The following is a 47,683-nucleotide window of genomic DNA, read 5'->3' as shown; positions in this document are numbered from 1 at the left end:
GCTGGGGTGGCCGGGTGGTTGGCGGAGTCGAGTTACCTGATCACGGGGGGTGGGGCGGTGCATTGGGATTGGGAGGGGTTGCCGGTGTTGGGGGCGTGTGTGGTGGGGGTGATGGTGGCGGCGGGGGTGGCGTCGGTGCCGATGGTGCGGAGGCATGTGGATCCGGAGCAGATTCGGCGGGACTGACGGGTGGGTGTGGGCGGGGCGATGAGTTTTCGGTGGGGTGGCGGTCTGAGTGGGTGGTTGATCGCCGAGTGCTGAGGAGATGGTCGTGGCTGGGAACGTCGTGAAGGGGCCTGCGAGCTACTTTCCGTCGATCGAGAAGAGGTACGGGCGGCCGGTCGGGGAGTGGAAGGAGCTGATCGGGGCGTCGCCGTTGGGGAGGCACATGGAGTTGGTGGCGTGGTTGAAGGATGAGTACGGGATGGGCCACGGGCACGCGAACGCGCTCGTGGCCCATGCGTTGGCCGAGGGGAAGTAGGAGCGGCGGGGCGGGGTCACGCGGCGAGGGTGTGGGTGGTGCGGCGGGTGACTCGGGTGGTGAGGGCGAGGGTGGCGGCGGCGGTGGTGGCGCCGGCGAGGAGGGCGGTCCACCAGAGGGTGGCGGGGCCGAGGGTGGTGTAGGTGGCGACGCCGAGGGTGAGGGCGGCGAACCGGGCGACGCCCCAGGTCCAGCTGAAGGCGCCCTGGTAGCGGCCGCGGGCGTGGGCGGGTGCGAGGTTGGCGATGACTCCGGCGGCGATGCCGGCGACGACGACCTCGCCGAGGGACCAGACGACGACCGAGAGCGTGTAGCCGGCGATGCCGTCGGCGAGGCCGGTGAGGGCGACGCCGAGGGCGATGAGGGCGCTGCCCGCGCTCTGCACCGCGAGCTGCGGGAGGCGGGCGAGCCGGGCGGTGGCGAACGGCTGGAGGGCGACGACCAGGACGGCGTTGACCGCTGCCATCGCTCCGTACACCGCGGGAGAGAGGCCGCTGTCGTGGATGGCGAGCGGCAGGGCGACCTCGGTGAGCGAGTAGACGAAGAGCTGGACGCCGAAGAGGGGGAGCAGGAGGAGGGCGAGGCGGTCGCGGAGGACGACGCCGTAGCCGATGCCGTCCGTGGCCGCCTCGGTGGTGGGCGTGCGCTTGGGTTCCCGCAGCCGGACCGCGACGACCAGGGCGAAGAGGAGCATCGAGCCCGCGTCGACGGCGAAGAGCAGCCAGTAGCCCACGGCGGCGAGGTAGCCGCCGAGGACGCCGGCGACGGCGGTGCCGATGTTCACGCCCCAGCCGAAGAGGGCGTACGCGCGCTGGCGTCGGTCGCTGTCGACGGCGTCGGCGAGGAGCGCGAACGCGGCCGGGGACACGGTGCTGCCGGCCGCGCTGATCAGCAGGGCGGCCGCGGCCATCGTCCAGACGCCGGGGGCGAGGAAGAGGGCGCCCTGGGCGGACGCGGCGCCGATGAGGCCGATGAGCATGGTGGGGCGGCGGCCGATGCGGTCGGCGAGGATGCCGCCGACGGCCGGGCCGAGGAGGTTGCCCGCGCCGAGGGCGCCGAGGACGTACGAGGTGTCGGCGCCGGTCACTCCGCGCGAGGCGAGGAAGAAGACCAGGAACGGGGTGACGAGGTAGCCGAGGCGGTTGATGATCGTGCCGGCGAAGATCGTCCAGACGATGGGCGGGAGACCGCGGAAGGAGGAGGGCATGGGTGGAGCCTGCTCCCCGGCCCCAGGGTGCCTCCAATGATTAAGCTGTGGCCGAATCCATTCCGGGAATGTGGCCGGGCTGTGTGGTGTCGGGGAACGGGATGTGGACGCATGGAATCCGGGCTCAGCTTCTCCGCCGCCGACCTCGCGCAGACACGGTTCGCCGTCTCCCCCATGTGGGAGGTCGTCACCAGTTACCGCATCCTCGTCCGGCAGCCCGACACCGCCCCGCACCGCCGGTGGGTGGCGCAGGTCCGGCCCCGGATCGCCCGGGCCGGGCTCGACCGCGGGTGGCTGGACGCGCTCGTCCCCGGCAACGGATACCTGGCCGACTTCCTCAACCCGACCCCCGCAGGCCCCTTCCCCACCCTGGAGGCCGAGCTCGACGCCATCCGCCGTACGCCGGCCGAACAGGTGCGCAACGATCTCGACATGCTGGCCCGGGAGGACACGGGAGACGGCGAGCGACGGGGAGCGGGTGCCCGGTTGAGGGTGCTGCGGGAGGCGCCCGAGGCGGCGTTGCGGAAGGTCGCCGACGAGATCGAGGCGTACTGGGAGATCGCTCTCGCCCCCTACTGGGCCCGTATCCGGAAGGTCCTGGAGGCCGATGTCTTCCACCGGGCGCGACAGGTCGCCGAGCACGGGTCGGCGCGGGTGCTGAGCGAGCTGCACGAGACGGTGCGGTGGGACGACGGCACGCTCCGGCTCGTACGCCGTCACTGCGCGCTCTCCCGTGACCAGGCCGGCTCCGGACTGCTGCTGATCCCGTCGGTGTTCGCCTGGCCGCAGGTCCTCACCCGTTCCGTACACCCCGACCCGCCCCAACTCGCCTACCCGGCAAGGGGAATCGGAACGCTCTGGGAGCCCCGTACCGCCGCCGCCACGGATGCCGTCGCCGCCGTCCTCGGCCGCTCGCGGGCCCTGTTGCTCACCGAGCTCGACACCCCGTCGTCCACCACCCGGCTCGCCACCCACTGCGGCCTGTCCGCCGCCGGCGTCTCCCAGCACCTCATCGCCCTGCGCAACGCCGGCCTGGTCACCGCTCACCGCAGCGGGCGCTCCGTGCTGTACGCGCGCACGGCCGTCGCCGATCAGTTGCTCAACCCGTAGGGGGTGCCGGGGGGCTGGGCTTCCCGGCCCCGGCGCCGACGGTCCGCTCCTCCACCCGTGGGAGAGGATGCGGGGATGGATTCCTCTTCGTGGTCTGAGCGGGTCGTGGTGCGGGACGGGGTGCGGCTGGTCTGCCGCGACTGGGGCGGCGCCGGGTCCGACGTACTTCTCCTGCACGGGCTCGCCGGGCATGCCGGCGAGTGGGACGCGACCGCGCGGCTGCTGAGGGATGCCGGGCACCGCGTCGTGGCGCTCGACCAGCGCGGGCACGGGGGCAGTGAGCGGCGGCCCGAGGACGCCTCGCGGGCCGCGTACGTCGCCGATGTCGTCGCCGTGGCCTCCGAACTCGACCTGGATAAGCCCGTTTTGGTCGGGCAGTCGCTCGGCGGGCACACCGCCTTCCTGACCGCGGCCGCCCATCCCGAGCTGGCGCGCGCACTCGTCCTGGTCGAAGCCGGGCCCGGGGGTGCGGAGCCGGGCACGCAGGAGGGGGTCGGGGGCTGGCTGAAGGGGTGGCCGGTGCCGTTCGCCTCGCGGCGGGAGGCCGTGGCGTACCTGGGCGACGGGAAGGACGCCGTGGGGGAAGGGTGGGCGAGCGGGCTCGAGGAACGCGACGGCGGACTGTGGCCGCGCTTCGATCCCGAGTTCATGGTGCGGTCCCTCGACGAGGTCGCCGCGCGCGCGTTCTGGGAGGAGTGGGCCGCCGTCGCCTGCCCCGTGCTCTCCGTCGTCGGTGAGGGAGCGCAGGGCGGGATCATCGGCGGCGAGGAGTACGCGGAGATGGCCCGGCTCCGGCCCGGACTGCACGGATCGAGCGTGCCGGGTACGGGGCACGACGTGCATCTGGAGCGGCCCGGGGTGCTGTGCCGGCTGATCGGCGACTTCCTCCGGCCGTAGGGGCGCCCCTTCGGTCGTTTGCCCCGTAGGGCGTCCGCATTCGCCCTTGCCTTCGAGTGCACTCCAATTCCTAGAGTGCGCGCATGCGCTATCGGGTACTCGGCGGGACCGGGATCGACGTCAGCACGTACTGCCTCGGCACCATGATGTTCGGGGCGGTGGGAAATCCGGACCACGAGGAGTCCGTGCGGATCATCCATGCGGCCCTGGACCAGGGCATCAACTTCGTGGACACCGCCGACATGTACTCGGCCGGGGAGTCCGAGGAGATCGTCGGCAAGGCGCTGCGCGATCCCCGGCGGCGGGAGGAGACGGTCCTCGCCACGAAGGTGTACTTCCCGATGGGCGGCGAGGGGCCCAACAAGGGCGGTTCGTCACGCCGTTGGATCACCCTCGCGGTCGAGAACAGCCTGAAGCGGCTCGGGACCGACTGGATCGACCTGTACCAGGTCCACCGGCCCGACCACCGGACGGACGTCGAGGAGACCCTCGACGTCCTCGGAGACCTGGTCACGCAGGGGAAGATCCGGGCGTTCGGCTGCTCGACCTTCCCGGCCGAGGAGATCGTCGAGGCACACGCCGTCGCCGAGCGGCGCGGGCTGCGCCGCTTCCGCTCCGAGCAGCCGCCGTACTCGCTGCTCGCGCGGGGCGTCGAGGCGTCGGTGCTGCCGGTGGCGCAGCGGTACGGGATGGGTGTGCTGACCTGGAGTCCGCTCGCGTCGGGCTTCCTCACCGGCCGGTACCGGAAGGGCGCCCCCATCGACCTCACCAGCGGGCGGCCCGCGCTCACCCCGCACCGCTTCGACCCCACTCTGCCCGTCAACGCCGCCAAGCTCGACGCCGTCGAGGAGTTCGTCGCGCTCGCGGACGAGATCGGCTGCAGCCTGCCCGAACTCGCGATCGCCTTCGTGGCCGCGCACCCGGCGGTCACCTCCGTGATCATCGGGCCGCGCACGATGGACCAGCTGGACGGTCTCCTGAAGGGCGCGCCCGTCGTCCTCACCGACGAGGTCCTCGACCGGATCGACGCGATCGTCCCGCCCGGTACGAACCTCTACCAGCCCGACGGCGCCTGGCGTCCTCCCGTACTGGCCGAACCGGGGCTGCGTCGGCGGCCGTTGGAGGAGAGGGCCGCGGGCTGAGGTCGCCGCGGACCGCTCTCGCGCGGCCGGGGCGGCGCCGGGGGCCGGACTCGCTTGATCCGAGCCGGTCCGGCGCCGCGGCCGGGGCTCGGCTCACCTGATCCGAGCCGGGCCGGCGCCGCGGCCGGGGCTCGGCGGCCCGTTCGGAGCCGCGCGTGCGCGGGTGCCCCTTCGGAGTCGCCCCTCCGGAGTCGCCCCTACGGAGTCGCCCCTACGGGGTGGTGAACTGCTCCGTGCCCACCACGCGCAGCAGTGCCAGGCGCTCCCCCGCGTCCGTGCCGGGCGGCGGGGTGTGGAGGACGAGTCGCTGTTCGCCCTCCGGGGCGAGCAGGACCTGGCAGTCCAGGTCCACGGGGCCGATGACGGGGTGGACGACCCGCATGCGGCTGTGGCGGCGGACGGCGACCTCGTGCCGGGCCCACAGCTCGGCGAACTCCTCGCTCGCGTCGCGCAGTCGGTCCACGAGACGGGTGGACGCCGGGTCGCCGGAGCGGCGGCCGACGGCCGCGCGCAGGTCGGCGACGTGGAGGCGGCTGTAGTACGCGTGTTCCTCGGCCGGGTACGCCGTACGGGCGTCCCGGTCGGCGAACCAGCGCCACACCACGTTCCGGCCGTGCTCCGACACGGTGCACACCCCGCCGAGCAGGGCGCGGGCCATCGCGTTCTGGGCGAGGACGTCTCCCAGGTCGCTCAGGACCTGCGCGGGGGTCGTCTCCAGCTGGTCGAGCAGGTGGAGCAGGCCGGGTGAGACGTGGTCGCCGGCCGTGGGGCCGGCGGGCGGGCGGTGGCCGGCGAGCAGGTGGAGGTGGTCGCGCCCGTCGGTGTCGAGGCGCAGCGCCCGGGCGAGCGCGGCGAGCATCTGCGGCGACGGCTGCGGGCCGCGGGCCTGCTCCAGGCGGATGTAGTAGTCCGCGGACATGCCCGCGAGCTGCGCGACCTCCTCGCGGCGGAGCCCGGGTGTACGGCGTCGGGGCCCGGCCGGAAGGCCCGCGTCCTGCGGGCGCACCCGTTCGCGGGAGCGGCGCAGGAAGTCGGCCAGTTCACGGCGGTCGATCGTCGTCATGCGGATCATCCTGCCGGAGGCGTGACGGCCCATCCAGGGACTGGCGGTCCCAGGGTCGGAAGGGCTCTCCCGTGGGGTTCGGGTGGTGGGCAGAGTCCTCGGTGTCAGCCACTCACCCACTCCACCGGGAGCAACGATCATGGCCACCGTCACCGTCGGCAGCGCGCACGTCCACTACGACATCGAGGGGTCGGGCGACGGACCGGCGCTGCTGCTCGTCCACGGCACCGGATCCGGTGGCGCGGTCGTCAACTGGGGGCAGACGACGCCCCGTTTCACCGCCGACCGCCGGGTCGTCACGCTGGACCTGTCCGGCGCCGACCGGACCGTCGACGACGGCGGTGCGCTGACCGTCGAGACGCTGGCCGCGCAGGTGATCGCGGTGATCGAGGACGCGGGGGCGGGTCCGGTGGACCTGCTGGGGTTCTCGATGGGGTCGCCGGTGTCGGCGGCGGTCGCCGCGCTGCGGCCGGACCTGGTCGGCCGGCTGGTGCTGGTGGCGGGGTGGGCGTACACGGACGGGGACGAGTACATGCGGAACCTGTTCACGCTGTGGCAGCGGCTCGGCGAGTTCGACCCGGCGGGGTTCGGGCGGAGCGTGACGATGACCGGGTTCAGCCGGGGCTTCCTGAACGCGATCGGCCGTGAGGGCGTCGAGGCGCTCATCCCGAACATGCCGCCGACGCCGGGCACGCTGCGGCACGTGGCGCTCGACCTGGGGGTCGACGTCCGCGGGCTGCTGCCCCGGATCACGGCGGAGACGCTGGTGGTGGGCGCCGCGCAGGACGCCACCGTGCCGGTGGAGAACAGCCGTGAGCTGCACGCGGCGATCGCCGGCAGCACGTACGCGGAGATCGACGCGGGGCACGTCATGTTCTTCGAGAAGGAGGACGAGTTCGTGAGGACGGTGACGGATTTCCTGGGTTCCGCCGCCGCCTGAAGCCATGCTGGACCGCATGGGTGAGAAGAGAACGATCGGCGCGGCGGAGCGCAGGGCGCGGCTCGCGGTGCGGCACCGGCTGGCCGCGGGGGCCCGGGCGGGGTCGGCTGCGGAGGTCGGGGACGCGCTGGTGGCGTTGCACGGAACGGATCCGGCGAGCGTGTTCCTCGCGGTGGGCGCGCGGCTCGCCGACGGGGTGGATCCGGTCGGCGAGGTCGAGCGTGCGCTGTACGAGGACCGGACGCTGGTACGGATGCACGGCATGCGGCACACGGTCTTCGCCTTCCCCGCGTCCCTCGTGCCCGCCGTACACGCCTCGACGACCCACCCGGCGGCCGTCCGCGAACGCACCGCGCTGCTGGCCCACTTGACGGCGGGCAGCGACTTCGACGGGGCGTGGCTCGCGGAGACCGAGCGGCTGGTGCTGGCCGAGCTGGCGGTACGGGGCGAGGCGACGGGCGCCGAACTCGGGGACGCGGTACCGAGGTTGAGGTCGACGTACGTGTACGGGCCCGGGACCCGGCAGGAGGGGGTCCAGTCGGTCGCGAGCCGGGTGCTGCGGGGCCTCGGCATGGAGGGGCGGATCGTACGGGGCCGGCCGCAGGGCACCTGGACGTCGAGCCGCTTCCGCTGGGCGCCCGCGGAGCCGCACCCCGAGCGCGAGCCGGCCGACGCGCGGGCGGAGCTGCTCCGGAACTGGCTCGCGGCCTGCGGCCCCGCGACCGAGGCGGACCTCAAGTGGTGGACCGGCTGGAAGGTGACGGACGTCCGCGGGGCGCTCGCCGCCCTCGGCGCGTCGGCGGTGGCCCTGGACGGGGGCGGCACCGGTTTCGTCCTGCCGGACGACCTCGATCCCGTACCGGATCCGGATCCGTGGGCGGCGCTCCTTCCCGCGCTCGACCCGACCCCGATGGGGTGGCAGGCCCGGGACTGGTACCTCGATCCGGAGCACCGGCCGGCGCTCTACGACCGCAGCGGGAACATCGGCCCGACGGTCTGGTGGAACGGCCGGATCGTCGGCGGCTGGGCCCAGCACCCGGACGGCCGGATCGTCCACCGGCTCCTGTCCGACCCGGGCACGGAGGCGCGGCACGCGATCGACGCGGAGGCGGCGCGGCTGGCCGCCTGGGTCGGAGACGTACGCGTGACGCCCCGGTTCCGCACCCCGCTGGAACGGGAACTCGGCACCGCCTAGAGCTCCTGGAGCGCCTGGAGCGCCTGGAGCGTCTGAAGCTCCTGGAGCGCCTGGAGCGTCCGGAGCTCCTGGGGCCGGGAGGCAGTGGCGCTCACCGGGTCCATGACGTCAGCGGTCCGCCGGTCGGTGGCGTAGGTGGAGGCGTCCGCGGTCCGCCGGTCAGTGGCGTAGGTCGAGGCCCGTGACACCGAGGTCGTAGAGGCCGTCGAGGACGAGGTCGACGCCGACGGCGGCGAGGAGGAGGCCCAGGAGGCGGCCGAGGAGTTCGATGGTGGCGTGGTGGGTGCGGCGCAGGACGCGGGCGAGGAGCAGGACGCAGACCGCGTCGAGGGCGATGACGGCGACGTACGCGCCGACGACCGTCGAACGCCAGGTGAAGGAGTCGCGGGCCGCCGCCTCGATGAGGACGGCGGTCATGGCGAGCGGGCTCACCACGTAGGGCATGAGCAGCTCGCGCACGCCGCTGGCCAGGTCGGGGGCGTCCTGGTGGGGGCCGTCGGAGCCGAGGTGGAGACCGAGGACGAGGCCGACGGCGTAGACGAAGAAGATGACGCCGCCCGCGAGCTGGAGGGCGGGCGTGCTGATGTGGAAGAGGTCGAGGAGCCAGGGGGCCGTGATGCCGGTGACCAGACCGACGAGGACGGCCGCGCCCGAGGAGACGAGGGCGATGTTCCGCAGCTGGCGGGCGGGGTGGACCTGGGCGAGGCCGGCGAAGGCGAGGAGGACCTTGGGCGGGCCGACGACCGAGAAGAAGGCGATGAAGGCGGCGGAGAAGGTGAATGCGTTCACACCGGAATCATGAGGCGGTCGGGTGATTTCTCCCGTTCTACCGCCTGATGCCCGCGCGGTGTCGAAAACCGGCCGCCCGCTCCGACTCTCCTGCGAGAGCACGTCTTCCCCGGAAGACGCACCACGCCGAAGAGGAGGAAGTCATGAAGTACCTGGTGATGGTCAAAGGGTCGCAGGCCGACTACGAGGGCATGGTGGGCCGCGGCTCCGCCGGCAGCCCCGCCTGGAACAAGGAACAGCTCCAGGCCATGTTCGACCACATGAACAAGATCAACGAGGAGCTGACCTCGACCGGCGAGATGCTCGACGCCCAGGGCCTCTCCGCCCCCTCCACGACCCGCTTCGTCACCGTCGACGCCGACGGCGAGCCCGTCGTCACCGACGGCCCCTACGCCGAGACCAAGGAGGTCCTCGCCGGCTACTGGCTCCTCGACTGCCCCTCCCTCGACCGCGTCACCGAAATCGCCGCCCAGGTCGCCCGCTGCCCCGTCCCTCCCGGCTCCCCCGACTACCCCGTCGCCATCCGCCCCGTCGACGAGACGGGTCCGAGCCAGGACTGATCGTCAGTGCAGCCCGTGGGCCCCGCCTGGCGGGTGGGGCCTGCCTCGGGGGATGAGGAGGGGGGAGGCGAGGGCGGTGGTGGTGGCGAGGAGGGTGCAGGCGGTGAAGGCGGTGGTGAAGCCGGTGGGTGGGAGGGAGGGGGAGGCGAGGGCGAGCGTGGAGGCGAGGGCGATGCCGAGGGTGCCGCCCAGTTCGTGGAAGGTGTTGACGATGCCGGAGGCGAGGCCGGCTTCGTGCGGGGGGACGAGGCCGAGGGCGGTGGTGGTGGCCGTGACGAAGACCGCGCCGAGGCCGAGGGATGCCGTGGCCAGGGCCGGCATGAGGGTCGTCCACGGGGCGGCGTGATCGAGGAGCGCCAGGGGCAGGCAGCCGGCCGCGGCCAGGGTCATGCCGCCGGTGGCGCAGACGCGCGGGCCGGCCGTGGCGAGCAGGCGGGAGCCGAGGTGGGCGCCGATGGCGGTGGTGGCGGCGATCGGGAGGAAGAGGAGTCCCGTGCGGAGGGGGCCGAGGCCGTCGACGTGCTGGAGCCGCATCGAGCCCAGGAAGAAGAACGAGATCAACAGGGCCGTCGCGACCAGCATGAGGAGTGAGCCGGCGACGACCGGGCGCCGGGTGAGCATCCGCAGGTCCATGAGCGGCGCGCGGCTCGTGTGCTCGACCGCGGCGAAGGCGGTGTAGAGGACGGCCGCGCCCAGCAGCGTCAGCAGCGTGGCCGTCGAGGCCCAGCCGGAGTCGCCCGCGCGCACCAGGCCGTAGACGAGGGTGGCGGTGGCGGCGGTGACGAGGAGTGCGCCGGGGGCGTCGAGGAGCCGGGCGGTGGGGGCCGGTGGGGCGTCGCCGTGGGGGCGGGGGAGGAGCCTGGGGAGGGTGGCGAGGAGGGCGACGCCGAGGGGACGTTGAGGTGGAAGATCCAGGGCCAGCCGGGGCCGGCGGTGAGGGCGCCGCCGAGGAGGACGCCGACGGCGGAGCCGGTGGCGCCGATGGCGGCCCAGGCGCCGAGGGCGCGGGGGCGTTCGGGGCCGTGGAAGGTGGTGGTGACGAGGGCGAGGGCGGCCGGGGAGAGGAGGGCGGCGGCGATGCCCTGGGCGACGCGGCCGGTGAGGAGGACGGCGGCGTTGGGGGCGAGGCCGCAGGCCAGGGACGCGGTGGTGAAGAGGGCGAGCCCGGTGAGGAGGACGCGGCGGGCGCCGAGGGCGTCGGAGAGCCGTCCGCCGAGGAGCATGAGGCCGCCGAAGCAGAGGGTGTACGCGGTGACGACCCAGGTCAGGGCCGTGCGTCCGAGGTTCAGGTCGGTGGCGATGGCGGGCAGGGCGACGTTCACGACGGTGACGTCGAGGACCAGCATGAACTGGGCCGCGCAGAGCAGCGCGAGCACCGTCCAGCGGCGTGGGTGGACGCGGGCGGGGGTGGGTGTGGCGGAGTGGGTGGACATAACTGAACTGTACGGCACAGTACAGTTGAACTCAAGAGTACAGTTCCGTTGGTAGGGTGGCCGCATGGACGCCCAGCCCCCGAAACCCGCCCCCACCGGCGCCCGCGCCGCCCGCAAGCGGCAGGCCGTCGTGCGGGCCGCCCGCGACCTCTTCCTCCGTGAGGGCTTCGGCGTCGGCATGGACGCCATCGCCGCCGAGGCGGGCGTCTCCAAGGTGACCGTCTACAACCACTTCGGCAGCAAGGAAGCCCTCTTCACCGCCGTCGTCGCGGGCGCCCTCGACGAGCCGCTGCACGGCGACACCGACGGCCCCGACCTCTCGGCCCTCGCCGGCGCCGACGACCTGCGCGCCGCCCTCACCGAGGCCGGCCGCGCCTGGGCGCACGCCGTACGGACCGACGCCGAGGGCCGCGCCCTGCGCACCCTCGTCGCCACCGAACTGCACCGCTTCCCCGAACTGGGCCGCGCCTGGCGCGCCCACGGCCCGGCCGGCCACCACCCCGCCGTCGCCGAGGCCCTGCGGACCCTCGCGGACCGCGGCCTCCTGGAGATCCCGGACCTGGAGGTCGCCGTCCTCCAGCTCTACTCGCTGCTCGTCTTCCCGCAGATGGTCTTCGAGCAGTACGGCACGGAGCTCGACGAGGAGCTGAGCGAGCGGCTCGTCGTCGACGGCGTGGAGATGTTCCTGCGCCGTTACGCCCCCTGAGGGCTTGCTCCCGACGCCCGCCGGCCCGGTCTGCGTGCGGCGGGAGGGGTGAGTTCGCGCCAGGTGTCATCCTTGGTTCTCGACGGAACCCCGCGCTGGGGAGTAAATTACCCCCCGGGGTATCTGTGGAGGAGTCGCTGTGGAACTCGACCTCGCGGGCGCCGAGCTGAAGTCCGTGCTGAACCGGCTGCGCCGGGCTCAGGGGCAGATCGCCGGCGTGATCCGGATGATCGAGGAGGGGCGCGACTGCGAGGAGGTCGTGACCCAGCTGGCCGCCGCCTCCCGCGCCCTCGACCGGGCCGGCTTCGCGATCATCGCGACCGGGCTCCAGCAGTGCCTGACCGACATCGAGGACGGCCGCAAGGACGGCGAGGACCCGCACGCGATGCGCGCCCGCCTGGAGAAGCTGTTCCTGTCCCTGGCGTAGCCAGGGAGACGCGGAGACGCGGAGAGCGCCCCTGGGGATTCCCCGGGGGCGCTCTCCGTTTCGGGCCGCTTCGGGCCGGTCCGCGCCGTCAGTCGTCCGCGAGGCCCTTCAGGCGCTTGGCGATGCGGGTGAGGCGGGTGCCCTGGTAGCGGGCGGCCTGGAGGACCTCTTCGCCGGGGGCGCCGTTGGCGCCGGGGTGGGCGGTGCCGTACGGGTTGCCGCCGGCCGCGTAGACGGCGGGGTCGGTGAAGCCGGGCGAGACGATGACCGAGCCCCAGTGGTGGAAGGTGTTGTAGAGGGCGAGCAGCGTCGACTCGTTGCCGCCGTGGACGTTGTGCGCGCTGGTGAAGGCCGTGGCGGGCTTGTCGGCCATGACGCCGCGCTGCCAGAGCCCGCCCGAGGTGTCGACGTACTGCTTCAGCTGCGCGGAGACGTTGCCGAAGCGGGTCGGGGAGCCGAACGCGTACGCGTCCGCCCACTCCAGGTCCTCCAGCGTGGCGACCTCCACGTCGCCGGTGGCGTCGACGTGCGCGCGCCAGGCCGGGTTGGAGTCGATGGCGGCGTCGGGGGCGAGCTCGGGCACCCGGCGCAGGCGCACCTCGGCGCCGGCCTTCTCGGCGCCCTCGGCGACCGCCTGGGCGAGCTGGTGGACGGAACCCGTGGCCGAGTAGTAGATGACGGCGACCTTGACGGACATGGCGAACTCTCCTCGATCCCGCAAAGTGGATTACTTTCCGATTCGACGTTCTCGAGACTAAACGGATCGATATCCGTTTTGCAAGGCGAACGGGTATGCTCAACAACGAGAGACGACCTGGGGGGAACACGGCCGGACGGAAGAAAGAGCGGGAGTCGGCAGATGAGCACGGAGAAACCGCAGGCCGGAAGCGGGGAAGCGGCGGCTCGGGAGACCACGCCCCTGGCAGCCCCCGGACTGCTCCCGACCGTCGACTCCCCCGCCCCCGAGCGCGCCGACGCCGCCCGCAACCGGCGCAAGATCCTCGACGCCGCGGCCCGGATAGTCGCCGAGAAGGGCCCGGACGCGGTCACCATGAACCAGGTCGCCCACGCCTGCGGCATCGGCGTCGGCACCGCGTACCGCCGCTTCGGCGACGTCTCCCAGCTCCTGTGGGCGCTCCTCGACGACCGCGAGCGCCAGTTCCAGGAGGCGTACATGAGCGGGCCGCCGCCGCTGGGGCCCGGCGCCCCGGCCGCCGAGCGGCTCGACGCCTTCCTCGGCGCCCTCGTCGACCGGGTCGAGGAGCAGCGCGCCCTGCTCCTCGCGGCGCACGCCGCCGGGCCCGGGGCCCGCTACCACAGCGGCGCCTACCGGGTGATGCACACGCACGTGGCCCTGCTCATCGGGCAGATCAGGCCGGGCTCCGACAGCACGCTCCTCGCGCACCTGCTGCTGGCGTCGTTCTCGCCGGACGTCATGCACCACCTGACGGTCGAGCAGGAACTCTCGGCCGACCGCCTCAAGGCGGGGCTCCGGACCCTCCTGACCCTGCGGGACTGACCCCTCCGAGGACCCCGCCGAGGACCCCACCGAGGGCCGAGGACCCCGCCGAGGACCCCACCGAGGGCCGAGGACCCCGCCGAGGACGACCGCCGAAGGCCGAGGACGCCCGCCGAGCCCCCGCCTCCGATCCCCGCTTACGGAGTCCCCAGCGCCGCCAAGCCGTCCAGGACCCGGGCGAGGGCGAAGGCGTACGCGTGTTCCGCGTCGTACAGGCCGCCGTAGGCGACGGCCGCCGCCTCGCCGACCCTGGACGCGAGGGGGAAGCGGGCGCCGTCGAAGACGCGGGCGAGGAGCGGCTCGTGGGCGGCCCACCACTCGCCGTCGGACATGGCGCTCTCCCGCTCGACGGCGCGCGCGTCCAGCTCCGCCCGCGCACCGGCCTGTACGGAGCCGAGGACGAAGGTCAGGGCGGAGTCGCGGGCCACGTCGTCGAGGCCGAGGCCCTCGAAGGCGGCGAGCTCGTACTCGTACTTGGCCATCACGCCGGGGCCCAGCGGGGCGCGGACGATCCGCAGGTCGACCAGCCAGGGGTGGCGCAGGTGCAGCGCCCGGTTGGCGTCGGCGACGGAGGTGACGCGGTCGCGCCAGGGCTGCTCGGGGCCGAACGGCGGGCGGTCCATCCGCAGGAAGACGGCGTCCAGCATGAGGTCGAGGAGTTCGCTCTTGCCGGGGACGTACGTGTAGAGGGTCATCGGGGTGACGCCGAGGCGCTGGGCGACGGCGCGCATGGTCAGGGCGTCGAGGCCGCCGCCGTCGGCGAGGGCGAGGGCGGCGTCGACGACCGCGTCGACGGTGAGGCCCTGGCGCGGGCCGCGCCGCGCCGCGGGGGCCGCGGCGCTGTCGCGCCAGAGCAGCTCCAGGGTGCGGGCCGGGTCGCCGGCCCCGCTGCTGTTCTTCCCGCCGGTCGTCGCCATGGCACTCATTCTCGCAGGTCAGAGGCATCAAGCCATAACTCTGTACGTTGTATAGAGTACCCTGTCCGTCCGAGTACGGGACGACCATCGGAGGGCGCACCAATGAACCACCCCGTCGGCACGAACCACCCCGGCCACCCCGTCGGCACCGAGGAGCCCGCCGCGGCGGACGGCCACCACGTCATCCAGGTCCGCGGGGCCCGCGAGAACAACCTCAAGAACGTCGACGTCGACCTCCCCAAGCGCCGCCTCACCGTCTTCACCGGGGTCTCCGGCTCCGGGAAGTCCTCCCTGGTCTTCGGCACCATCGCGGCCGAGTCGCAGCGCCTGATCAACGAGACGTACAGCGCCTTCCTCCAGTCCTTCATGCCGTCGCTCGCCCGCCCGGACGTGGACGGGCTGCACAACCTGAGCGCGGCGATCGTCGTCGACCAGGAGCGGATGGGCGCCAACTCCCGCTCCACCGTGGGCACGGCCACCGACGCGTACACGATGCTGCGGATCGTCTTCAGCCGCCTCGGCACCCCGCACGTCGGCACGTCCGGGGCGTTCAGCTTCAACCTGCCCGAGGGCATGTGCCCGCGCTGCGAGGGCGCCGGCGAGGTCTCGGACATCGACGTCGACGAGCTCGTGGACCGCGAGAAGACCCTCGCCGAGGGCGCCATCACCGTCCCGAACTTCGCCGTGGACTCCTGGTACTGGCGGATCATGGCCGAATCCGGCTTCTACCCCGCCGACAAGAAGCTCGCGGACTTCACCGAGGAGGAGTGGGAGGACTTCCTCCACAAGCCCACCTGCAAGGTGAAGGTCGGCAGCAACACCTTCACCTACGAGGGCCTCGTGCCGAAGGTCCAGCGGCTGTTCCTCGCCAAGGACCGCGAGTCGCTCCAGGCCCACATCCGGGCGTTCGTCGACCGCGCGGTCGTCTTCCGCACCTGCCCGGAGTGCGAGGGCGCCCGGCTCACCCGGGCCGCGCTGTCCTCCCGCATCGACGGGGTCAACATCGCCGAGTGCTCGGCGATGCAGATCAGCGACCTGGCCGCGTTCGTGCGCCGGATCGAGGACCCCTCCGTCGCCCCGCTCCTCGCCGGCCTGCGGGAGCTGCTCGACTCGCTCGTGGAGATAGGCCTCGGCTATCTGAGCCTCGACCGGGCGTCCGGCACTCTCTCCGGCGGCGAGGCCCAGCGGGTGAAGATGGTCCGCCATCTCGGCTCGCCGCTCACCGACGTCACCTACGTCTTCGACGAGCCGACGACCGGACTGCACCCGCACGACATCCGGCGCATGAACGACCTGCTGCTGCGCCTGCGCGACAAGGGCAACACCGTCCTCGTCGTCGAGCACAAGCCCGAGGTCATCGAGATCGCCGACCACGTCGTGGACCTCGGGCCGCGGGCCGGGACCGCGGGCGGCGAGATCTGCTACAGCGGCAACGTGCCGGGCCTGCGCACCTCCGGCACCCTCACCGGGAACCACCTCTCGCACCGGGCGAAGCTCCGCGCCGAGGTGCGGACCCGGACCGGCGCGCTGACCATCGCCGGGGCCACCCAGCACAACCTCAAGGACGTGAGCGTCGAGATCCCGACCGGGGTCCTGACCGTGGTCACCGGCGTGGCGGGGTCCGGCAAGTCCTCCCTCGTCCACGGCAACCTGCCGGGCCGCGAGGGCGTCGTCGTCGCCGACCAGTCCCCGATCCGCGGCTCGCGCCGCTCGAACCCGGCGACGTACACGGGGCTCCTCGGCCCCATCCGCACGGCCTTCGCCAAGGCCAACGGCGTCAAGGCCGCCCTCTTCAGCGCCAACTCCGAGGGCGCCTGCGGGCACTGCAACGGCCTCGGGCTCATCTACACCGACCTGGCCATCGCGGCCGGCGTGGCCTCGATCTGCGAGAAGTGCGAGGGCAAGCGGTTCACGCCCGAGGTGCTCACGTACCGGCTCGACGGGAAGAACATCCACGAGGTGCTGTCCCTGTCGATCGAGGAGGCGTACGACTTCTTCACGGCGAAGGGCCAGGCCCGCACGATCCTCGGCCGCCTCAAGGACGTCGGCCTCGGCTACCTGCGCCTCGGCCAGCCCCTGAACACCCTCTCCGGCGGCGAGCGCCAGCGGCTCAAGCTCGCCATCCACATGGCCGAGAAGGGCGCCGTCTACGTCCTCGACGAGCCCACCACCGGGCTCCACCTCGCCGATGTCGACCAGCTCCTCGCCCTCCTCGACCGGCTCGTCGACGCGGGCAACACGGTCGTCGTCATCGAGCACCACCAGGCCGTCATGGCCCACGCCGACTGGCTCGTCGACCTCGGCCCCGGCGCGGGCCACGACGGCGGCCGCGTCGTCTTCGAGGGCACCCCGGCGCAGCTGGTCGAGCACGGCGACACCCTGACCGCCCGCCACCTGCGGGAGTACGTCGGCGGCTGACCCGGCGGCCGCCCGCTCGGTGGACGGTGCTGGACCGGAGCCGGGCGGCGGCCGCAGGATCATGGCATGACCACGTATCTGATCCTCCACGGCTACCAGAACCACCGTCCGCCCGGTCACTGGCAGCACTGGCTCGCCGGGCGGCTGCGGGAGCGCGGCCACGAGGTCCGCTACCCGCAGCTGCCCGAGCCGGACGCGCCCGTCCTCGCGGACTGGCTCGACGCCCTTGTGGAGCACGGGAAGCGGCCGGCCGACGGCGAGTTCGTCGTGGTCGCGCACAGCCTGTCGGTCCTGCTGTGGCTTCGGGCGGGCGAGCGGCGGCCCGACGCCGACCGGGTCCTCCTGGTCGCCCCGCCGTCGCCCGCGGTGACCGCCTCGATCCCCGCCATCGCCCCGTTCGCCGACGGGCTCGATCCGGCGGAGCGGGGCCTCGCGGCCCGTCTCGTGTACGGGGACGGGGACCCGTACTGCCCCGAGGGCGCGGACGCTCACTACGGCGTCCCGCTCGGTCTGGACATGGACCACGTCCCGGCGGGCGCGCACCTCGACCGCGACGCCGGATACGGCGACTGGGCCTCGGTCCTGGAGTGGTGCGAGGACCCGGCGGTACGGGTGAAGGGCCGGTAGCGCACGCCCGCCGCCGGCGCCCTCCGGCCCGGACACCGGCAGCCCACACCCACCGCCGGCGCCCGCCGGCCCGGACACCGGCAGCCCACGCCCGCCGCCGGCGCCCGCCGGCCCGGCACCGGCGGCGCCCGCCCGCCCCGGTGCTGGTGGCACCCGTTCGCGAAAAGGTGAACCCACCAGGCGGGCGGGCGGCCGCCGCGCGATGATCGGAGCATGAGTCCCGTGCTCGAGACGCCCGAGATCCACCTCGCCCGGCAGCCGGACGCGGACGCGCTGCTCGGGCGGTCGCCGCTCGCCGCGCCCGTCGGCATGCTGCTCGATCAGCAGGTGCCGATGGAGTGGGCGTTCTCGGGGCCGTACACGATCGCCTCGCGGCTCGGCGCGGACGATCCGGACGCGCACGAGATCGCGGCGCGGGATCCGGAGGAGTTCGCGGCGCTGCTGTCGGAGAACGCGACGGCGAAAGCGGCGAAAGCCGCCAAGGAGCGGAAATCCCCCGGGAATTGATAATTCCACATGTCAATCCTGTTCGAGTTGACAGGAATTCCGCAGGACCTGTTCACAGAATGCCCCCGATATCGCTAACTTCCCCTCAACCTCGTCCGTAACGGGAAGGACTTCTGTGAACGCAACCCAGCGCCGTGCCGCGGCCATTTTGGCCGCCGCCGCACTCGCCACCCCGCTGGTCCTCGCCTCCCCCGCCACCGCGGGACAGGACCCCACGGCCGCACCCGCCCGCGATGCCGCCAAGCTGGCGAAGAAGCTGGTCCGCGAAACCACCGCTCAGGACGCCTACAAGCACCTGCAGAAGTTCCAGGCGATAGCCGACTCGGCCGGCGGTCACCGCGCGGCCGGCTCCCTCGGCCACGACGCCTCGGCCGCGTACGTCTACACGCAGCTGAAGAAGGCCGGATACGACGTCCGATACCAGAAGTTCGACTTCCAGTACACGGAGACGCTCGCCGAGAAGGCCTCCGTCGTCTCGCCCGCGCCCCGCGCGCTCGACATCAAGGCGATGACGTACACCAAGTCCACCCCGGTCGGCGGCATCACGGCGGCCCTCGCGGCCGCGCCCGTCGACGCCGACGGCACCAACGGCTGCGAGCCGACCGACTTCGCCACCGGCACCTTCACCGGCAAGATCGCCCTGATCAAGCGCGGTGGCTGCACCTTCGCGATCAAGCAGCAGAACGCGGCCGCGGCCGGGGCCGTCGCCGCCGTCATCTACAACAACACCGACGGCGCCCTCTCCGGCACCCTCGGCGACGCGGCCGCCGGCAAGGTCCCGACCGGCGGGATCTCGCTGGCCGAGGGCACGAAGCTGGCCGGCGACCTCGCGAACGGCCCGGTGTCGCTCTCCGTGGAGATCCGCCAGCTCCAGGAGAAGCGTTCCACCAACAACGTCATCGCGGAGACCAGGGGCGGCAACGCCGCCAACACCGTGATGCTCGGCTCCCACCTCGACTCCGTCACCGCGGGCCCCGGCATCAACGACAACGGCTCCGGCTCCGCCGGTCTCCTCCAGACCGCCCTGGAGCTCGCCAAGTCGAAGGACAAGGTCCGCAACAAGGTCCGCTTCGCCTGGTGGTCGGCCGAGGAGGTCGGCCTCCTCGGCTCCGAGCACTACGTGAACACCCTCACCGCGCTCGACAAGAACGAGATCAAGCTCTACCTGAACTTCGACATGATCGCCTCGCCGAACTACGGCCTGTTCGTCTACGACGGCGACAACTCCGACGGCGTCGGCGCCGGTGCCGGCCCCGAGGGCTCCGCCCAGCTGGAGCGCGACATCACCGACTTCATGGACAAGCGCGGCCTCCCGCACGAGGGCACCGACTTCACCGGCCGCTCCGACTACGGCCCGTTCATCGAGGTCGGCATCCCCTCCGGCGGCACCTTCACCGGCGCCGAGGGCATCAAGACCCCCGCCCAGGCAGCCCTGTTCGGCGGCACGGCGGGCGTCGCCTACGACGTGAACTACCACGCCAAGGGCGACGACCTGAAGAACATCGACATGACGGCCTTCGACGCCAACATCAAGGTCATCGCCAACTCCGTGGGCACCTACGCCCACGACATCTCCTCCCTGCGCAAGCCGGTCGTCTCCGTCCCGACCACCGGCGGCACGGGCAGCGGCGGCGGCCTGCACGACGACCACCACGAGGTGACCGAGTAGTCAGCGCCTCCGGCGGGCGGTACCGAAGACCGACCGGCTGATCTCCCGGCCCAGCTGGGTGCCGATCGACCGGGCCAGGGACTTGAAGATCCCGCTGCCCACCACCTGTTCGGCCAGCGAGGGCTCCTCCTTCTCCCGGGGAGCCCTCGCCCCGTTCTTCTCGGCCTCCTCCGCCGCCTTCTCGGCCTCCTGCGCGGCCGCCGCCTCCAGGGCCGCCGCCTCCGCCGCCTTCTGCTCGGCGGTCAGCTTCTCGTACGCCGACTCGCGGTCCACCGCCTCCGCGTACCGCCCGTACAGCGGCGAGGCCTTCACCGCCGCGTCCAGGGCCGCCGCGTCGACCGGGCCCATCAGCGACTCCGGCGCCCGCAGCCGCGTCGCCGCCACCGGCGTCGGCGCGCCCTTCTCGCTCAGTACGGTGACCACCGCCTCGCCCGTCCCGAGCCCGGTGAGCACCTCCTCCAGGTCGTACGGCGACTTCGGGAAGGTCCGTACGGTCGCCTTGAGCGCCTTGGCGTCGTCCGGGGTGAAGGCGCGCAGCGCGTGCTGCACCCGGTTGCCGAGCTGCGCGAGCACGTCCGCGGGGACGTCCTTCGGGGTCTGCGTCACGAGGAACACGCCGACGCCCTTCGAGCGGATCAGCCGCACGGTCTGCGTGATCGACTCCAGGAACGCCTTCGAGGCCCCCTTGAAGAGCAGGTGCGCCTCGTCGAAGAAGAAGACCAGCTTCGGCTTCTCCGGGTCGCCGACCTCCGGCAGGTCGTGGAAGAGGTCCGCGAGCATCCACATCAGGAACGTCGAGAACAGCTGCGGCTTGTCCTGCACGGCCGGCAGCTCCAGGACCGAGACGGTCCCGCGCCCGTCCGCCGCCGTCCGCAGGAACTCGCTCGTGTCGAACTCCGGCTCCCCGAAGAACCCGCCCGCCCCCTGCTGCTCGAAGGCCGTGATCGCCCGCAGGATCACCCCGGCCGTCACCGTCGAGAGTCCGCCGATGCCCTTCAGCTCGGCCTTCCCGGTGTCCGAGACCAGGAAGGCCACCACGGCCCGCAGGTCCTTGAGGTCGACCAGTTCCAGGCCCTTGGCGTCGGCGTAGTGGAAGATCAGGCCGAGCGACTGCTCCTGCGTCCGGTTGAGCTGGAGGACCTTCGAGAGCAGCACCGGGCCGAAGCTGGTCACCGTGGCGCGCACCGGGATGCCGGGGCCGAGCCCCCCGAGGCCGTAGAACTCGCAGGGGAAGCCGGTCGCCCGCCACTCCTGGCCGACCTCGGCGGCCCGCTGCCCGACCCTCCCGCCGTCCTCGCCGGGGGCGGAGATCCCGGAGACGTCGCCCTTGATGTCGGCGAGGAAGACCGGCACCCCGTGCCCGGACAGCTGCTCGGCGATCAGCTGGAGCGTCTTCGTCTTGCCGGTGCCCGTGGCGCCCGCGACCAGGCCGTGGCGGTTGAGGACGGGCAGCGGGACGCGGATCGGCGCGTCCGGGTGACACGCGCCGTCCCAGAGCAGCGCCCCCAGGTCGAGTGCCGGGCCGTCGAAGGCGTACCCGGCGGCGATCTCGGCGGCGGGCCCCGCCGCGGGGGCCGCGGCCTGGGCCGCCGGTGCCTGGGCCGCCGGGGCGGGCTGGGCCCCTCCGGTGGCCGACGGCGGCTCGCTCACGCTCATGACGGCACCCCGATTTCGGTTTTGTCACGGTTTGCACCAGCATCCCATCGGTCGCGCGTGGCTGCGCCGGAAGCCGCTCGCCCGGTAGGCTTTCCGTGTGATCTTCAAGCGCATCGGTAACGGAAAGCCGTATCCCGACCACGGCCGGGAAAGCACCCGGCAGTGGGCGGACGTCGCCCCGCGCCCGGTCCGCCTCGACCAGCTGGTCACCACCAAGGGCCAGCTGGACCTGGAGACGCTGCTCGCCGAGGACTCCACGTTCTACGGCGACCTCTTCGCGCACGTCGTGAAGTGGCGCGGCGATCTCTATCTGGAAGACGGGCTGCACCGCGCCGTGCGCGCGGCGCTCCAGCAGCGCCAGGTGCTGCACGCCCGCGTCCTCGAGATGGACTGAGACGGAGCCGCTCGGCCCTTCCGCGCTGACCCTTTCGGGGTCAGTTCGACCCCATCCGGACGCGATCACATGATCATCAAGTAGGCATCGCCGACGGGCGGCACTACGCTGCGTTCATGAGCATGCTCACTCCCCCCGGAATGGGCGGAAAGTACCGCATCACGGGGGACGTCTACCCGCGCATGCGCCGCCCCCACCGCCGGCGCAGGATCGTCCTCGCGTCCGCCGCCGCGATGGTCGTGCTCGGCGCGGCCGGCTGGGGCACGCTCCAGCTCGTCGACGTCTTCTCCGGCGGCGACGGCACGAAGACGACCGCCGGCAAGCAGGCCGACTGCAAGCCCGTCGTCAAGGCGACCACCACGCCCGCCGCCGCCCTCCCCAAGCCCGGGCAGATCACGGTCAACGTCTACAACGCGACCCCGCGCAGCGGTCTCGCCAAGACGACCGCCGACGAGCTCAAGAAGCGCGGCTTCAAGATCGGCAAGGTGGGGAACGCGCCCACCGCCTACGACAAGAAGGTCCCCGGCGCCGGCCTGCTCCTCGGCGCCCCCGCGGCCACCAAGGGAGCCTTCCCGGTCCTCGGCACCCAGCTCACGGGCGCCACGACCAAGACGGACACCCGCGCCACGGCGGACGTGGACCTGATCATCGGCACCGCCTTCAAGACGCTGTCCCCGAAAACGACGGCGGACGCGGCCCTGGTCGCCCTGACCAAGCCCGCGCCCGTACCGACCGGAAAGTGCTGAAGGACTGCTCGGCGGAGCCGACGGTGCCTTATTCGGCGGAGCCGACGGTGCTTTATTCGGCGGAGCCGACAGTGCCTTATTCGGCGGAGCCGACAGTGCCTTATTCGGCGGAGCCGTACATGCGGTCGCCCGCGTCGCCCAGGCCCGGGACGATGTAGCCGTTCTCGTTGAGGCGCTCGTCCACCGAGGCCGTCACGACGGTGACCGGCGTGCCGGCGAGCTCGCGCTCCATGACCTCGACGCCCTCCGGGGCGGCGAGGAGCACGACGGCGGTGACGTCGTCCGCGCCGCGCTTGATGAGCTCCTGGATCGCCGCGACCAGCGTGCCGCCGGTCGCCAGCATCGGGTCGAGGACGTACACCTGGCGGCCCGAGAGGTCCTCCGGCATCCGCGTGGCGTAGGTCGACGCCTCCAGCGTCTCCTCGTTGCGGATCATGCCGAGGAAGCCGACCTCGGCGGTCGGCAGCAGCCGGACCATGCCGTCGAGCATGCCGAGACCGGCACGCAGGATCGGGACCACCAGCGGACGCGGGTGCGACAGCTTCACGCCGGTCGTGGGCGTCACGGGGGTCTCGATGTCGACCTGCTCGGTCCGGACGTCCCTGGTGGCCTCGTAGGCGAGCAGGGTGACCAGCTCGTCGGCGAGACGGCGGAAGGTCGCGGAGTCCGTGCGCTTGTCGCGCAGGGTGGTGAGCTTGTGGGCGACCAGGGGGTGGTCGACGACGTGGAGACGCATGGCTCAACAGTAGCCCGCCGCGCACTGGCGTCGACCCACGCCACTGGGGGAAGGTGGGGGGCACAGGGACCCAGCGATGGGGTGGTGTGGCCGATGCCCGACCTGGAAGAACCGGCCGAGGAAGCCGCCGAGGGGGCGGCCCGCACGCCGGCACCGGAGACCGACGCGGAGCGCCGCAGGCGCCGCGCCCAGTTCCTCCGCGAGCTGAACGAGGCCAAGGCGCTGCGCGAACGCGTGCAGCCGCGGCGCGCCCGGGCCGCCCGGATGCGGCAGGCCATGCGCATGCGGACCTTCCGCTGGTGAGGCCTCCGGGGCCGAAGGTGGCCACGCGCCGCCGGGGCCCGTCGTGCGCCCCCCTCGTGCGCCGGGGTCGCACGCCCGCCCGATGGCGGTGTCGTTCAGACTGATGCACGACGCAAGGACCGAAGACCTCTCCTGCGCGCCCCGTTTCTGTCACGATGCCGATTGGGCGGGGCACCAGGAGCGCGCCGCCGGAACGTCACACCTCTGATCAGTGGGAGAGAGTCAGGTGTACTTCGCCGCACTGCTCGCGCGCACCGAAGACGGGTGGGAAGCGAGCGACACGGAGCTCGACGACGTGGAGACCCTGTCGGATCTGGCCGAGCTGGCCCGCGAGGCCTCGGACGACGACACGGTGATCGTCTACATCGAGCAGGAGGACGCGTGGTTCGGGATCGTACGGATCGAGGGTGAGGAAGACCCTCGGATCTACGTCTCGGACGGCGCCGCCGCCGCCCGTTCCTCGTACGGGGAGATCCTCACCCGGGAGATCCTCGGCGAGGACCTCGACGCCGAGCTCGACGAGCTGGAAGCCCTGGACCTGGACGGCACGGAGGACGGGGAACCGCTCGCCGACGAGGCCGACGGGGACGACGAGGCCGCCGGGGCCGTACCGTCCGCTCCCGTCGGCGACTCCCTGGTCCTCGCGGACCTCGGTCTGTCGGAGCGCGAGCTCCGCGCCCTCGACAGCGACGCCCTCGCGGTGATCGCCGAGGCGCTGGGCGCGGCCGAGGTACTGGAGGCCGTGCGCTAGTGGCACGAGCGGTACCGGCTCCGAACCCCGGGACCGATCCCGTACGGGACGCGTCCGGGGCCGATCACGTACGGGACGTCCCCGAGGCCGGCGACGCGGGCGAAGCCCCCGGGACCGAGCGCGTCCCGGGGGCCGTTCCCGATCCCGTACGGGATCCCTGGCAGGGCGCCATGCGGCTCGCGCTCGCCGAGGCGGCCGCGGCCGAGCCGGCCGGTGACGTGCCGGTCGGCGCGGTCGTGCTCGGCCCGGACGGCGAGGTCCTCGCGCGGGCGCACAACGAGCGCGAGGCGGCCGGTGACCCCACCGCGCACGCCGAGGTGCTCGCGCTGCGCCGGGCGGCCGCCGCGACCGGGGAGTGGCGTCTGACGGGGTGCACGCTGGTCGTGACCCTGGAGCCGTGCGTGATGTGCGCGGGGGCCCTCGTCCAGTCGCGGGTCGAGCGGGTGGTGTTCGGCGCGCTCGACGAGAAGGCGGGCGCGGCCGGCTCGCTCTGGGACCTCGTCCGGGACCGTCGGCTCAACCACCGCCCCGAGGTGATCCACGGCGTGCTCGGCGACGCCTGCGCCGAGCAGTTGACGGCCTTCTTCCGCTCCCGCTGACCCCTGCTCCGACCTGGGCTTCGATACGGATTTCATCGCAGCGCCAACTTCGGCTAAGCTCTCTCTCGGTAGCGTGTCCGAGCGGCCGAAGGAGCTCGCCTCGAAAGCGAGTGTGGGGAAACTCACCGAGGGTTCAAATCCCTCCGCTACCGCTTCGATCGAAGGGCCCGACGCATCAGCGTCGGGCCCTTCGGCGTTTCCCGGGGCCCTTGCGGGGCGGCGGCGCGGACGCGAAAGGCCCCGGTCAGCGCTCGGGGCGCGGCCGGGGCCTCTTCGTCGGGCAGGGGCGCCAGGACGGGGGGAACGGCATCGGGGGGACAAGCCGTTCCCCCCGATGAGAACCGGACCTGCAAGTCCTGCGCCGCGTTCAGGGGGGAAGCTCGCGGCGCGGACCCCGCAGTGCGGGCCGGTTCCAGGAGCCCTTCGGATTCCTGCCAGATCCTCCGGGCTCGACATCCATACTGCGCGCCCGTCACCCTTCCGGGGGGCGGCGAAAGGCCCCGATCGCCGGGCCCTTGGTCCATAAAGGCTCGGTTAGAGTGGCGCGGTCGTACGGCGGGGGAACAGGGGAGGGCTGGGCAATGGTGCAAGCGAAGAAGGTCGCGCTGTACGCGGTCATGGTCTTTGTGCTGTACACGATCGTCACGTCCCCGGCCCGGGCCGCCGATCTCGTGCAGGTAGGGTTCGAGGGCATTTCCAGCGCCGCCCAGGGTGTCGGCGAGTTCATGACCGAACTCATCAACTAGGAGCCCTTCGTGATCCGCCATCTGGTCCTCTTCAAGCTCAACGACGGTGTCGCACGCGACGAGCCGCGTGTCGTCGCCGGCGTCGAGGCGTTCCGCAAGCTCGGCGGGGAGATTCCCGAGCTGCGGTTCTGGGAGTGCGACTGGAACATCACGGACCGGCCGATCGCGTACGACTTCGCCATCAACTCGGCGGTCGAGGACACCGACGCGCTCCAGCGCTACCTGGACCACCCGGCGCACCAGGCGGGCGTCGCGCAGTGGCGCGAGTTCGCCACGTGGGTGATCGCGGACTACGCCTTCTAGCCCCCGCCTCACCCGTAGGCCCCCTGCCCTCGCGGCGGGGGGCCTTTTCCGTGCGTGACCTCCCCTTTTTCCACCATCATGCCCTCAACACGTGGTTATGCGGTGCTTGCACACAGTGGACATGTCTTGTGATGCTATGACCGCTTTTGATGGATGAGTTGACCGTAGTTGATTCAGTCGACCAGCAGGACCAGCCGAAGGGGTGGCGTGAACGTGCCGGCCAGTACAGCGCCTCAAGTCCCGCCCCAGCACGAGGCAGGCGGCGCGGACACCCCGCGCGCCCGGCCCCAGAGCACCCGTGGCGCCGACACCCGCGCGCTGACCCAGGTGCTCTTCGGGCAGCTCAAGAACCTGGAGCCGGGGACCACGGAGCACCACCGGGTGCGCGGGGCCCTCATCGAGGCCAACCTCCCGCTCGTGCGGTACGCGGCCGCCCGCTTCCGCTCCCGCAACGAACCGATGGAGGACGTCGTCCAGGTCGGCACCATCGGCCTCATCAACGCGATCGACCGCTTCGACCCCGACCGGGGCGTGCAGTTCCCGACCTTCGCGATGCCGACCGTCGTCGGCGAGATCAAGCGGTACTTCCGCGACAACGTCCGGACCGTGCACGTGCCGCGCCGGCTCCACGAGCTCTGGGTCCAGGTGAACGGCGCCACCGAGGACCTGACGACCGCTCACGGCCGCTCCCCCACCACCGCCGAGATCGCCGAACGGCTGCGCATCGGCGAGGACGAGGTGCTCGCCTGCATCGAGGCCGGACGCTCGTACCACGCCACCTCCCTGGAGGCCGCGCAGGAGGGCGACGGGCTTCCCGGGCTGCTCGACCGGCTCGGCTACGAGGACCCCGCCCTGGCCGGCGTCGAGCACCGGGACCTCGTCCGGCACCTGCTCGTCCAGCTGCCCGAGCGGGAGCAGCGGATCCTGATGCTGCGCTACTACAGCAACTTGACCCAGTCTCAGATCAGCCAGGAACTCGGTGTCTCGCAGATGCACGTGTCAAGGCTCCTCGCCCGGAGCTTCGCACGCCTGAGATCCGCAAACAGAATCGAGGCGTAACCGGATCGGGTAGACCGGTTCGGAGCAGTCCGACGCCGCCCCAATTGCCTTACACCCCTTGTTTCCTGCGGATATGCACCCACGCCTTGTCGACAAGTCACTACAGCGTGTTGCCGACATGTGACATTCTGCTGGAACCGAGTTTGCCGCAGCCCTGCCGCCGGTATTCAGGTGGAAGCTGCGTTCCTCAGATGGTCGCGGCCACCGCGACCGTCCGCGACCTCAAGGGGGTGGCATGTCCACAGAACTGGGCAGCTCGAAGGTGCTCACGCTCACGCCCGTTCCCGTGCCCACGCAGACGACGGCGCCGACCGCGGCCGAAAGCGCGGAGGTCACGCCTCCGCCGCCCGTGGCCGTGCCGTCGGGCGCCCTCGACACCCGCACCCTCTCGCGCTCCCTGTTCCTGCGACTGCGCGCGCTCGACACCGAGGGCGCCGCCGCCGACAGCCCGGAGCGGACCTACGTCCGCGACACCCTCATCGAGCTCAACCTCCCGCTCGTGCGGTACGCGGCCGCCCGCTTCCGCTCCCGCAACGAGCCGATGGAGGACATCGTCCAGGTCGGCACCATCGGCCTGATCAAGGCGATCGACCGCTTCGACTGCGAACGCGGCGTGGAGTTCCCGACGTTCGCCATGCCGACCGTCGTCGGCGAGATCAAGCGCTTCTTCCGCGACACCTCGTGGTCGGTGCGGGTCCCGCGCCGCCTCCAGGAGCTGCGGCTCGCCCTCACCAAGGCCAGCGACGAGCTCGCGCAGAAGCTCGACCGCTCCCCCACCGTCCCGGAACTCGCCGCCGTGCTCGGGGTGTCGGAGGAGGACGTGGTCGACGGACTGGCCGTCGGCAACGCGTACACCGCGTCCTCGCTCGACTCCCCCTCGCCCGAGGACGACGGCGGCGAGGGCTCGCTCGCCGACCGCCTCGGCTACGAGGACACGGCCCTCGAAGGCGTCGAGTACCGCGAGTCCCTCAAGCCGCTGCTCGCCAAACTCCCGCCCCGGGAGAGGCAGATCATCATGCTGCGCTTCTTCGCCAACATGACCCAGTCGCAGATCGGCGAGGAGGTCGGCATCTCCCAGATGCACGTCTCGCGCCTGCTCACCCGCACCCTCGCCCAGCTGCGCGAGGGCCTCATCTCCGACTGAACGTCCGGCCGACTTCCGTGAAACCCTGCCTATTTGACGATCCGTCAGGGAAACTGGGTCCATGAGGCCACGGAAGCCGGGAACGGGACCAGGACTCGTCGCGGTGGCGCTCTGCCTCGGTGGAGCGCTGACCGCCTGCGGCGGCGGAGACGGCGAGGGGTACGCGGCGGTCGGCGCCGGCCCCTCCCCCAAGGGCGCGGTCGCCCCCTCCGGCGCCGTCAGTCTCGTCCCCCTGGACGGCCCCACGACACCGGGCCTGACCTCCAGCACGTCCTCCCCGTCCCCCGCGCCCCCCGGCACACCGCCCACGGCCGCGGACGGCCCCCTGCCCGGCCCCTCGGACACTCCCGGAAGCCCCGAAGGCGGCTCCGGGCCCTCCCGTACGGAGACGGGTACGGGACCGGGGTCGGGTGCGGGACCGGACTCCCGGCCGGGATCGGGTACGGCTCCGACGGCCGCGCCCGGAACCGGCGGTACGGCCCCGGGGACCGGCGGCACCCCGCCCCGTACCCCCTCCGCCACGCCCGGGCCCACGGCGCCCGGCACCGGCACGCCGGTGCCGTCACCCACGCCGAGCCCCTCGCCCGGACCCGCCCTGCTCGCCGTCTCCGCGCCCGGCCTCGCGGACGGCGACCGGCGCTGGTGCGAGCGGGTCACCGTGACCTTCCGCAACACCGGCGGCTCCGCGGCCACTTCGGGCACGGTCACGTTCGCCACGCACGTCATCGGCGCACTCGGCGTCGACTGGGCGACCCTCACCTCCAGCCAGCCGCTGCCCGCGCCGATCGCCGCCGGGACGGCCAGGACCCAGACCTACACCGTGTGCGTGGACTCCTGGCGCGTACCGCTCGGCATGCGGATCGACACCCGTCAGGTCACCGCCGAATGGCGCTGACCGGCACCTTCGCGAACCCCACCGGCCGCCCCACCCGGCCGGAGCGCCCGCCCGGCGCCGGCGGGCCCCTTCACACGCCGGGGTAGCGCACCTCGGTCAGGTCCTCGGAGAGCTCCCACAGGCGTCGGCCGGTCGCCGGGTCGGCGGCGGGGGCGGAGAGGCGTACGCGGGTGGGGGTGCCGCGGAGTTCGGCGGGCCCGTCGGGGCCGACGAAGTCGCCGCCCGTCACGTCGGGGGCGGTGGCCGCGTACAGCTGCGGGAGGGCACCGCGCTCGGGGCGCTGGGCGAGCAGGGGGTTGCCGACGTACCCGAGGACGAGCCGGGCGAGGCCGCCGGTGTCCTTGGTCTGGAGGTTGGTGGCGGTGTAGCCGGGGTGCGCGAGGACGGCGCGGACGGGGCTGCGGGTCGCGACGAGGCGGCGGTGCAGTTCCCGGCCGAAGACGGCGTTGGCGAACTTCGACTGGTTGTAAAAAGCCATGGGCGCGTAACCGCGTTCGCCGGCGAGGTCGTCGAAGCGGAGGCTGCCCTGCCGGTGGTTGATCGAGCTGACCGTGACCACCCGGGGGTCGCGGCCGGCGGCGAGCAGGTCGAGCAGGAGCCCGGTGAGCGCGAAGTGGCCGAGGTGGTTGACGGCGAACTGGAGCTCGTGGCCCTGCGGGCTGAGCGTGCGGGGCGGTGCCATCACCCCGGCGTTGTTGACGAGCACGTCGAGGCGCGGGTGCTCGGCGCGCATCCGGTCGGCGAAGGCGCGTACCGAGTCGAGGTCGGCGAGGTCGAGTCGCCGCACGTCGAGGAGGCCCGGCTCCACCCCGTCCGCCGCAAGGCCGGCGGCGGCCGCCCGACCTTTCTCCTCGTCGCGTACGGCGAGGACGACGTGCGCGCCCCGGCCGGCGAGCGCCCGGGTGGTGGCGAGGCCGAGGCCGCTGTTGGCTCCGGTGACGACGAAGACCCGCCCGGTCTGGTCCGGGATCAGGTCGGCGGTCCAGCGCTGCTTCTTGGTCATGCGGCACACGCTGCCGCTTGTGTCACCGAGTGTCAAGCATGACTCTGGATGCCATGGAGGGCACCGCGTTACCATCGGGCCGTGACCACCCGCCCCGAGACCAGCCTCGCCCAGCGCAAACGACAGCTCGTCGCTTCCGAACTCACCGAGGCCGCCCTCCAGCTGTTCGCCCACAAGGGCTTCGACGCGGTGACCGTCGACGAGATCGCGACCACGGTCGGGGTCTCCAAGCGGACCTTCTTCCGCTACTTCGCCTCCAAGGACGACGTGGTCGTCCAGTTCCTGGCGGGCATGGGCGCCGACATGCGCGCGGGGCTCGCCGCCCGGCCCGCCGGGGAGCAGCCGTCCGAGGCACTGCTGCACGCCGTCTCCGTGCCGCTGGCCGCCTGCGGCGACCACGCCGAGCGCGTCCTGCCGGTGGTCCGGCTGATCCTGCGGACCCCGTCCCTGCTCGCGCGCTTCCTGGAGCACCAGGCGCAGTGGCGCGAGGAACTGGCCGACGAGCTCGCCTCCCGCCTCGGCCTCGACCCCGAAGCCGACCTCTACCCCCGGCTCGCCGCGGGCATGGCGCTCACCGCCTTCGACGCCGTCCTGCGCCGGTGGAGCGCCGGGCGGGCCGGCGAGGCCGCCTCCGCCCCGGGCACGCTGATCGGGCAGGCCTTCGCGCTCCTCGCACCGGCACTGGACGGGCCGGCGCCCTCGAAGCCGTAGACCAATGAGGGCCGTGAAGCCTCGGGGCCGTAAAAAAGAAAGGCGGGCCGGTCCGCGAGGTGCGGACCGGCCCACCCGGGCGTGTGGAGGGTACGAGGGTCAGCCCAGCGCCAGCCAGGCGACGCCGGCCAGGACGACGATCACGGCGAGGACGCCGACGATCAGGCCGACCTTCGGGCCGCCCGACGTGGCCACGGCCTGCGGCTGGCGCTGCTGCGGGGTGCCCTCGTCGACGAAGGCGCGGAACATCTGCGTGCTGCCGGCGGGGTCGTAACCCTCGGGGCCCTGAGGGGGCTGGCCCTGGCCGTACGGTGCTTGGGGGTTGTGTGCCATGGGCCAGGACCCTAGCGAAAGGGGGGCGGTGGCCCCAACCCTCCCGCTCCCCCTCCTCCTTTGCCGATTCTTTAGCGCCGTTTGACCGATTTAGTTTGCCTGAAGCAACCATCCATCTCTATGGTTGCCCTAAGCAACAAGATGGACGGGGGTGCGCGTAATGGCGACACGGAACCGGTACGAGGACCTCGCCCGCTCGGTGAGTGCGATCGGAGCCGTGAAACGCGGGCTCGCCCGCGCCCTGCCCGTCGAATGCCAGGGCGGCTCGGCGGCCGTACTCGCCCTGGTCAGCCACCACGGCGACATGCGGACGAGCCGGCTCGCCGAACTGATGGCCGTCGACATGTCCGTGTGCAGCCGCCATGTGGCCCACACCGTGGAACACGGCTGGATCGAGCGGCTGCCCGACCCCGACGACAAGCGCTCCCGCATCCTGCGGCTCACGGAACCGGGCCACGCGATGCTCGGCGAGCTCGACCGCCGGGTCACCGAGGCCTTCTCCCGCCACCTCGCGGAGTGGTCCGACGACGACGTCGAACTCCTCACCCACCTGCTCGTCCGCCTCCGCGAATCCTTCGGGGACTGCCGGGCCCACCACGCTTGAGAAGTAAGGAAGTTCATGGCTACGACCACGCCTGACACCGGTGTGCGGGACGGCCTCACCGACAGCGGTGGCGGCGAGACCGCCCCGATGACGCACCGGCAGATCATGGAGGCGCTGTCCGGGCTGCTGCTCGGCATGTTCGTCGCCATCCTGTCCTCGACGATCGTCTCCAACGCCCTCCCCCAGATCATCACCGACCTGGGCGGCGGCCAGTCCGCCTACACCTGGGTGGTCACCGCCGCCCTCCTGGCGATGACCGCCACCACCCCGCTCTGGGGCAAGCTGGCCGACCTCTTCTCCAAGAAGCTGCTCGTCCAGATGGCCCTGGTCGTCTACGTCGCGGGATCGGTCGTCGCCGGCCTCTCGCAGAGCACCGGCATGCTCATCGCCTGCCGTGTCGTCCAGGGCATCGGCGTCGGCGGTCTGACCGCCCTCTCCCAGATCATCCTGGCCGCGATGATCGCCCCGCGTGAGCGCGGCCGGTACAGCGGCTACCTCGGCGCGACCTTCGCCGTCGCCACCGTCGGCGGCCCGCTGCTCGGCGGCGTCATCACCGACACCGACTGGCTCGGCTGGCGCTGGTGCTTCTACGTCGGCGTGCCCTTCGCGATCATCGCGCTGATCGTCCTGCAGAAGACCCTGAACCTCCCCGTCGTGAAGCGTCAGGTCAAGGTCGACTGGGCCGGTGCCTTCTTCATCAGCGCCGCCGTCTCGCTGCTCCTCATCTGGGTCACGTTCGCGGGCGACAAGTACGACTGGATGTCGTGGCAGACCGCCGTCATGGTCCTCGGCGCGGTCGCGCTCGGCGGGCTGTTCGTCCTCGTCGAGTCCAAGGCGAGCGAGCCGATCATCCCGCTCCGCCTGTTCCGCAACCGCACGATCACCCTGGCCTCGCTCGCCTCGCTCTTCGTGGGTGTCGCGATGTTCGCCGGCACGGTCTTCTTCAGCCAGTACTTCCAGCTGGCGCGGAACGAGTCGCCGACGATGTCCGGCGTCCTCACCATCCCGATGATCGCGGGTCTGTTCGTCTCCTCCACCGTCTCCGGCCTGATCATCACCAAGACCGGCAAGTGGAAGGCGTGGCTGGTCAGCGGCGGCGCCCTGGCGGCCGGCGGGCTCGGCCTGCTCGGCACGATCCGCTACGACACGGAGTACTGGCACATCGCGCTCTTCATGGCGGTCCTGGGTCTCGGCCTCGGCATGATGATGCAGAACCTGGTGCTCTGCACCCAGAACCAGGTGGCCCCCGCCGACCTCGGCGCCGCCTCCTCCGTCGTCACCTTCTTCCGCTCCCTGGGCGGTGCGATCGGCGTCTCGGCGCTGGGCGCGGTCATGGCCCACCGGGTCACGGACTACGTCAAGGACGGTCTGGCCGAGCTCGGCCCGAAGGCCGCGGGCGCCATGGGCCAGGGCGGCTCGGGCGGCGGCATCCCCGACATGGACAAGCTGCCGGCCCCGATCCGCACGGTCATGGAGAGCGCGTACGGCCACGGTGTCGCCGACGTCTTCCTCTACTCGGCGCCGTTCGCGCTGCTCGCCTTCGTGGTGACCCTGTTCATCAAGGAGGTCGCCCTGAAGAGCAACGCGGTGACGGCCGACGAGAAGGCCGCGGAGAAGGCCGCCGAGACGGCCTAGGAAAAGCTCCCGGCCGCGCTTCGAGCGGAGGCGCGGCCGGGTCGGGTACGGAGCGGCGGGCAGGGGACGGCCCGCCGCTCCGTCATTTCCGCGTGCCGTCCGGCGCCTCGGCCTCGCGGGCGACCATGACCTCGATGCCGGCGATCAGGACGTCCAGGGCATAGCCGAAGTCGCGGTCCCAGATGACGCTGAGACTGTCGTGGGAGGTCCGCTCGTCGAGGATCTCCTTCAGGCCCTCGACCTGTTCCGTGAGGTCCGGGTCGTCGCGGAAGGCGTTCACCGAGTCCACGTAGAACTCGTCCTGCGACATGCCGGCCTCCGCCGCGCGCCGGCCGAACTGGGACTCGATCGTCCCGTAGCCGTAGACGAACTGGAAGACCGCCGACATGGCGCTCGGCCGGCGGTCCAGCGAGAGGCCGGTCTCCGCGACCGTGTCGTGGATCTTCTGCCCGACGGCGATCGCGTTCGGACCGATGTTGAGGTACTGGCCGGCGCTCGGCGACATCCACCCGTGGCGGACGAGCATCCGCCGGTAGTCCAGGGCGAGCAGGCGGATCCGGTCCCGCCAGTCCGCGGCGGCGTCGACCGCCGCGAGGTCGATCTCGCCGTAGACGCTGTCCATGGCGTACTCGAGGATGTCGTCCTTGGTGTCCACGTACCAGTAGAGGGACATGGCCGTGACGCCCAGCTCGGTCGCGAGCTTGCGCATCGACAGCTTGGACAGGCCCTCCTCGTCGAGCATCCGGATGGATGCGGCGACGATGCGGTCCCGGTCGAGCCCGGCGGGGCCGCCACCGCCGCGGGTGGCCCGCTTCTCCAGCCAGACGCTGGAACGCGCCGGGTTCTTGGCCCGATCGGCTGCCTTGACCATCGCGTTCCTCCGTCTGTCAGCGGTCCGTCACCATGCTAGGCAGCGACCGGCGTCCCGGCGCCCGCGGCCTTCTCCGCGCGCTCGGCCCGCTTGAGGAGGGCGGCGGCCACCAGACCGCCGGCGAACACGGCGATCGCGCCGACCAGCTGGCTGGTCTGGAGGCCGGAGGCGAACGCGTCGGAGATCGCCCGGCGTTCGGCCTCGCCGCCCGCGGCGGCCAGGGCGGCCGGCAGAGAGGTCGCGGTGACGGCGACCAGCGCGGCGAAGCGGGCGTTGAGGACGGCTCCGAGGACGGCGACGCCGAGACCGTTGCCGAACTCGGCGAGGGTGCCGTTGATGCCGGCGCCCACGCCGGCCTTCTCCGGCGGGATCGAGCTCATGATCGCGTTGGCCATGGCGGGGGACGAGACGGCGATGCCGCCGCCCATCAGGACCAGTCCGAGGAGCATGCCCGCGTAGCTGCCGTCCGTGCCGCCGCCGAGCAGCGAGATGGAGGTGAGGCCGGCGGCCACCAGGGTCATGCCGAGGACCACGGTGGGCGGGGTGCCGAGCTTCATGACGATCCTCGGCCCGACGCCGGTCAGGTTGAGGCCGACGATCGTCAGCGCCAGCGGCGCCATCCGCAGCCCCGCCTCCAGGGGTTCGTACCCGAGTACGAACTGCAGGTGCTGGGTGAGGAGGAAGAGCGAGCCGCCCATGCCGAAGACGACCAGGATCGAGCCGCCGATGGCGCCGACGAACTTCTGGTTGCGGAAGAAGTGCATGTCGAGCATCGGGTACGGGGTGCGCAGCTCCCACAGTGCGAAGGCACCGAGTCCGGCGACACCGATCGCGGCCGGGACGAGCACCTGCGCGGAGAGCCAGCCGTGCTCGGGGCCGCTGATGATCGCGTACACGACGGCGGTCATGCCGATCGTGGAGAGCAGGGCGCCGAGCAGGTCGGGCCGCTCGCCCTGCGGGTTCTTGGACTCGGGGACCAGCTTGAGGACGGCGACGAGTGCCAGGACCGCGACCGGGATGTTGATCAGGAAGATCATTCCCCACCAGAAGTGGTTCAGGATCACGCCGCCGATCAGCGGGCCGCCGGCGAAGCCCAGCGAGGCGACGGTGGACCAGAGCGCGATGGCCTTGACCCGCTCGGAGTCGTCGAAGATCTGCATGACGACGGCGAGCGTGGTGGTCATCAGGAGGGCGCCGCCGACGCCCATGCCCGCGCGGGCGGCGATCAGCTGTGCCGTGGAGTCGGCGAGTCCGGCGGCGAGCGAGCCGAGGCCGAAGAGCGCGAGTCCGATGGCGAGCATCTTCTTGCGGCCGTAGCGGTCGGCGGCGTTGCCCGCGCTGAGCAGCAGGCCGGACTGGACGAGCGAGTACGCGTTGATCATCCACTGGATGTCGGTGGTGGACGCGTGGAGTTCGGAGGTCAGCGACGGGATGGCGACGCTGAGCACGGTGTTGTCGAGCAGCACGGTGAGCTGGGCGAGGCAGATGACGCCGAGGATCAGCCAGCGCTGCGGGTGGCCGCCGGTGGCGGTCTGTTCGGTCGCGGCGGTCGTCGCCGTCATGGGCAGGACTCCTTGTACGGTGTACGGGACCAGGTCTCGTACACCGTACAAGAGCTCTCGTACGCTGTATAGCGGTTTCTCGTGTGCGGGCTTCCCGGGCTACTTCTCCCGCGTCAGGTCGTAGAAGGTGGAGCTGCCGACGGTGACCTGCTCGAAGTTCTCGGAGACCCAGGTGGAGATCTCGGAGGAGGCGCTGGAACCGCTGCCGCCGCCCATCTGCATGCGGTCGGACGAGACGAAGTAGTGGATCTTCCCCTCGGCGACGTAGCGCTTGAACCGGTCGAGCGTCGGGGACGGGTCGCTGCCGTTGAAGCCGCCGATCGCCATCACGGGCTTCTCGGTGGCCAGCTGGTAGCCGGCCGCGTTCTGCGCGCCCACCGCCGCCGCGACCCAGGTGTAGTCGTCGGCGTCCGCCAGCAGCGCCTCCTTGGCCTCCGTACCGACGTTCGCGCCGTTGAGCAGACCCCCGAGGCCACCGCCGCCGTTCATGCCGCCGCGCTCACCGTCGGTGCGGCCGTCGGTGGGCATCTGGCCCTGACCGGGGACCTGACCGCCCGGCATCTGACCACCCTGGCCACCGGGCAGCTGACCGCCCGCGCCGCCGGGCATCTGGCCGCCCTGGCCACCCGGCGTCTGGCCGCCCGCGCCGCCGGGCATCTGGCCGCCCTGGCCACCCGGCGTCTGGCCGCCCGCGCCGCCGGGCATCTGGCCGCCCTGGCCGCCGGGCGGCATCATCCCGCCGCCGCCGAACATCCGGCCGCCGCCCGGGCCACGGCCGCCCATGGCGCCGCCGGCCGGGCCCGCGGTCACGATCGAGCCCTGGTGCCCGGCGTCCACGGTCGCCAGGGTGTACGCGAAAGGTCCCGCGAGCCCCGCCGCCAGACCGAGGCCCGCGAGCCCGAGCCCGAGGCGGCGGTCGACGCGGCCCGCGACGAGGAGACCGAGCGCCGCGAGCGCACCCGCCACCAGGACCGCCCAGCGCAGCCACGGCAGCCAGTCCGGCGTACGGCCGAGCAGCGTCCAGCCCCACCAGGCCGTCACCGCCACCGTCACCGCGAGCGCCACCGAGGCGAGCCACCGCGTGCGCTCCTCCCACAGCACCGCCGCGCCCATGCCGATCAGCGCCGCGACGTACGGGGCCAGCGCCACCGTGTAGTACTCGTGGAAGATGCCGGCCATGAAGCTGAACACGACCAGCGTGATCAGGAGCGAGCCGCCCCACACCAGGAACGCCGAGCGCGCCGTGTCCGTGCGGGACGCCCGCCACGTGACGACGAGCCCCGCGACCAGCAGGATCAGCGCGGCCGGCAGCAGCCAGGAGATCTGACCGCCCACCGCGTCGTTGAACATCCGGCCGATGCCGGTCTCGCCCCAGCCGCCACCACCGCCGCCACCGCGACCGGGCAGCTCCACACCGGCCGGCAGGTTCTCCGCCGTGCCGCCCGGGCCGCCGCGGCCACCGCCGCCCACGCTGCCGACCTCGTTGCCGTTGAGGCGGCCGAGGCCGTTGTAGCCGAAGGTCAGCTCCAGGAAGCTGTTGTTCTGCGAGCCCCCGACGTACGGACGGGAGGACGCCGGCCACAGCTCGACCAGCGCCACCCACCAGCCCGCCGACACGAGCATCGCGAGCCCGCCCAGGGCCAGCCGGCCGAGCCGGCGCCCGAAGCCGCCGGGCGCGCACACCACGTACACGAGCGCGAGCGGCGGCAGGATCAGGAAGGCCTGCAACGTCTTCGCGAGGAACGCGAAGCCGAACGCCACCCCCGCCCACACCAGCCACTTCGCACTGCCCCGCTCCCGCTCCAGGGCCCGCAGCACGCAGTACACGGCGACCGTCATGAGCAGCGCGAGCAGCGCGTCCGGGTTGTTGAAGCGGAACATCAGCGCGGCGACCGGAGTCAGCGCGAGCACCGCGCCCGCGATGAGACCCGCACCGGCGGAGAACCTGCGCCGGACCGCCGCGTAGAGCACCGCGACCGTGCCCACGCCCATCAGCACCTCGGGAACGAGGATCTGCCAGGAACCCAGACCGAAGAGGCGCACGGAGAGCACCATCGGCCAGAGGGCGGCCGGCGGCTTGTCGACCGTGATGGCGTCGGCCGCGTCGAGCGAGCCGAAGAAGAAGGCCTTCCAGCTCTCGGAGCCCGCCTGGACGGCGGCGGAGTAGAAGGAGTTGGCGTACCCGGAGGCGCTCAGGTTCCACAGGTACAGCAGCGTGGTGGCGACGAGCAGGCCGAGGAAGGCGGGCCTGACCCAGGGGGCGTCCTCGGCGCGGCCGCGCCACAGCCGGGCGAGTCGGCCGCTCCCGGTCGCGGCATCGGCCGCGGGGGCCGTCGGGGACAGCGTGGTCATCGTTCGTTCCTTGCTGGAGTCTGCGAGGTGGACCGCTCGGGGAAGACCCAGAGCCGGAAGAGGAGGAAGCGCAGGACGGTCGCGGCGAGGTTGGCGACGATCAGGACGGCGAGTTCCGTGGAGTGCGCCGGATCCCCCGTCGCCGCGCCGAGCGCGGCCAGCGAACCGCTGGTCAGGGCGAGGCCGATGGCGAAGACCACGAGCCCCTGCGCCTGGTGGCGGACCGCCCGGTCCCGGCCCCGTACCCCGAAGGTGAGGCGCCGGTTGGCCGCCGTGTTGGCGACGGCCGAGACGAGGAGGGCGGCGGCGTTGGCGAGTTGCGGGCCCAGGCCGAGCCGGAAGGCCGAGTACAGCGCGAGGTAGAAGAGCGTGGACAGCGCGCCGACCACGCAGAAGCCGACCAGCTGCCGCGCGAGCCCGCCCGGCACCCCGCTCAGCTCGCGGTCCCGGGGGTCGTCGCCGAAGGGGCGGGCGAGCCGGTCGAGCGGCAGCGAACCGGTCGCGAGCGCCCGCCCGACCCGCAGCACGCCCTTCAGGTCGTCGGTCGCCGTCCGCACGATGTGGACGGTCGAGTCGGGGTCGTCGACCCAGTCGACCGGCACCTCGTGGATGCGCAGCCCGGCGCGCTCGGCGAGGACAAGCAGCTCGGTGTCGAAGAACCAGCCGGTGTCCTCCACCATCGGGAGGAGCCGCTCGGCGACCTCACGCCGTATCGCCTTGAAGCCGCACTGCGCGTCGGAGAAGCGGGCGGCGAGCGAGCCGCGGAGGATCAGGTTGTACGCCCGTGAGATGAACTCGCGCTTCGGGCCGCGCACCACCCGCGAGGAGCGGGCGAGCCGGGAGCCGATCGCCAGGTCGGAGTGGCCCGAGATGAGCGGGGCGACCAGCGGGAGCAGCGCGTTCAGGTCCGTCGAGAGGTCGACGTCCATGTAGGCCAGGACGGGCGCGTCCGAGCCCGACCACACGGTCCGCAGCGCCCGGCCGCGGCCCTTCTGGTCGAGCCGTACGGAGCGCACCTCGGGCACCTCCGCGGCGAGGGCCGCGGCGACCTCGGGGGTCGTGTCGGTGGAGGCGTTGTCGGCGACGGTGATGCGGAAGCCGTACGGGAAGGTCCGGAGGAGGTGCTCGTGGAGCCGGCGGACGCACGGCTCCAGGTCCTTCTCCTCGTTGTAGACGGGAATCACCACGTCCAGGACGGGCCGTCCGGCGACGCTCACCGGCAGGTGCTCCCGGGCGGGGAGGGCGTCGGACCTTCCGGAGGCCGCGGACGTGGGACCCGCGATCGTTGGGGTTCGCATGACACCGACACTCGCCGGGGCCGCTGTCACGGCTGTGTGATGAGCCTGTGCCCTGCCTGTGAGTTCTCGGCCATGGGCAGGTTCACCGTGAACACGGTCCGCCCCGGGGCGGATTCGACGCCCACCTCGCCGCCGTGCGCGAGGACGACCGCGCGCACGATGGCGAGCCCGAGGCCGGTGGATCCGGCGTTTCGGGAACGGGAGGCGTCGCCGCGCGCGAAGCGTTCGAAGACGGCGGGCAGGAGGTCCGGCGGGATGCCGGGGCCGTCGTCCTCGACCTCGACGAGCACCGCCGGGCCGGCCGCGCGCACGCGTGCGGCGACCTTCGTGCCGGGCGGGGTGTGCGTACGGGCGTTGGCGAGGAGGTTGACCAGGACCTGCTGGAGCCGGGCGCCGTCGGCCCGTACGACCGCCGCGTCCGCGGGCAGTTCGAGGCGCCAGTGGTGTTCGGGCCCGGCCGCCCGGGCGTCGCTGACCGCGTCCACGACCAGCGGGACGAGGTCGGTGGTCTCGTACGAGAGCGGGCGTCCGGCGTCGAGCCGGGCGAGCAGCAGCAGGTCCTCCACCAGGCCGGTCATCCGGGTCGCCTCGGACTCGATCCTGCCGAGGGCGTGCCGGGTGTCGGGCCCGCACTCCTCGCGGCCCCGCCGGGTGAGCTCGGCGTATCCCCGGATCGAGGCGAGCGGGGTGCGCAGCTCGTGGCTGGCGTCGGCGACGAACTGCCGTACCCGGGTCTCGCTCTGCTGGCGTGCGTCGAGGGCCGAGTGGACGTGGTCGAGCATCCGGTTGAGGGCCGCGCCGACCTGGCCGACCTCGGTCCGCGGATCGGCCTCCGTCTCCGGGACCCGCTGGTGCAGCGCCACCTCGCCGCTGTGCAGCGGCAGTCGGGCGACCTGCCGGGCGGTGATGGCGACCCTCCGCAGCGGGCGCAGCGCCACCCGCACGAGCACGGTCCCGGCGAGCGAGGCGGCGACGAGCCCGGCGCCGGTGACGCTGAGTTCGACGAGCACCAGGGTGGAGAGGGCGTCCTCGACCTCGGCGAGCGGGATGCCGGTGAGGAACTCCCCGTGGATCCCGACGGCGTACTCGACCCGGTACGAGCCGAGCCCTCCGGGCAGTTCGACGGTGTGCGGGCGGCCGTCCCGGGGGACTGCGGCGAGGGCGGCCCGCTGGGCCGCGTCGAGCTCGGTGGTCTGGACGTTCCTGCCGTACCTGTCGCTTCCCTCGGCCTCCGCCGAGTAGCCGGCCGAGGTCACCTCCCCGTCCGTGAGGACCGCGCCGAGGGTGCCGATGGGAGCGCCGGGCCCCTGGACGAACGCCAGGGGTTCCTTCGCGCGGACCGGGTCGAGCGGGCCGGGCGCCGGGGGGACGGCGACCGGCGGGCCCGCCGCCCGGTCCGCGACGGTGTGGACCTGCTCGTCGGCCTGGTCGTACAGGTACGAGCGGAACGCGATCGTCGTCACCGTCCCGATCACCGCCGCGACGACCGCGATCAGCGCGACCGCCGACACGACGAGCCGGGTCCGCAGCGACCACGGCCGCCCCCGTCGTACGCGCACGGGCGCTACTCCCCCGGCTTGATCAGGTAACCGGCCCCGCGCCGGGTGTGGATCATCGGGGGACGGCCCACGTCGATCTTCCGGCGGAGGTACGAGATGTAGAGCTCGACGACGTTGGCCTGGCCGCCGAAGTCGTACGACCAGACCCGGTCCAGGATCTGCGCCTTGCTGAGCACCCGGCGCGGATTGCGCATGAGGTAGCGCAGCAGCTCGAACTCGGTGGCGGTGAGGTGGATCGACTCCCCGCCCCGGGTGACCTCGTGGCTGTCCTCGTCGAGGACGAGGTCCCCGACGGTGAGCAGCGACTCGCTGCGCGCCTGCGCGGCCCCGGACCTGCGGATGAGGCCGCGCAGCCGGGCGACGACCTCCTCCAGGCTGAAGGGCTTGGTGACGTAGTCGTCGCCGCCCGCCGTGAGCCCGGCGATCCGGTCCTCGACGGCGTCCTTCGCCGTCAGGAACAGCACCGGTACGTCGGGCAGCTCGCGCCGGATCCGGCCGAGCAGGCTCAGGCCGTCGACGTCGGGCAGCATGATGTCGAGGATGACCACATCGGGCCGGAACTCGCGCACGGTGCGGAGGGCGAGCGCCCCGTCCCCGGCGCTGCGGACCTGCCAGCCCTCGTAGCGCAGGGCCATGGAGAGCAGCTCGGCGAGCGAGGCCTCGTCGTCGACGACGAGAACGCGGACGGCTGTGCCGTCGGCACGGAGCATGTCGGCGCGGGTGCCGGGGCGGGCGCTGGTGCTTCGCGTGATCACGGTCATGGCACCACGCTGTCCGCCTCCGCTGAGATGCCCCTTTCCCTTTCCTGTGAATTTCCTGAGAAAGCCCTCAGGCGCCGGGCAGCGGGTGTTTCACGTGAAACAACGCGGCCCCGTTCTCGTACAGGACCCGCCGGAGCCAGTCGTCCCCGAGCCCGAGCCGTTCGAGGGCGTGGAGCTGGTGCGCGTACGGATACGGGATGTTCGGGAAGTCCGAACCGAGGAGGATCCGGTCGCCGACGTCGAGGAGTCGCTTGCGCTCGTCCTCGGGGAAGGGCGCGAGCCGCTCGCTGAAGTCGGTGAAGGCCATGGTGGTGTCCAGGTGGACGCCCTCGTACCGCTGGGCCAGGTTCAGGAAGTCGCCGTACTCGGGCATGCCCATGTGCGCGACGATCACCTTCAGCCGCGGGTGCCGGGCGAGCAGCCGCCACATGGGACCCGGCCCCGTGAAGTTCCCCGGGGTGGGGCCCGACCCGCAGTGCACCACCACGGGGGTGCCGCTGTCGGCGAGCGCCCCCCAGGAGCTGTCGAGCTCGATGTCGTTCGGATCGAAGCCGCCGACCTGGAGGTGCACCTTGAACACCCGGGCCCCGGCGTCGAGCGCCTGATGGACGTACCCGTTCACGCCCTCCTCGGGGAAGAGGGTCGCGGTGTGCAGGCAGTCGGGGGTCCGCGCCGCGAAGTCGGCGGCCCAGGAGTTCAGCCAGGCGGCCATGCCGGGCTTGTGCGGGTAGAGCATCGCCGTGAAGGCGACCACGCCGAACCCGCGCAGCAGCGCGAGCCGGCGTTCCTCCTCCTCGCGGTAGGTGATGGGCCACTCCACACCGGTCAGCGGACCGACGGCGTCGAAGTACGCCCACACCTTGTCGAGCACGTTCTGCGGCATGAAGTGCGTGTGCACGTCCACGAGCCCGGGAATCCCGAGCCTCGCCGGCAGATCCGAGGCGTCACTCGCGCTCAAAGCCGTAGCTCCGCTCGACCTTGCCGATGTGGACGCTGTAACTGTCGTACCAGTGCTCGCGCCCGTACCTCTTGGCCGCCTGGTGCTCCGCGTCGAGCCGCCACTTGTCGAGCGCCTCCAGGTCGCGGAAGTAGGCGACCGTGATGCCGATGCCTCCCGGCGTACGGGCGGACTCGTAGCCGAGGAACCCGGGAACCTCCCGGACGATCTCCTGCATCCGGACGGAGGTCTCCGCGTAACCCTCGGGGGCGTCGGGACGGACGGACGTGAACACGGCGGTGTAGTAGGGCGGTTCGATGCCCGCCACCAGCTTGGGAGTCATGTGATCACCCTCGCCGGGACGGCGGCGTGATGTCCACGGCGGCCGGTGAAAGGGATCCAAGACTTTACGAAGCGGGGCACCCGGATCAGAACAGCCCCTCCTGGGCGCTGACGGCCGCCGGAGCCGCCGCCGTCACCGGCACCGAGAAGCCGTCCCCCTCCCCGGCGGCCTCCAGGATCCAGCCGCCCATGAGCCGGGTGTCGAGGACGAGACAGCGACCGTCGGGGGCGAGGAGGTGCAGGTCGGGGCCGGCGGCGGCGAGCAGCCGCCCGGTGACGACACCGCCGCCGACGAGCTCGGTGACCGTGCCGTCGAGGCGCGGCAGCCCGTCGAGACCGAACACCTCCGCGTGGTCGCGGGCGGCGAACTCCAGCGGCTCCAGCGTCTCCGTCCAGCCGCCGACCGCCCGCGCCCGCCCGTACAGTTCCTCGACCTCGCGGGCCCGGTCCCCGGCCGGCGGCAAGGCGTGCCGCGCCGCCCGCTTCCGCTCGTACGCCACCCGGTCGGGCACGCCGAGGGCCTGCCGGAGCACCTCCTCGGTGCGCCGCGCGGCCATCAGCGGTCCCCGGCCCAGCCAGCCGAACGCCACGGCCCCCTGTTCCAGCAGCCGGGCCTCGCCGCGGGCCTCGGCGGTGATCCCCACCTTGGTCATCCCCGGGCCGAACCAGGCCAGGTAGACCCGGTACGGCTGCGGATCGTCGGCGACGGTGTCGGCCGCGACCGAATGCGCCCGGTCGAGCCGCGCGCACTCCGGGCACCGCCCGCCGGTGGCCCGCCCGGACACCGCGGCCTCCAGCGGGCAGGGGTTCCCACGGGCCCCCGGACACCGCCGGACCCCGACGGCCCGGAAGGCCAGCCCCTGCCCGTACGTGAGCGCGCTGACCCGCCCACCGCGCCACCGCAGCCCGGGCACCCCGCCGCCCCAGCCGATCCCCCGAGACCACCACTCCACGCCGCCCGCCCTCCTCGTCTCCCAGGACATCCAGTCTCCGCCACGTCCGCTTCGAGACGGGTGCGGGCGCCGGTCAGGGCAGCACGTAGATGCGGGTGCCGTCCGGCGCCGGGGCGCCGACCTCCCGCATGCAGCCGCGTTCGAGGAGCCGGCGGACGCAGTCCCGGACGCATTCGCCGGAGAGCCCGGTGCGGCGGGTGACGTCCTGGGCCCGGTAGCGCACCCCGCCCCGTACGAGCGCGGGCGCCAGGCAGGACGCGACCGTCCGCATGTCGCCCGTGATGGCCCAGGACTCCACGAGCTCCTGCGGGGTGAGCGCGACGACGGCGCCGGTGCGCTGGCGGGGCACGGCGAGCCGCTCCAGGGAGTCGGCGACCCTGGAGAGGTTCTGCCGGGTCTCGCGGAGCAGCTCCGCGTACTCGGTGTGCTCGACGTATGCGGCGGCCCGCTCGTCGAACCGCCCTTCGAGACGTACGAGGACGTCGACGAGCTCCGGCGGCAGCAGGAACCCGGTGTGCACCGGCGAGGGTTCGAGCCCGTACCCGCCGTATCGCTGGACCGCCGCCACGACCCCCGCCGTCCACGCCCGGAACGGCCCGGCCTCCGGTCTCCGGCACGCCCCGACGAGCTGCACCAGCCCCTCAAGGCTCACCATCCGCGTCGACGCCCTGATCCCGGCGAACCGGCCGGGCCGCCCCACCGCGCCGAGCTCCCGCGCGGCCGCGAGGCACCCCCCGGGCAGCGCCACCGTCCGCAGCGCCTCCCGCGTCCCCGCGTACCCGAGCCGTTTCGCCACGTCCACCACCGGGAACCAGTGGGTCCCGTCCCGCCCGGTCAGCCGCCGCAGGGGCGCTCCGGTGGCGGCGTACACCAGGTCATCGATGTCGATCGCGTCCATCGATCATCACCTCCGCCACGCAAGCTAGGCCGAGGGCATATTCAACTGACATGCAAATAAGACAGGTTCACCCAAAAGGGGAGGGTCCTCGGCGATTCACCCGAGAACCCTCCCCCGATCTCCGCCTACTTGGCGACGAACTGCGTCAGGATCGCCTGCACCTCGTAGATGTCGACACCCTTGGTGAACGTCTTCTGGACCGGCAGCTGGCTGCCCGAGATCCAGATCTTCAGTTCGGCGTCCAGGTCGAAGGTGCCGGCCGTCTCGACGGCGAAGTGGGTGATGCTCCGGTACGGGATCGAGTGGTACTCGACCTTCTTGCCGGTGATCCCCTGCTTGTCGACGAGCACGAGCCGCCGGTCGGTGAAGAAGATCGTGTCGCGGATCAGCAGGTACGCGGCGTGCACCTGCTCCCCCTGCCCGAGCAGCCGCGCGAAGTCCTGCTGCGCCTGCGCCGGATCGATCGCGTGCGCGTTCCCGAAGAGCGCCATGCCCCAAACCCCCACATCCGATGAAAAAGAAAGATCATCAGACCCTAACTCCGCCCCGGAGCAACGAGCTAGGCCTCCTGCCGATCAGACCGGACCGATCACGACGGGCTCCGCCGGCCAGGCCTCACAGACCACGACCGGTCCTCCGCCGACCGGGCGGCCGGGAACGGCCGAGGGGGGCCTCTCGAACCCTGCCATCGCCCACCCGCCCGGACTAGGATCCGAACCATGCCGCTGACCATGAACGACGTGGACCGGTTCGAGGCCGCCAGGCCCCGCCTGGAGGCGATCGCGTACCGCCTCCTCGGCTCCGCGAGCGAGGCCGAGGACGCCGTGCAGGACACCTACCTGCGCTGGCAGGCCGCCGACGTCGACCTCATCGAGGTACCCGAGGCCTGGCTCACGAAGGTCCTCACCAACCTCTGCCTCAACCAGCTCACCTCGGCCCGCGCCCGGCGCGAGACGTACGTGGGCGAGTGGCTGCCCGAACCGCTGCTCACCGGCGACCCGATGCTCGGGCCCGCCGACACCGCGGAACAGCGCGAATCCGTCTCGTACGCGGTCCTCGCGCTCATGGAACGCCTCTCCCCCAACGAACGCGCGGTCTACGTGCTGCGCGAGGCCTTCGGCTACCCGCACCGGGAGATCGCCGAGATCCTCGACCTCACCGAGTCCTCCTGCCAGCAGATCTTCCACCGCGCCAAGAAGCACGTCGCGGACGGCAAGGCCCGCACCGAGATCGACGAGGCCGCCGCCCGGCGGATCGTCGAGGAGTTCCTCGCGGCCGCCACCACCGGCCGGACCGAGCCCCTCGTACGGCTGCTCACCGCGGACGCCGTCGCGATCGGCGACGGCGGCGGCAAGGTCCCGGCACGCGCCAAGGCCTTCGAGGGCGCCCTCGCGGTCGCCACGTTCATGCGCGGCCTGTTCAAGCCCAGCACCGCCAAGCGCACCATCATCGGCGGTTCGCCCGACGTCTACGCCACGACCGCCAACGGCGCCCCCGCCGTCGTCGCGGTCCTCGACGGCCGGGTCGTCGGCATCATGTGCCTGGAGGTCACCCCCGACGGCATCACCGCGTTCCGCAACCAGGTCAACCCCGACAAGCTCGACCGCGCGACGCGGCACTGGGCTGCCTCCGACCACGGCAGCCCCCTGATGGAAGCCGCCTTCTGACACCCCTCACCGCCATGTGACCTGCTTCACACTCGCCACCTGTCAGGAAACGACGGGCTGCCCGGTTCAAGGGTCGAAACCGCGCGAGACAGGAGCAGGCACATGCAGCAGCACCGGATCATCGTCCTCGGGGCCGGCTACACCGGAGCCATCGTCGCCGGACGCCTCGCCAAGCAGCTCCACCGCGAGGACGTCGCCATCACCCTCGTCAACCCCGAGCCCGACTTCGTCGAGCGCGTCCGGCTGCACCAGCTGGCCGTCGGCCAGGAACTCCCCCACCGGCCCTTCAGCGAGATGTTCGCGGGCACCGGCGTCGAACTGAAGCTCGCCACGGTGACCGCCGTCGACGCCGAGCGCAGGACCGTCGCCGTCACCGCCGCCGACGGCGCCGAGGAGCTGGCGTACGACACCCTCGTGTACGCCCTCGGCAGCGGCTGGAACCCCCAGGGCGTCCCCGGCACCGCCGAGCACGCCCACGAGATCTCCAGCCGGCCCGGCGCCCTCCGGCTGCGCGACCGCCTGGCCGCCCTGGAGGCCGGACAGTCCGTGGTCGTCGTCGGCGGCGGCCTCACCGGCCTGGAGGCCGCAACCGAGATCGCGGAGGCCCGCCCCGACCTGGACGTCGCCCTCGCCGCCCGCGGCGGACTCGGCGACTGGCTCTCGGACAAGGGCCGGCAGCACGTGCGGAAGGTCTTCGACGGCCTCGGCATCACCGCCCACGAGCACACCTCCGTCACCGGCGTCGAGGCCGACCGGGTCCTCACCTCCGACGGCGCCGTCCCGGCCGCCGTCACCATCTGGACCACCGGCTTCGCCGTCCACCCGATCGCCGCGGCCACCACCCTCGACGTCACCGAGACCGGCCAGATCGTCGTCGACGGGACCATGCGCTCGGTCTCCCACCCCGACGTGTACGCCGTCGGCGACGCCGCCCAGGCCATGGGCGCCGGCGACAAGCCCCTGCGCATGTCGTGCGCCTCGGGCACCCCCATGGCCTGGCAGGCCGCCGACGCCATCGCGGCCCGCCTCACCGGCACCAAGCTCCCCAAGGCCCACCTGCGCTACTTCAACCAGTGCATCTCCCTCGGCCGCAAGGAAGGCCTCATCCAGTACGTCACCGCCGACGACCGCGCCGTCCGCGCCGCCCTCACCGGCCGCCTCGCCGCCCGCTACAAGGAACTCATCTGCAAGGGCGCCGCCTGGGGCGTCGCCAACCCCAAGCTCGGCCTCCCCACCCGCCCCCGCCGCACCCTCCCCC

The 47,683-nt window shown here is 72.5% G+C and carries 51 protein-coding genes, 1 tRNA gene and 2 pseudogenes; 31 read left to right on the top strand and 23 right to left on the bottom strand.

Annotated elements, in window-relative coordinates:
• Both OO54_RS46885 and OO54_RS32345 read left to right on the top strand, forming a co-directional pair.
• Positions 1-186: pseudogene (locus OO54_RS46885) on the top strand (ABC transporter permease); the annotation flags it as partial.
• A gap of 79 nt (positions 187-265) precedes the next feature.
• Positions 266-481, top strand: a complete 216-nt coding sequence (locus tag OO54_RS32345) for a DUF4287 domain-containing protein (RefSeq protein ID WP_033209497.1) — start codon at positions 266-268, stop codon at positions 479-481.
• A gap of 16 nt (positions 482-497) precedes the next feature.
• Here the strand turns inward: OO54_RS32345 and OO54_RS32340 are convergent, their stop codons facing one another.
• On the bottom strand, positions 498-1,688 hold the full coding sequence (locus tag OO54_RS32340) for an MFS transporter (RefSeq protein ID WP_033209494.1): 1,191 nt from the start codon (positions 1,686-1,688) through the stop codon (positions 498-500).
• 111 nt (positions 1,689-1,799) lie between these two features.
• On the opposite strand from OO54_RS32340, the gene OO54_RS32335 reads away from it, so the two are divergent.
• From OO54_RS32335 to OO54_RS32325, 3 genes are all read left to right on the top strand, one after another.
• The gene (locus tag OO54_RS32335; RefSeq protein ID WP_033209492.1) at positions 1,800-2,798 is read left to right on the top strand and encodes an ArsR/SmtB family transcription factor; all 999 of its coding nucleotides are present in this window, start codon (positions 1,800-1,802) and stop codon (positions 2,796-2,798) included.
• Between the two features lie 75 nt (positions 2,799-2,873).
• On the top strand, positions 2,874-3,695 hold the full coding sequence (locus OO54_RS32330; protein WP_033209489.1) for an alpha/beta fold hydrolase: 822 nt from the start codon (positions 2,874-2,876) through the stop codon (positions 3,693-3,695).
• 83 nt (positions 3,696-3,778) lie between these two features.
• Positions 3,779-4,837, top strand: coding sequence for an aldo/keto reductase (locus tag OO54_RS32325; protein WP_033209486.1), 1,059 nt, complete (start codon positions 3,779-3,781; stop codon positions 4,835-4,837).
• 211 nt (positions 4,838-5,048) lie between these two features.
• Here OO54_RS32325 and OO54_RS32320 read toward each other — a convergent pair whose 3' ends face one another.
• A complete protein-coding gene (locus OO54_RS32320) occupies positions 5,049-5,900 on the bottom strand; it encodes a helix-turn-helix transcriptional regulator (protein ID WP_033209484.1) in 852 nt (283 codons plus the stop codon).
• Between the two features lie 139 nt (positions 5,901-6,039).
• Here OO54_RS32320 and OO54_RS32315 point away from each other — a divergent pair, with 139 nt between their 5' ends.
• Both OO54_RS32315 and OO54_RS32310 read left to right on the top strand, forming a co-directional pair.
• Positions 6,040-6,840, top strand: coding sequence for an alpha/beta fold hydrolase (locus OO54_RS32315; protein ID WP_033209482.1), 801 nt, complete (start codon positions 6,040-6,042; stop codon positions 6,838-6,840).
• 4 nt (positions 6,841-6,844) lie between these two features.
• On the top strand, positions 6,845-8,035 hold the full coding sequence (locus OO54_RS32310; RefSeq protein WP_106970135.1) for a winged helix DNA-binding domain-containing protein: 1,191 nt from the start codon (positions 6,845-6,847) through the stop codon (positions 8,033-8,035).
• On the opposite strand, the gene OO54_RS46880 is transcribed toward OO54_RS32310, so the two are convergent.
• Entirely contained in the window at positions 8,032-8,223 is a 192-nt protein-coding gene (locus OO54_RS46880) for a hypothetical protein (RefSeq protein WP_033209480.1), read from the bottom strand. The two genes, OO54_RS32310 and OO54_RS46880, sit on opposite strands and share 4 nt — an antisense overlap.
• Positions 8,195-8,824, bottom strand: coding sequence for a MarC family protein (locus tag OO54_RS32300; protein WP_033209478.1), 630 nt, complete (start codon positions 8,822-8,824; stop codon positions 8,195-8,197). Before OO54_RS32300 ends, OO54_RS46880 begins: the two co-directional genes overlap by 29 nt.
• 143 nt (positions 8,825-8,967) lie before the next feature.
• Between OO54_RS32300 and OO54_RS32295 the strand changes: the two genes are divergently transcribed.
• Complete coding sequence (locus OO54_RS32295; protein WP_033209476.1) at positions 8,968-9,384, top strand: YciI family protein; 417 nt, start codon at positions 8,968-8,970, stop codon at positions 9,382-9,384.
• Positions 9,385-9,387: 3 nt separating this feature from the next.
• Here the strand turns inward: OO54_RS32295 and OO54_RS48875 are convergent, their stop codons facing one another.
• Both OO54_RS48875 and OO54_RS48870 read right to left on the bottom strand, forming a co-directional pair.
• Positions 9,388-10,134: an MFS transporter gene (locus OO54_RS48875; RefSeq protein WP_418953280.1), complete on the bottom strand. Its 747-nt coding sequence runs from the start codon at positions 10,132-10,134 to the stop codon at positions 9,388-9,390.
• Positions 10,086-10,817: an MFS transporter gene (locus OO54_RS48870; RefSeq protein ID WP_418953279.1), complete on the bottom strand. Its 732-nt coding sequence runs from the start codon at positions 10,815-10,817 to the stop codon at positions 10,086-10,088. Before OO54_RS48870 ends, OO54_RS48875 begins: the two co-directional genes overlap by 49 nt.
• Positions 10,818-10,881: 64 nt before the next feature.
• Here OO54_RS48870 and OO54_RS32285 point away from each other — a divergent pair, with 64 nt between their 5' ends.
• Both OO54_RS32285 and OO54_RS32280 read left to right on the top strand, forming a co-directional pair.
• Positions 10,882-11,523 (top strand): TetR/AcrR family transcriptional regulator, encoded by a 642-nt coding sequence (locus tag OO54_RS32285; protein ID WP_033209474.1) that lies wholly within the window; start codon positions 10,882-10,884, stop codon positions 11,521-11,523.
• Between the two features lie 139 nt (positions 11,524-11,662).
• Complete coding sequence (locus OO54_RS32280; RefSeq protein WP_033209471.1) at positions 11,663-11,950, top strand: metal-sensitive transcriptional regulator; 288 nt, start codon at positions 11,663-11,665, stop codon at positions 11,948-11,950.
• Between the two features lie 88 nt (positions 11,951-12,038).
• Here OO54_RS32280 and wrbA read toward each other — a convergent pair whose 3' ends face one another.
• Positions 12,039-12,647: an NAD(P)H:quinone oxidoreductase gene (gene wrbA / locus OO54_RS32275; protein ID WP_033209468.1), complete on the bottom strand. Its 609-nt coding sequence runs from the start codon at positions 12,645-12,647 to the stop codon at positions 12,039-12,041.
• A 162-nt stretch (positions 12,648-12,809) separates the two neighbouring features.
• Between wrbA and OO54_RS32270 the strand changes: the two genes are divergently transcribed.
• Entirely contained in the window at positions 12,810-13,469 is a 660-nt protein-coding gene (locus tag OO54_RS32270; protein WP_078905456.1) for a TetR/AcrR family transcriptional regulator, read from the top strand.
• Positions 13,470-13,606: 137 nt separating this feature from the next.
• Here the strand turns inward: OO54_RS32270 and OO54_RS32265 are convergent, their stop codons facing one another.
• Positions 13,607-14,386, bottom strand: coding sequence for a TetR/AcrR family transcriptional regulator (locus OO54_RS32265; protein WP_033209465.1), 780 nt, complete (start codon positions 14,384-14,386; stop codon positions 13,607-13,609).
• A gap of 102 nt (positions 14,387-14,488) precedes the next feature.
• On the opposite strand from OO54_RS32265, the gene OO54_RS32260 reads away from it, so the two are divergent.
• From OO54_RS32260 to OO54_RS32245, 4 genes and pseudogenes are all read left to right on the top strand, one after another.
• Positions 14,489-16,804: an ATP-binding cassette domain-containing protein gene (locus tag OO54_RS32260; protein WP_033209462.1), complete on the top strand. Its 2,316-nt coding sequence runs from the start codon at positions 14,489-14,491 to the stop codon at positions 16,802-16,804.
• Positions 16,805-16,870: 66 nt separating this feature from the next.
• Positions 16,871-17,431: an RBBP9/YdeN family alpha/beta hydrolase gene (locus tag OO54_RS32255; RefSeq protein ID WP_017240529.1), complete on the top strand. Its 561-nt coding sequence runs from the start codon at positions 16,871-16,873 to the stop codon at positions 17,429-17,431.
• Between the two features lie 213 nt (positions 17,432-17,644).
• Positions 17,645-17,881: pseudogene (locus OO54_RS32250) on the top strand (HhH-GDP family DNA glycosylase); the annotation flags it as partial.
• A gap of 172 nt (positions 17,882-18,053) precedes the next feature.
• Positions 18,054-19,607 carry a M28 family metallopeptidase gene (locus OO54_RS32245; RefSeq protein WP_033209459.1) on the top strand — a complete coding sequence of 518 codons (1,554 nt, stop codon included), beginning with the start codon at positions 18,054-18,056 and terminating at the stop codon, positions 19,605-19,607.
• Here OO54_RS32245 and OO54_RS32240 read toward each other — a convergent pair whose 3' ends face one another.
• The gene (locus OO54_RS32240; protein ID WP_033209456.1) at positions 19,608-21,263 is read right to left on the bottom strand and encodes a helicase HerA-like domain-containing protein; all 1,656 of its coding nucleotides are present in this window, start codon (positions 21,261-21,263) and stop codon (positions 19,608-19,610) included.
• A 97-nt stretch (positions 21,264-21,360) separates the two neighbouring features.
• Here OO54_RS32240 and OO54_RS32235 point away from each other — a divergent pair, with 97 nt between their 5' ends.
• Positions 21,361-21,657, top strand: a complete 297-nt coding sequence (locus OO54_RS32235) for a type II toxin-antitoxin system VapB family antitoxin (protein ID WP_017240525.1) — start codon at positions 21,361-21,363, stop codon at positions 21,655-21,657.
• Positions 21,658-21,773: 116 nt separating this feature from the next.
• The gene (locus OO54_RS32230) at positions 21,774-22,403 is read left to right on the top strand and encodes a LytR C-terminal domain-containing protein (protein ID WP_033209453.1); all 630 of its coding nucleotides are present in this window, start codon (positions 21,774-21,776) and stop codon (positions 22,401-22,403) included.
• Between the two features lie 100 nt (positions 22,404-22,503).
• Here the strand turns inward: OO54_RS32230 and upp are convergent, their stop codons facing one another.
• On the bottom strand, positions 22,504-23,139 hold the full coding sequence (gene upp, locus OO54_RS32225) for a uracil phosphoribosyltransferase (protein WP_017240523.1): 636 nt from the start codon (positions 23,137-23,139) through the stop codon (positions 22,504-22,506).
• A gap of 93 nt (positions 23,140-23,232) precedes the next feature.
• Between upp and OO54_RS32220 the strand changes: the two genes are divergently transcribed.
• The 9 genes from OO54_RS32220 (at position 23,233) to OO54_RS32185 (ending at position 28,939) form a co-directional block, all read left to right on the top strand.
• Positions 23,233-23,442: a hypothetical protein gene (locus OO54_RS32220; protein WP_051787381.1), complete on the top strand. Its 210-nt coding sequence runs from the start codon at positions 23,233-23,235 to the stop codon at positions 23,440-23,442.
• Between the two features lie 226 nt (positions 23,443-23,668).
• Complete coding sequence (locus OO54_RS32215) at positions 23,669-24,193, top strand: tRNA adenosine deaminase-associated protein (protein WP_033209447.1); 525 nt, start codon at positions 23,669-23,671, stop codon at positions 24,191-24,193.
• Between the two features lie 170 nt (positions 24,194-24,363).
• Positions 24,364-24,792 (top strand): tRNA adenosine(34) deaminase TadA, encoded by a 429-nt coding sequence (gene tadA / locus OO54_RS32210; RefSeq protein WP_051787379.1) that lies wholly within the window; start codon positions 24,364-24,366, stop codon positions 24,790-24,792.
• Between the two features lie 67 nt (positions 24,793-24,859).
• Positions 24,860-24,944: transfer RNA gene (locus tag OO54_RS32205), tRNA-Ser, on the top strand.
• A gap of 429 nt (positions 24,945-25,373) precedes the next feature.
• Positions 25,374-25,538, top strand: a complete 165-nt coding sequence (locus tag OO54_RS46510) for a hypothetical protein (RefSeq protein ID WP_017240520.1) — start codon at positions 25,374-25,376, stop codon at positions 25,536-25,538.
• Between the two features lie 9 nt (positions 25,539-25,547).
• A complete protein-coding gene (locus OO54_RS32200) occupies positions 25,548-25,841 on the top strand; it encodes a Dabb family protein (protein WP_017240519.1) in 294 nt (97 codons plus the stop codon).
• A 213-nt stretch (positions 25,842-26,054) separates the two neighbouring features.
• Positions 26,055-26,900: an RNA polymerase sigma factor SigF gene (locus OO54_RS32195; protein WP_026058423.1), complete on the top strand. Its 846-nt coding sequence runs from the start codon at positions 26,055-26,057 to the stop codon at positions 26,898-26,900.
• Positions 26,901-27,135: 235 nt separating this feature from the next.
• Positions 27,136-28,044 (top strand): RNA polymerase sigma factor SigF, encoded by a 909-nt coding sequence (locus OO54_RS32190; protein ID WP_017240517.1) that lies wholly within the window; start codon positions 27,136-27,138, stop codon positions 28,042-28,044.
• Between the two features lie 61 nt (positions 28,045-28,105).
• Complete coding sequence (locus OO54_RS32185) at positions 28,106-28,939, top strand: hypothetical protein (RefSeq protein WP_234439521.1); 834 nt, start codon at positions 28,106-28,108, stop codon at positions 28,937-28,939.
• A gap of 70 nt (positions 28,940-29,009) precedes the next feature.
• On the opposite strand, the gene OO54_RS32180 is transcribed toward OO54_RS32185, so the two are convergent.
• Complete coding sequence (locus OO54_RS32180) at positions 29,010-29,942, bottom strand: oxidoreductase (RefSeq protein WP_033209441.1); 933 nt, start codon at positions 29,940-29,942, stop codon at positions 29,010-29,012.
• Positions 29,943-30,023: 81 nt separating this feature from the next.
• On the opposite strand from OO54_RS32180, the gene OO54_RS32175 reads away from it, so the two are divergent.
• The gene (locus tag OO54_RS32175) at positions 30,024-30,653 is read left to right on the top strand and encodes a TetR family transcriptional regulator (RefSeq protein ID WP_033209438.1); all 630 of its coding nucleotides are present in this window, start codon (positions 30,024-30,026) and stop codon (positions 30,651-30,653) included.
• A 99-nt stretch (positions 30,654-30,752) separates the two neighbouring features.
• Here OO54_RS32175 and OO54_RS32170 read toward each other — a convergent pair whose 3' ends face one another.
• Positions 30,753-30,986: a hypothetical protein gene (locus OO54_RS32170; protein ID WP_033209435.1), complete on the bottom strand. Its 234-nt coding sequence runs from the start codon at positions 30,984-30,986 to the stop codon at positions 30,753-30,755.
• A gap of 160 nt (positions 30,987-31,146) precedes the next feature.
• Here OO54_RS32170 and OO54_RS32165 point away from each other — a divergent pair, with 160 nt between their 5' ends.
• The gene (locus OO54_RS32165; RefSeq protein WP_033209433.1) at positions 31,147-31,590 is read left to right on the top strand and encodes a MarR family winged helix-turn-helix transcriptional regulator; all 444 of its coding nucleotides are present in this window, start codon (positions 31,147-31,149) and stop codon (positions 31,588-31,590) included.
• An 87-nt stretch (positions 31,591-31,677) separates the two neighbouring features.
• Positions 31,678-33,225: an MDR family MFS transporter gene (locus OO54_RS32160; RefSeq protein WP_483414692.1), complete on the top strand. Its 1,548-nt coding sequence runs from the start codon at positions 31,678-31,680 to the stop codon at positions 33,223-33,225.
• Between the two features lie 82 nt (positions 33,226-33,307).
• Here OO54_RS32160 and OO54_RS32155 read toward each other — a convergent pair whose 3' ends face one another.
• The 11 genes from OO54_RS32155 to OO54_RS32105 form a co-directional block, all read right to left on the bottom strand.
• Positions 33,308-34,096, bottom strand: a complete 789-nt coding sequence (locus OO54_RS32155) for a TetR/AcrR family transcriptional regulator (RefSeq protein WP_033209428.1) — start codon at positions 34,094-34,096, stop codon at positions 33,308-33,310.
• 35 nt (positions 34,097-34,131) lie between these two features.
• Positions 34,132-35,658, bottom strand: coding sequence for an MFS transporter (locus OO54_RS32150; RefSeq protein ID WP_033209425.1), 1,527 nt, complete (start codon positions 35,656-35,658; stop codon positions 34,132-34,134).
• 99 nt (positions 35,659-35,757) lie between these two features.
• On the bottom strand, positions 35,758-38,010 hold the full coding sequence (locus tag OO54_RS32145) for an ArnT family glycosyltransferase (RefSeq protein ID WP_033209423.1): 2,253 nt from the start codon (positions 38,008-38,010) through the stop codon (positions 35,758-35,760).
• On the bottom strand, positions 38,007-39,308 hold the full coding sequence (locus OO54_RS32140; RefSeq protein ID WP_033209420.1) for a bifunctional glycosyltransferase family 2/GtrA family protein: 1,302 nt from the start codon (positions 39,306-39,308) through the stop codon (positions 38,007-38,009). Before OO54_RS32140 ends, OO54_RS32145 begins: the two co-directional genes overlap by 4 nt.
• A gap of 26 nt (positions 39,309-39,334) precedes the next feature.
• The gene (locus OO54_RS32135; RefSeq protein ID WP_033209417.1) at positions 39,335-40,867 is read right to left on the bottom strand and encodes a sensor histidine kinase; all 1,533 of its coding nucleotides are present in this window, start codon (positions 40,865-40,867) and stop codon (positions 39,335-39,337) included.
• A gap of 5 nt (positions 40,868-40,872) precedes the next feature.
• Positions 40,873-41,628, bottom strand: coding sequence for a response regulator transcription factor (locus OO54_RS32130; protein WP_033209415.1), 756 nt, complete (start codon positions 41,626-41,628; stop codon positions 40,873-40,875).
• Between the two features lie 67 nt (positions 41,629-41,695).
• Positions 41,696-42,586 (bottom strand): amidohydrolase family protein, encoded by an 891-nt coding sequence (locus tag OO54_RS32125; RefSeq protein WP_033209413.1) that lies wholly within the window; start codon positions 42,584-42,586, stop codon positions 41,696-41,698.
• Positions 42,573-42,908 carry an antibiotic biosynthesis monooxygenase family protein gene (locus OO54_RS32120; protein WP_017240502.1) on the bottom strand — a complete coding sequence of 112 codons (336 nt, stop codon included), beginning with the start codon at positions 42,906-42,908 and terminating at the stop codon, positions 42,573-42,575. Before OO54_RS32120 ends, OO54_RS32125 begins: the two co-directional genes overlap by 14 nt.
• An 85-nt stretch (positions 42,909-42,993) precedes the next feature.
• A complete protein-coding gene (locus tag OO54_RS32115) occupies positions 42,994-43,890 on the bottom strand; it encodes a DUF2797 domain-containing protein (protein ID WP_033209411.1) in 897 nt (298 codons plus the stop codon).
• A gap of 43 nt (positions 43,891-43,933) precedes the next feature.
• Positions 43,934-44,758 (bottom strand): BRO family protein, encoded by an 825-nt coding sequence (locus OO54_RS32110; RefSeq protein WP_033209409.1) that lies wholly within the window; start codon positions 44,756-44,758, stop codon positions 43,934-43,936.
• A 125-nt stretch (positions 44,759-44,883) separates the two neighbouring features.
• Positions 44,884-45,249 carry a PH domain-containing protein gene (locus OO54_RS32105; RefSeq protein WP_017240499.1) on the bottom strand — a complete coding sequence of 122 codons (366 nt, stop codon included), beginning with the start codon at positions 45,247-45,249 and terminating at the stop codon, positions 44,884-44,886.
• Positions 45,250-45,477: 228 nt separating this feature from the next.
• Between OO54_RS32105 and OO54_RS32100 the strand changes: the two genes are divergently transcribed.
• Both OO54_RS32100 and OO54_RS32095 read left to right on the top strand, forming a co-directional pair.
• Positions 45,478-46,425 (top strand): RNA polymerase sigma-70 factor, encoded by a 948-nt coding sequence (locus tag OO54_RS32100; protein WP_033209406.1) that lies wholly within the window; start codon positions 45,478-45,480, stop codon positions 46,423-46,425.
• Positions 46,426-46,527: 102 nt separating this feature from the next.
• Positions 46,528-47,683 (top strand): NAD(P)/FAD-dependent oxidoreductase (locus OO54_RS32095; RefSeq protein WP_033209404.1); only part of this gene is annotated, 1,156 nt, incomplete at its 3' end.

This window comes from Streptomyces wedmorensis, assembly GCF_000716445.1.
Classification (GTDB): domain Bacteria; phylum Actinomycetota; class Actinomycetes; order Streptomycetales; family Streptomycetaceae; genus Streptomyces; species Streptomyces wedmorensis.
Note: the sequence above shows the minus strand (reverse complement) of the source record. Positions and strands in the feature narration are given on the sequence as shown.

Excerpts from the sequence above, each read along its gene's own strand:
- OO54_RS32110 (WP_033209409.1), bottom strand. The coding sequence starts at position 44,758 with ATGGACGCGATCGACATCGATGACCTGGTGTACGCCGCCACCGGAGCG.
- OO54_RS32170 (WP_033209435.1), bottom strand. The coding sequence starts at position 30,986 with ATGGCACACAACCCCCAAGCACCGTACGGCCAGGGCCAGCCCCCTCAG.
- OO54_RS46510 (WP_017240520.1), top strand. The coding sequence starts at position 25,374 with ATGGTGCAAGCGAAGAAGGTCGCGCTGTACGCGGTCATGGTCTTTGTG.
- OO54_RS32345 (WP_033209497.1), top strand. The coding sequence starts at position 266 with ATGGTCGTGGCTGGGAACGTCGTGAAGGGGCCTGCGAGCTACTTTCCG.
- tadA (WP_051787379.1), top strand. The coding sequence starts at position 24,364 with ATGCGGCTCGCGCTCGCCGAGGCGGCCGCGGCCGAGCCGGCCGGTGAC.
- wrbA (WP_033209468.1), bottom strand. The coding sequence starts at position 12,647 with ATGTCCGTCAAGGTCGCCGTCATCTACTACTCGGCCACGGGTTCCGTC.
- OO54_RS32285 (WP_033209474.1), top strand. The coding sequence starts at position 10,882 with ATGGACGCCCAGCCCCCGAAACCCGCCCCCACCGGCGCCCGCGCCGCC.
- OO54_RS32165 (WP_033209433.1), top strand. The coding sequence starts at position 31,147 with ATGGCGACACGGAACCGGTACGAGGACCTCGCCCGCTCGGTGAGTGCG.
- OO54_RS32265 (WP_033209465.1), bottom strand. The coding sequence starts at position 14,386 with ATGGCGACGACCGGCGGGAAGAACAGCAGCGGGGCCGGCGACCCGGCC.
- OO54_RS48870 (WP_418953279.1), bottom strand. The coding sequence starts at position 10,817 with ATGTCCACCCACTCCGCCACACCCACCCCCGCCCGCGTCCACCCACGC.
- OO54_RS32105 (WP_017240499.1), bottom strand. The coding sequence starts at position 45,249 with ATGGCGCTCTTCGGGAACGCGCACGCGATCGATCCGGCGCAGGCGCAG.
- OO54_RS32130 (WP_033209415.1), bottom strand. The coding sequence starts at position 41,628 with ATGACCGTGATCACGCGAAGCACCAGCGCCCGCCCCGGCACCCGCGCC.
- OO54_RS32190 (WP_017240517.1), top strand. The coding sequence starts at position 27,136 with ATGTCCACAGAACTGGGCAGCTCGAAGGTGCTCACGCTCACGCCCGTT.
- OO54_RS32220 (WP_051787381.1), top strand. The coding sequence starts at position 23,233 with ATGCCCGACCTGGAAGAACCGGCCGAGGAAGCCGCCGAGGGGGCGGCC.
- OO54_RS32145 (WP_033209423.1), bottom strand. The coding sequence starts at position 38,010 with ATGACCACGCTGTCCCCGACGGCCCCCGCGGCCGATGCCGCGACCGGG.
- OO54_RS32150 (WP_033209425.1), bottom strand. The coding sequence starts at position 35,658 with ATGACGGCGACGACCGCCGCGACCGAACAGACCGCCACCGGCGGCCAC.
- OO54_RS32255 (WP_017240529.1), top strand. The coding sequence starts at position 16,871 with ATGACCACGTATCTGATCCTCCACGGCTACCAGAACCACCGTCCGCCC.
- OO54_RS32270 (WP_078905456.1), top strand. The coding sequence starts at position 12,810 with ATGAGCACGGAGAAACCGCAGGCCGGAAGCGGGGAAGCGGCGGCTCGG.
- OO54_RS32240 (WP_033209456.1), bottom strand. The coding sequence starts at position 21,263 with ATGAGCGTGAGCGAGCCGCCGTCGGCCACCGGAGGGGCCCAGCCCGCC.
- OO54_RS32160 (WP_483414692.1), top strand. The coding sequence starts at position 31,678 with ATGACGCACCGGCAGATCATGGAGGCGCTGTCCGGGCTGCTGCTCGGC.
- OO54_RS32100 (WP_033209406.1), top strand. The coding sequence starts at position 45,478 with ATGCCGCTGACCATGAACGACGTGGACCGGTTCGAGGCCGCCAGGCCC.
- OO54_RS32335 (WP_033209492.1), top strand. The coding sequence starts at position 1,800 with ATGGAATCCGGGCTCAGCTTCTCCGCCGCCGACCTCGCGCAGACACGG.
- OO54_RS32230 (WP_033209453.1), top strand. The coding sequence starts at position 21,774 with ATGAGCATGCTCACTCCCCCCGGAATGGGCGGAAAGTACCGCATCACG.
- OO54_RS32260 (WP_033209462.1), top strand. The coding sequence starts at position 14,489 with ATGAACCACCCCGTCGGCACGAACCACCCCGGCCACCCCGTCGGCACC.
- OO54_RS32120 (WP_017240502.1), bottom strand. The coding sequence starts at position 42,908 with ATGACTCCCAAGCTGGTGGCGGGCATCGAACCGCCCTACTACACCGCC.
- OO54_RS32115 (WP_033209411.1), bottom strand. The coding sequence starts at position 43,890 with ATGTCCTGGGAGACGAGGAGGGCGGGCGGCGTGGAGTGGTGGTCTCGG.
- upp (WP_017240523.1), bottom strand. The coding sequence starts at position 23,139 with ATGCGTCTCCACGTCGTCGACCACCCCCTGGTCGCCCACAAGCTCACC.
- OO54_RS32325 (WP_033209486.1), top strand. The coding sequence starts at position 3,779 with ATGCGCTATCGGGTACTCGGCGGGACCGGGATCGACGTCAGCACGTAC.
- OO54_RS32155 (WP_033209428.1), bottom strand. The coding sequence starts at position 34,096 with ATGGTCAAGGCAGCCGATCGGGCCAAGAACCCGGCGCGTTCCAGCGTC.
- OO54_RS32320 (WP_033209484.1), bottom strand. The coding sequence starts at position 5,900 with ATGACGACGATCGACCGCCGTGAACTGGCCGACTTCCTGCGCCGCTCC.
- OO54_RS32295 (WP_033209476.1), top strand. The coding sequence starts at position 8,968 with ATGAAGTACCTGGTGATGGTCAAAGGGTCGCAGGCCGACTACGAGGGC.
- OO54_RS32310 (WP_106970135.1), top strand. The coding sequence starts at position 6,845 with ATGCTGGACCGCATGGGTGAGAAGAGAACGATCGGCGCGGCGGAGCGC.
- OO54_RS32185 (WP_234439521.1), top strand. The coding sequence starts at position 28,106 with ATGAGGCCACGGAAGCCGGGAACGGGACCAGGACTCGTCGCGGTGGCG.
- OO54_RS32330 (WP_033209489.1), top strand. The coding sequence starts at position 2,874 with ATGGATTCCTCTTCGTGGTCTGAGCGGGTCGTGGTGCGGGACGGGGTG.
- OO54_RS32180 (WP_033209441.1), bottom strand. The coding sequence starts at position 29,942 with ATGACCAAGAAGCAGCGCTGGACCGCCGACCTGATCCCGGACCAGACC.
- OO54_RS32340 (WP_033209494.1), bottom strand. The coding sequence starts at position 1,688 with ATGCCCTCCTCCTTCCGCGGTCTCCCGCCCATCGTCTGGACGATCTTC.
- OO54_RS32315 (WP_033209482.1), top strand. The coding sequence starts at position 6,040 with ATGGCCACCGTCACCGTCGGCAGCGCGCACGTCCACTACGACATCGAG.
- OO54_RS32140 (WP_033209420.1), bottom strand. The coding sequence starts at position 39,308 with ATGCGAACCCCAACGATCGCGGGTCCCACGTCCGCGGCCTCCGGAAGG.